The following is a 57671-nucleotide window of genomic DNA, read 5'->3' on the forward strand; positions in this document are numbered from 1 at the left end:
CGTACCGGCCGCACCACCATCCGCGGGACCCTCAGCGCCGCCGTCCGCACCACCATCGGCACCGCCGTCGTGCACACCGGGTGCGCCGGCCGCACCACCATCCGCCGGACCCTCGGCACCACCATCGGCACCGCCGTCGTGCTCACCGGGCGTACCGGCCGCACCACCATCCGCCGGACCCTCGGCACCACCATCGGCACCGCCGTCATGCACACCGGGCGTACCGGCCGCACCACCATCCGCGGGACCCTCAGCGCCGCCGTCCGCACCACCATCGGCACCGCCGTCGTGCACACCGGGTGCGCCGGCCGCACCGCCATCCGCGGGACCCTCTTGCTGGTTCGCATCCTGTTCGGGGTAAGCCACAGTTCCTCCTGAGAATCGAACAGACACGACCGGCCTCCCCGACTGGCACCTGGTCGTCCTACAGGGCGATCCCTCGTGGGCACCGCCAGTTATCACCGTAGCCCTATGGGACGAAAGCCTCGATTCGGGCAGGGGTCGACGCGTCACTCCGCACAGCGGACGGATCGTGTGGCCCGGCTTCCAGAAGCCCGTGCGGCGTGATCGGGGTGTGAGGAGAGCTGATGAGCGGGACATATACCGTCCCGGCGTCAACAAGGTTCGATCCTGCCGCGTCGCTCGCCGACCGAGTTCGTCGTGCCGGTTGACGGCCAGGATGCCGCGCGGACCGGTGCGCGGGTCACGGACCAAGGCGGGTTCCGCGGACGGTTGCAGTCGTCAGGAACGCCGGGTGCCGCCGGGGAAGAAGGGCACCCTGGGGGCGACATCGGCGACGGCACGCAGCACGCTCGTGCCGGCCAGCACCAGCACGGACAGGGGCGGACCCGCCCATCGCGTCAGGCCCTTCTGCAGGTCCGGGTCGACTTCGATCGTCACGCTGACGTATCTGGTGTGCAGCGTGGTGACCTTCGAGGGCCGAGCAGCGCTTTCCCGGCCGCGATCCAGTGCCGCGCGGTATCTGTCCTTGCGCTCCGTCATACCGCTTCCTGACGTTTGATGAGTTCCTCGGCGAGATCCATGTACGCCGAGCCTTTGGCCCGGACCGGGCTTCCGAACGACTGGGCGTACAGGTCGAGCCGCGCGATCTGGGTGCTCAACACCACGAAGCCCCACTCGGTGAGCGCCTCACGGGCGTCGGAATCGGGGCCGGTACGCGTGGCATCAGGACGATTGGTGCGGTTCAGCACGACCACGGCCCGTGCCGGCTGCGCGCGCAGGGACTGCACATCGTCCATCTCGGAACGGATGGGTGCCATGCGGTCCAGTTCGATGGGCGCAGGTGTCACCGGGATGATCCATTCGCTCGCATACCTCATGATGCTGCGGGCGATGCGGGGATGGTCCTCCAGCTGCGGCGCGTCGAACACGACGGCCCGCCTGTTCCCCAGGAAGTCGTTCACGCGACGGTGCACGTCTCCCACCGGCAGGGCGATGACGGGAAACGGAAAACCGTCCGCCAGCTCACTCCAGCGCAACGCGGAGGAGGCGGGGTCGCCGTCGACCAGGAGCGGCGAGTAGCCGGACTCATGGAGGGCGTGTGCCAGCCATACAGCGCTGGTCGTCTTGCCCACTCCGGGCTTGAGGTTCACAAAGGCGCAGGTCAACGGCACGCGAGCAGCCTAGCGGGCCTGATCGCCCGCTCCGGTTTCGACGCGAGGGCAACTCTGCTGTTCACCCGTACGCAGTCAGAACCGAGATCCCGTGTTCCGTCCCCGGCAGTCGCACGGTGCGGCGGAGCACGTGCCGTCGGGGTCAGGGGCGGGCGCCGCCCAGAGTGAGCCGGGATCGCGGCTCGACCGGCTCGTCGCGGGCCGCCGCCCACAGGGAACGGACATGTCCGAGGTGCCTGGCCATGCACGCCTCCGCGGCGGCCGCGTCGCCGGAAAGCATCAGGTCGAGAAGTTCGATGTGCTCCTGGGCCGAGGAGATGAGCCGGCCCTGCTCGTCGAGCCCCTTGAGGCCGTACAGCCGGGATCGCTTGCGCAGGTCCCCCACCGTCTCGACGAGCCGGTCGTTGCCGGCGAGGGAGAGCAGGCCGAGGTGGAAACGGCGGTCCGCGTCCAGATAGCCGATGAGGTCGTGGGCGCGGGCCTGCGCCACTATCTCCTCGGCCACCGGGCGCAGTTCCTCCAGCTGCCCCGCGGTGGCGCTGCGGGTGACCCGGCCGATGGTGGGCACCTCGATCAGCGCCCGCAGTTCGGTGTACTGGTCCAGGTCGCGCTCGCTGACCTCGGTGATCCTGAACCCCTTGTTCCGTACCGGCTCGACCAGGCCCTCCCGGGCGAGGTCGAGCATCGCCTCGCGCACGGGGGTGGCGGAGATACCGAAGTCGGCCGCGAGACCGGGCGCCGAGTAGACGCTGCCGGGCCGGAGTTCGCCCGCGACGAGTGCCGCGCGCAGTGCGTGGGCGACCTGGTCGCGCAGACGTTCCTGGGCCGGGACGACGTTGTGCTGCTTCAGCTGGCCCATGGCGCTTCCTCCGGGTCCGCGGGAAGCGCCAGCGTACAATGTCACGTTGCGCAGTTCGCGGGAGCCGGCGCGCACTTGAGGGTCGCCCGGGCGCTGGTCAGAGCAGAAAGCCCCCGGGGAACGGGTCGGACGGGTCCAGAAAGTACTGCGCCGTGCCCGTGATCCAGGCGCGGCCCGTGACGGTGGGGACCACGGCGTTCACCCCTGCGACCGTGTCCTCCCCGACGAGCCGGCCGGTGAACTCGGTGCCGATGAACGACTCGTTGACGAAGTCGCGGTGCAGCGGGAGCAGGCCGCGGGCGTGCAACTGCGCCATGCGCGCGCTCGTTCCGGTACCGCAGGGCGAGCGGTCGAACCATCCGGGGTGGATGGCCATGGCGTGCCGCGAACGTCGGGCGTCGGAGCCGGGGGCTGCGAGGTACACATGCTTGAGGCCGCTGATGGCCGGGTCCTCGGGATGGACCGGACGGTCGGCGGCGTTCACGGCGTCCATGACCGCCAGTCCGGCGGCGAGCAGGTCGTTCTTGCGTGCCCGGTCGAAGGGCAGGCCGAGGGCGTCGAGATGGACGAAGGCGTAGAAGTTGCCGCCGTACGCGACGTCGTAGGTGACCGTGCCGTGCCCGGGTACATCGACCTTGCGGTCCAGGGCGAGGCAGAAGGCGGGGACGTTGGTGAGGGTGACAGAGCGGGCCGCACCGTCCTCGACCTGTACGTCGACGCTCACCAGTCCCGCCGGGGTGTCGAGGCGGACGGTGGTGACGGGTTCGGTGACGGGCACCATGCCGGTCTCGACGAGCACGGTGGCCACGCCGATGGTGCCGTGGCCACACATGGGCAGCAGCCCGGACACCTCGATGAACAGGACGCCGTAATCGGAATCGGGTCTGGTCGGCGGCTGAAGGACGGCGCCGCTCATCGCCGAGTGGCCGCGCGGCTCGTACATCAGCAGCGTACGGATGTGGTCGAGGTGCTCGATGAAGTGCAGACGGCGCTCGGCCATCGTGGCCCCGGGGATCACGCCGACGCCGCCGGTGACGACGCGGGTCGGCATGCCCTCGGTGTGGGAGTCCACGACGTGGAAGACAAGACGGGTGCGCATGGTTCCCTCCTGGTCGGGTGGTGGGCCTGAACGGTCGTTCGTGGTTCACCGGTGGCCTTCGGCCAGCACCTTCTCGGTGGCTGCCCGCACCGCGGCGTCCTGCTCGGGTCTCAGCGGCGTACGCGGTGGGCGGCAGGGGCCGGCGGGTCGGCCCGCCAGATCCATGGAGCGCTTGATGGCCTGGACGAACTCGGTCCTCGAATCCCAGCGCAGCAGCGGATGCAGAGCACGGTAGAGGGGCAGCGCGGTCGCGAGGTCGTGCCGCACGGCAGCCCGGTAGAGGGTGACGCAGGAGTGGGGCAGTGCGTTGGGGTATCCGGCGATCCAGCCGGCGGCCCCGGCGAGTGCGAGTTCCAGGAGGACGTCGTCCGCACCGATCAACAGGTCGAGAGACGGCGCGAGTTCGGCGATCTCGTAGGCCCGGCGCACATCACCGCTGAACTCCTTCACGGCGACGATGCTGCCTTCGTGATGGAGCCGGGCGAGGAGGGCGGGGGTCAGGTCGACCCTGGTGTCGTAGGGGTTGTTGTAAGCGACCACGGGCACGCCCGCGCGGGCGACCTCGGCGTAGTGCGCGGATACGGCGTCGTCATCCGCCCGGTAGGCGTTGGGCGGCAGGAGGAGTACCGATCCGGCTCCCGCCTCGGCGGCGTGCTCGCTCCAGCGCCTGGCCTCGGCGCTTCCGTACGCGGAGACGCCTGGCATCACCCGGTCCCCGTCTCCCGCGGCCTTGACGGCGGTGTGGACGACGCGGGAGCGCTCGTCGTCGGTGAGGGTCTGGTACTCGCCGAGTGAGCCGTTGGGGACCACGCCGTCGCAGCCGGTGGCGAGCAGGCGGGCGACGTGTTCGCCGTAGGCGTCCAGGTCGACGGAGAGGTCCTCGCGGAGGGGAAGAGCGGTGGCGACCATGAGGCCGTGCCAGGGTCGGGTACGCAGGGCGGGTGCGGATGCGGGTGTCATGGGCGCTCCTTCGGTGAGTGTGACGGGTGGGGGCCGCGGCCCGGTGCTGCGAAGTGCGGTCGCCGGAATCAGCCGCCGGGGTCCCCACTCCCGGGCACGTCCGTGCCCGGGAGCTGTGCCAGGTTGCCCAGGAGGACCGGGCACGACAGAGGGCGGCTCTCGGGGGCTTCTTCGCGGCCCGCGAGCGCGGCCACCGCGGAGCCGCACATGCGGCCCTGGCACCAGCCCATTCCGGCCCGGGTCAGCAACTTGACGGCCCGTGAGTCGAGGGCGCCCAGCGTCTCGACGGCCTCGCGAACCTCGGCGACCGAGACCTCCTCGCACCGGCACACCACGGTGTCCGGGGTGAGCCACTCGACCCAGCCGGGCCCAGGCCGGTGCGCGGCGGCCATCGTGTCGGCGAAGGCACGTCGACGCGCGAGGCGGCGGGCGAGCACCCGCGTAGGCGGCGGCAGCCTTCTTCCGTGCAGCTCGTACGCCACGTCGTGGCCGGCCAGCCGGCCTTCGAGCAGGGCCGGTTTCACTCCGCCGACACCGCCGGTCTCACCGGCGGACCAGATGCCCGGCACCGAGGTGCGCCGGCGCGTGTCGAGGGCCAGAGCGACCGTCCCGTCCGCCGTCCGCCGTACGGCGCAGCCGAGGGCGGTGGCGAGCTCCAGCTGCGGTACGAGTCCGTGGCCGACCGCGAGCGCGTCGCAGGGGATGCGCCGCCCGGTGCCCGGCACCGGTCGCCAGGCGCCGTCGAGCCGTTGGACGGTCACCCCCGTCACCCGGTGGGTTCCGTGCACGGCGGTGACGGCGTGCCGGGGCAGCACCCGCACCGCGCGGCGTGCCAGACCGGCGCCGAGGCGGGCACCTTGCAGCGCCTTGCCCGGGTTGACGGCGAGGGTCCCGAGCCGGTCCGCGTACGCCGTGTACGTGGCGGCCTCGACGACCGCCGGCACGGTGGCACCCGCCGCCGCGAGCGAGGCAGCGACGGCCAGCAGCAGCGGGCCGCTCCCCGCCACGAGCACACGCCGGCCCGGAAGCACCAGGCTCGACTTGAGCATGGCCTGGGCCCCTCCCGCGCCGACCACACCGGGCAGCGTCCAGCCGGGGAACGGGAGTTGCCGCTCGTACGCCCCGGTGGCCAGCAGCAGTGTGCGTGCCCGGACGGTCACCACCCGCTCCTCGTCCCCCGCGACCGCGTGAAGTACCCAGCCGCCGTCGTCCGCCTCCGGCAGCACCGTCCAGACGTGGTGGGCGGGCAGGTACCGGATGCGGCCGGTCGAACGATGTCGGCGCAGCCGCTGCTCCCATCGGTCCCAGGCACGCCGGTTGCGGTGCTGCGCGCCCGGTGTGCGCGCGCCGAGCTCCGGCGGGGGGTGCCGGTAGTACTGCCCGCCCGGACGCTCCCCCGCGTCCAGCAGGGTCACGGTGATCCCGTGGTCCGCCGCGGTGACCGCGGCGGTGAGCCCGGCGGGACCTGCCCCGACCACCGCGAGACCGGCGGGCTTCTCGCCCGTCGCGAACCCGTGTTCAGACGGCGAGTTCGGCATGTCCGGTGCCCTCCTGGGTGGTGACCGCGTCGCCGGGGCGTGCCCGCAGGAGACAGGCCCGCCGGTTGGGGCGGCCGTTGACGGTCGCGAGGCAGTCGTAACAGGACCCGATACCGCAGAAGGCGCCGCGCGGTGCGCCGCCCTTGCGGGTGGTGCGCCAGGCGAGGATGCCCGCAGCCCAGAGCGCGGCGGCGATGCTCTGTCCGGGCAGCGCCCGTACGGGCCGTCCGTCGAAGGTGATCTCGAAGGGCAGGCCGGGCTCGGCCCGTACCGGGTCTGAGGGTGACCGGTTCAACGGTCCGCTCCTGTCGGTCGGTGGGCAGGGTCGTCGAAGCGTTCGGGCGCGAACGGCGCCGGGTCCAGCGGCGGCCGTTCACCGCACAGCGCGGCGGTCACCAGCAGTCCCGTCGCCGGAGCGAGGCCGATGCCCGCACCCTCGTGGCCGCAGGCGTGGAAGAGGCCGGGCACGCGAGGATCGGGGCCGATGGCCGGCAGATGGTCCGGCAGGTAGGGCCGGAAGCCGTGATAGGCACGCATGACCCGGACGTGCGCGAGCAGCGGGAAGAGGGCCGCCGCCTGGGCGGCGAGGCGGCGCAGCGCTTCGCCGGACAGAGTGCGGTCGAATCCGACGCGTTCCCGGGTGGCGCCGATCAGGACCGGCCCTGCCGGTGTGCCCTCGACGACGGCCGAGGACTGCAGGGCGGCGGAACCGCTGGCGACGTCGGCAATGTAGTCGGCCGCGTAGACCTTGTGGCGTACGACCCGCGGCAGCGGTTCGGTGACCAGGACGAAGCCGCGACGGGGCAGCACCGGCAACGTCGTGCCGGCCAGCTCGGCCACGTGACCTCCCCAGGTTCCGGCGGCGTTGACGACCGCCGGGGCGCTCAGCTCGCGGCGGGAGGTGCGGACGCCGCGGATCGCGCCGTCCGAGCCGGTGAGGATCGCGACGGCCTCCTCGTCCAGGTACCGGTCGCAGCCCGATGTGTGCAGCAGACGCGCCGCCGCGCGCGCCGGTTGGACCTGGGCGTCCTGCGGATAGTGGAAGCCGCCCGCGAGCCATGGGGCGAGATGGGGTTCGAGCTCGCTCAGTTCGCCGGCCTCCACTTCACGGGCGTCCACCCCCGCCCCGCGCTGACCCTCGGCGAAGTGACGCAGTGCGCCGAGGGCGGCCTCGTCGGGTGCGACCACCACGCCGCCCTTGGGCTCGTACTCGACGGACGCCGGGAGAACCGCGGCCAGTTCACGCCAGAGTCGCGTGGACAGCAGGGCGAGCTCGAGTTCCGGCCCGGCCGCCTTGTCGGAGACGAGCAGGTTGCCTTCGCCGGCGCCCGTGGTGCCGCCCGCGACCGGACCACGGTCGACGACGGCCACTCGGAGTCCGGCGCGGCTCGCGTAGTGCGCGCACGCGGCACCGACGACGCCGGCACCGATGACGACGACGTCGTGGGTCTCCGTGCTGAAAATCGCCGACATGCCTCACACCTCCGCTCTGGCTGGGGGGGAATCCGAACGGGACCGGGGACGGGCCCCGGTCCCTGAGCGGTTGGTCAGCTGCGCAGCGGGCCCTCGCAGTGGTACGACGAGGTGCCGCCGCTGCCGTCGCTCCAGATGTCCACCTCCCCGAAGGAGCAGTTCATGTCGGCGAGGTTGTTGGAGGCGGCGCCGGCCCGATCGAGAATGAAGTGGTCGACCGTCTCGGACATGTCCTCGAAGACGTGGTCCGGTGACCTTGCGTCGGTGAGCCGGGCGGTGACGCGCCCCGTGCAGGAGAAGCGGCGCATGCCCGCCTCACCGGCGTCGACGCACCTGGGGGCGACAGATGTCGCATTCTGGAAGAGCGAGGCGACGGCGGCCGTCGAGGCGTCACGCAGCCGCGCGTTGGGCGTGTACTGCGTGTCGGGCACGAACAGGTCGTCGACCTCGATGATTCGCGCGTCCAGGAAGGCGTCGTAACCCCGCTGGATCGTGGGGTCGCCGCCGAGCCGATCGCGCCAGGCGTCGAAGGCGGCAGGGTCGTCGGCCCTCAGGTGCCGGTACATCTCCCGCAGGACCGAGGGTCGTTCAGTCCACAGGAACTCGAAGAACGTGCCCGCGTAGTCGTAGAAGCGGAAGCCGTCCCCGTCGTACGTGGCGTGCAGCAGCCGGTCGACGCTCATCCTGGGGCCGCCATCTGCCGTGTCGTCGATGACACCCTGCACCAGGGACTTGCGCACGGCGATGCCGTCGTCGCGGGTCGCGCCGTCGAAGAACTCCGCCGTTCCCTCGTCCATCGCGGTGGTGCGGTCGCCGCTGTACCAGGGGCCTTCCCCGAAGTAGCCGGGCACGGCCCAACGGCCGTTGAGATAGTGGACGTACTCGTGGCGGAAGAGTTCCTCGAGGGTCAGCGAGGAGTCCTGCGGCACGCGGCGCTGGTAGGTGTAGAAGGTGGCGCCGCGCTCGATGTAGACGCCGCCGTTCTCGGTGCCCATGCCGGTGAGGATGGGGTGATAGACCTCGTAGTCGCCGCGGGAGGAGTACAGCACCACGTTGAGCGTGGTGTTGGTGTCGCCGGTCAGCGGCTCCAGGGTGCCGAGCACCCGGTGGAACTGAGCCTTGACCTGCTTCGCGGCGTAGTAGAGCTGGTCCACGGTCGCGCGGTCCAAGCCGGTGCGGACCTTCATCGCCCCGCCGTCGTAGGTGTAGGTGTACGGGAAGATCCGGCGTTCGATGTCCCCCTTGCACACGCTGTAGGGCTTGCACGCCTCGTAGAAGTTGAGCCAGGTCACCAGCGAGGCCCAGGGCGCCGCCCCACGCCCGAAGGTCGCTTCGGTGACCGGCAGCAGGGCCCCGAGGTCAGGGATGATCCCCGCGGTCAGGACGGTGACCTGGCCGAATCGGCCGTACTCGCCGAGGGCGTCACGGGCGACCCATGCGTTGACCGTGCCCTTGAGATGCCCGTGGCCCGAGAAGGCGCGGAACGCCGCCCGGTAGGAGGGGTTCTGTGTCACCACGTTGTGGAACGCGGTGTCGCGGTTGCCGGGGTAGATGCCCAGGTAGTTCACCGAGAGCGCGGCCAGCGCGGCGCCGCCCCAGGAGGCGTCGTCATACTGCCCCTTGTGGTAGCGGTCCATGGTGGCCAGGACCTTCTTTATGAGCGCGAGCTGGCTGTGGCGCAGCCCGGGCGCGCTGCCGGTGTAGAGCGCCTCACGCAGGCTCTCGGCATTGGTCCTGGTGACGTCGAAGGTGCGGGCGGCGGTGCCGAAGGCATGGACCGCGTGCCGCATGGCCTCGGTGGTGGGAACGTCGGTGACGTCGATCTCGGTGTGCGAGAAATCGTGGTAGGCGACGGCGTGGAGATAGGTGAACATCTCCAGCAGATGGGTGGAGTTGCGGCCGTCGTGCGTTGCGGCGAGGGACGAGGCGCGGCGGCTGACGGCCTGGACGTGGCTGTCGGACATGACGCGCGGGAGGCGTGGGTCCCACGTCCATATGAGGTCGCCGAGGCAGCCGTCGGCGGTGACGGACGGATCGGCGAGGAAGTCGGCGAACTCCTCGGGTGCGAGCGTCGTGACCACGTCGAGGGTGCAGGGCACCGCGGTAGGAGCGGCAGCGTGCTGCAGCGCTGGGGTGCTGCGCCGGCCAGGTGTGTGTGCCTGCGGCAGACCGCCGGGCGCGGGGGCGGCGGTGGGCGTGGAGCGGGGTGGGTGGGCGAGGCGTTCCACCTCGTCGCCCGTGCGGTCGGAGGGCGGCGCCTGCGACCTGGCGGCGGCGGGCGGCGGGGGTTCGACGGCACCGGCCTGCCCGAGTGGGACGAGCAGTAACGCGGCGAGGGCGCCCGCGAGGAAGGGGGCGCGCATCGGTCTGAGCTGGGACACCTGGAGCTCCTGTGTGGGAGGTGGGGGTGGTGCAACAGCGGACGAAGTATCACGAAGTACCCGGATGGAGAGTGGAGTTGGGGACTGAACGGGGGCACGTCGGTACGCAGCAGGTAACATAGTATTGTGAAATTTTACTGGCAAGGGGTGCGCGGGAGTTGTCCCGTTGGACTGGCCATCGACGGCACGCGCAGCGCCGCCTGACCACTCGTCAGAGGGCTGGCCGGCCTCGACCTGCACGCCGGCCGTCGAGCCGGACGGCGGTGACATCTGTGAAGGCGTCTGGGCCCCGAGCGCTCGGCGGGGGAATCGACGCAATCAGCGACGAGTACGTCGCGCAGTCGAAGCCGGAGGGAATGCAGATGGGAATGCCCTCCGAAACCAGGCCAAGGCGACATTCGAATACGCGCTACAATCGGGTCGCACTCCGTACTTCCATTTCGATGGCGAACCCGGTCCGGGCGTCATCGACAAATTGAAGGAATACGGTCGGCAATACGGAATTGAGCCTGTGATCGACACAACTCCGCTGGAACGAGGGCGATGTACGAGTTCCATGGCTGGTTCGGCATCGCCGAGTCACCTGAGGAGGCGGACGCGGGAAGCCTCGCCGCGGGGATCGCCGAGCTGCGGGCACGGATCGCGGAGATCGACTGGGCGACCGGCGAAGTCGTGCTGAACGTCCACAACGGTGAGTTCTTCGTGCTCGCCAATGGGCTGATGAACCGCCGCCGCGACGAGGCAACGGAGCTGGACTCCCTGGTGAGCCACATCGCCACTCGCTTTCCTGGGTCCTGGGGTCTGCTTTATGAGCGCTCCCCCGACATGGAGGCCCCGCCGGGGCAGGGCGCGTTCCGCGTGCGCGTCATGGCCAGGGGCGAGATCCAACTACGCCTGGACCCCTTCCTCTCGCCCGTCCGGCCGGTGATCGAGGACTGAGCCAGGGCCTGGGGGCGCCGCCTCCCGCCTCGGCCCCCGCTTCAGCTCCCGAGCGAGCGGATGGGCCGGTCCCCGTAAAGATACTTCGGTTCACTACTCATCCCGGTGCGTACGAACGGGTGGTCCCCGCGCGTGCTGGGGATGCTTCGTATCGGGACTCCAACCGGTCACCGAGCTCGAGGTGTCCCCGCGCAACGCTGTCTCCGGCCTCAACCGGCCACTGGATAACCCGCCGGCGTGAGCACCTCGCTGACCCCGTTCATTCTTTCGCCGGGATGCTGGTGTGCCTTCGGTTGGGAAAGCCGGGGTGTGCGGTTGAATGTGCGACGTGACAGCTTCCTGGAGTCGGTCGTGGTGAAAGACTCTGACGGCGAACCGCGACGTCTTCGGCCGCCTCGGACACACCTGGTGCTGCTGTCCCTGTTGTTGTTTCCCCTGGTGCTGCTGGTGGTGGATCTGCTCACCCCGCCAGACATCCGCCTCGGCCCCTTGATGGTGGCGGCACCGGTTCTGTCGGCCGCACTCGTCGGGCCGGCCGGCGTGTTGCTGGTAGCTGTGGTGACGACCCCGTGCATGGTGCTGGCCGCCGCCGCCAACCTCCAACTGAACGCCACCAACTTCCCCGTTCAGTTCGCAGCGTTTGTGCTGCTCAGCCTGGCCGCTTTGGCTACGAGCGTCATTCGCCGACAGCGGGAACGCGAGCTGGCGAACTCCCGCTGGGTGGCTCAGGTGGCCCAACGAATTCTGCTCCGCTCGCTACCGCGCCGGGCTGGCGCCTTCACTCTCGCGTCGCTCTACCGAGCCGCCGACGAGGAGGCCGCGATCGGTGGCGACCTGTACGCCGCTGTCCAGCGCGACCACACCATCCGGATCCTGCTCGGGGATGCCCAGGGCAAAGGCATGGCCGCTCTGGAGATGGCCAACTCCGTCCTGAACGCCTTCCGACGGGCGGCACGGCACCACAGCCGACTGGACGTCCTCGTCGCCCAACTCGAGACCGAATTCGGCGAGGACATGCGCGACTACGCTGCCACACCTGCCGAAGACGCAGACATTCGCGAGAAACATCTGGACGAAAGCTTCACCACCGCCGTCATCCTCGAAGCCGCCGATACCGACCAAAGTATCGCCCTGATCAACCTCGGACACCCGCCGCCCCTGCTCGTCGACCGCGGCACGGTCACCAGCATCGAGCCCACGGCCCGCATGCCACCGATCGGATTGGCCGACTTCAACGGGCAGACGGTCCAGGTGCAGATGGTCGAGTTCCCGGCCGGTGCCACTCTCCTTCTCTACACCGACGGCGTGATCGAAGCCCGCAACAGCGCCGGCATCTTCTACCCTCTCGCCGACCGGCTCCGCTCCTGGACCCACCTGGCACCCGACGAGCTGCTGACGGCCGTCCACGACGACCTTCGGCGGTACGTCGGCACCCGATTCGCCGACGACGTGGCGATGGTGGCCATCCGCCGGACTGACCCTCCGGCAGCGGCACCGCAACACGAGCTCGGCCCGGCGCATCGTCAGGACGCGTAGCGGCCTGGAACCAGTGCCTGGCCCCATGTCTCCATCCTTCGCATCGTCGGGCAACTGCACGCAACCGGGGAAGTGGGCCTGCCGTCTGCGCCGACGGCGCCGTCAGGATTCGCATTACCTCTGAGGTAGTCGCACGGCCCAGCCACGCCCAGCTACTGCTGGTCCTCACTCACATCCCCGGAACACAAGGAGCCCCGTGGTGCCCGCTTACGGCTTCGCTCATCTCCGCAGCCGTCGGAATCACTCCGAGGTCAAGAAGTACGTCGAGCGCATCCGGGCAGCCCTCGACCCCTTCGCCGGCCGCTTCGTCATCTACGGTCCGCCGGTCGACGTCGTAGAGGGCACGTGGCCCGGCAGCATGGTTTGATCGAGTCTCCCAGCCTCATGGCAGCCCGCGCGTGGTACGACTCCCCCGCCTACCGCGCCATCCTCAGCTTGCGTACCGACCATGTGGAGGGCGACTTGGTGTTGGTTAAGGGCGTCGGTCCGAAATGCGACCCGGCTGAGCGAGCTCGCACGTTGCGAGCAGAAGCCGGTCGGGCGTGCTCGTCGACCGGGTGATCCCACGCCCCAAGCATCGCTGCGAGTACGCGAGTTGGGGTGCCCGTCAGAAATGCCCCGGTCGACATACAGCCAATGGATGAAGCCCGGGGAGCCGGGGCCGGCCATCTGAACGCGTGCTCCACCTCGGCGGAGGCTCGGGGTGCGCCGGCGGCGGCATACATCGCGGATCGATGACCGAGCCCTCATGGGCGCACTCCCAGCACGAGCGTGTGGCTGATCCTGGCTACTGTTACCGGGCCTTCGGGCAGGCCCGCCATGACTGCCGCTCCCTGACGGCGACGCCGCGGCGCCGGGCGGCGGCCGTCAGGGCGAACATGAGGGTATCGACGAGCACTCCGGCGTGTCCCGCCACGTCGCGGGGTACGGAGTCCGGCCGTCGATCGCCTCCGTGACCTACACGCGCGCCGCCGGTGATGCGATCTCCCGGTGCACAGGATGTCTCCTTGGGCCTACGTGAAAGTGTGCCGCCCCACCCGGTGGGGAGCGACGCACGACCCGCGACATGGCCCCTTGCGCCACCGGCCCCGTGCACCATGCCAGCTGCGCCCGTACCCGTCGGCCGGCGTGCTCACCGGCACGACAGATACGACAGGCAGATAGGACTTACCGCATGTTTCGGGCATTGTGCTCCATGCTGGTCCTGCCGCGTCAGGCCCCACCCGGGGCGCCGCCCCTTGCCCGGTGCGGGATGTGTGCATGTACGACGACCGGAGGACCATGTACAGGCAGGATCACCCCCTTCCGAACTCTGCCACCCGGCGTGCCGTACTCGGCGCCGGCATCGCCGCAGCAGGATCCGCGCTGCTCACCGCCTGTTCAGGCGGCGGCGCGGACTCCACAGCCAGCGCCGGAAAGGGGGCCGCCGGTCCAGGCTCCCTCGCCTCGGACGGCAAGAAGGTCCGGCCCACATGGACGCCCAGTCCCGAAGGAAAGCTCCGCGGACTCACCTTCACCGCCACACCTACCACGGTCGAGATCGGCAACGGGCGCACCGTCAGAACCTCGACGTACAACGGCGACCTGCCCGGCAAAGAGGTACGGATCACCGCCGGCGACACCCTTCAAATGACGCTCGCCAACCACTTGCCCGACCCCACCACGGTCCACTGGCACGGCGTCGCCCTGCGCAACGAGATGGACGGCGTGCCCGACGTGACGCAGCCACCCATCAAGCCCGGCGCGACGTTCACCTACCGCTTCCGGGTGCCGCACCCCGGCACCTACTGGTTCCACCCCCACCTGGGCCTGCAGGTCGACCGCGGCATGTATTCGCCGCTGATCGTCGACGACCCCAACGAGCCTCTCTCCTACGACGCGGAATGGATCGTCCTGCTCGACGACTGGATCGACGGGGTCGGCGGCTCCAGCCCCGAGGACATTTTCGACCAGCTCCGTAAGGGCAAACCCGCGATGGGCCACGGGCAGGGCGAGCACGGCAAGCCCTCCGGAGGAGTCGCGGCGGGATACGGCCCACCGCGCGCCCACGCGCCGCAGCCCCACCGCACGCCGACGCGCGACGACGCCTCGCCCTCACCGAAGCCGAGCCGAGGCCCCGGCAGACTGATGACCGGTGCCAGTAGCCCGCTGCTCGGCGGCCACGCCGGCGACGTCGCCTACCCGCACTACCTGATCAACGGACGTACACCCGACGACCCGACCCAGTTCCGGGCCAAACCCGGCGACCGGATCCGGCTGCGCATCATCAATGCCGGCGCGGAGACCCCGTTCCGCGTGGCCCTCGGCGGACACCGGATGACAGTCACCCACAGCGACGGCTTCCCCGTACGCCACCACCGGACCGATTCCCTGCTCCTCGGCATGGGCGAACGCTACGACGTGCTCATCACCGCCAAGGACGGCGTCTTCCCCCTCACCGCACTCGCCGAAGGCAAGAACGGCGCAGCCATGGCCGTCCTGCGCACAGCGAGTGGCGCACTACCCGGGCCGGCCACCCGGCCTGCCGAACTACGGCGCACCGTCCTGCCGTCGGCACGCGAGCTCAGGCCGCACGAATCCGTCGAACTCGACCGGCGCCGACCGGACCGGATCGTCAAAGTCACCCTCACCGGCGGTATGGAGAACTACGACTGGGGCATCGACCACCGCCCCTACTCGCCCGACCGCGTCCACCGCGTCGAACGCGGCGAACGTGTCCGACTGGTGGTCGTCAACGCCACGGACATGTGGCACCCCGTCCATCTGCACGGCCACACCTATGCGCTCGCCGGCATCGACTCACACGGCGCCCGCAAGGACACGGCCACCGTCCTGCCGCACAACAAACTCGTCCTCGACTTCGACGCCGACAACCCCGGCGACTGGATGCTCCACTGCCACAACATCTACCACTCGGAGTCCGGGATGATGACCACCATCACCTACGACGCGTAGCCCAACACCAGCGGCAGCGGGCCGAGTTCGGGCGCGGTGGATGTCTGCGGTGGACCTGCTGCACCAACATCCTCACCCCACCATCTTTCCGTCCCGCATCTCCACGACCCGGTCGGAGAAGTGCCGTACGACGGACATGTCATGACAGATGAAGAGGTAGCCGAGGCCGAGGCGGTCCTGAAGGTCCGCGAGGAGGTTGAGGACGCCCGCACGGACTGACGGGTCGAGTGCCGACACCGGTTCGTCGAGGACGAGCAGCCGGGGTTCGCCCGCGAGCGCGCGTGCGATGCCCACGCGCTGGCACTGACCGCCGGACAACTCGTGCGGCCGCCGGTCGCCGTACGCCGGGTCGAGCCCGACCAGGTCGAGCAGCTCGGCCACCCGGGCGGGACCGGAAGTGCGATCCCACCGGCCCTGGACCCGCAGGGGTTCGGCCACGGCGTCCCGGATACGGCAGCGGGGGCTGAGGGATCCGTAGGGGTCCTGGAAGACCGGTTGCATCGCCGGACGCAGGGGACGCAGGGCGCGCTCGGCCAGGGCTGTGAGCTCACGGCCGTCGAACCACACCTCCCCGCCGGCGGGGCGGCGCAGTTGCAGAACGCCGGCGGCCGTCGACGACTTGCCACAGCCCGAAGGCCCGATCAGGGCGAGGGTCTCCCCGGCGGCGAGGTCGAACGACACATGGTCGACGGCGACGAACGAGCCGTAGCGGACGACCAGCTCGCGCACGTCCAGCAGGGCGCTTTCGGGGCTCACGATCGCTCCAGGAACAACTCGGCGGGGCGGTCCGGCAGGTCGCCCCCGTGGTGGCAGGCCACCTCCCGCGCGTCGCCGAGACGCCGCGGCTCCGGCAGTTGCGTGCGGCAGTCGTCGTCATCGGCGAGGGGGCAGCGCGGCGCGAAGGCGCAGCCGGGCGGCAGCTCGGCAAGCATGGGCGGGGTACCGGCGATCGACGGGAGACGGCGGCCGGCGCGGCGGCCGCTTCGGCTGGTTCGACCGCTTCGGACAGAACCCGGCTGCGGCGCCGCCGGGGGAAGGGAGGCCAGCAGTCCGGCTGTGTACGGGGAGTGGGGCCGCGCGAGCACTTCGTCCACGGGGCCCGACTCGACGGCCCGGCCGGCGTACATCACCAGCATCCGGCGGGCGTACTCCTTGACGGCCGCGAGGTCGTGGGTGACCAGGACGAGCGAGGCGCCCGTCTCCTCGCACCGCCGGGTCAGCAGCTCGAGGACGTGCCGCTGGGTGCCGGGATCGAGTGCGGTGGTCGGCTCGTCGGCCACCACGAGTTCCGGCTCGTTGATCAGGGCCATGGCGATGACGGCGCGCTGCCGCATTCCCCCGGAGAACTCGTGCGGATGAGCGCGGGCCCTGCGCGCCGCGTCGGGGAGCCCGACCCGTTCCAGCGCGGCGACGGCCTCGACCCGCGCCTGCCTGCGGGATACGCCCCGCACCGATCGTACGGCGGCAGCGAGTTGGTCGCCCACCGGGTGGACGGGCGACAGTGCGGCCAGGGCGTCCTGCGGGACGAGAGCGATCCGGCGCCCCCACAGCCCCGCGTACACCGAGCGGCGCGCGGGGAAGAGCTCCGCCTCGCCGCGCAGCCGCACACTTCCCGCCGCCGTCGCCCCGCGCGGCAGCATGCCCAGCACGGCGCGCGCGGTCAGGGATTTCCCGGCGCCCGACTCCCCGACGATCGCAAGGACTTCACCGTCCCGTACGTCGAAGGAGAGGCCGCGTACCGCCTCGACCGGTCCGAAGGCGATACGCAGGCCGCGGACCGACAGCAGAGGATCAACGGGGGACAAGGGTGGTTTCCTTTCGGGCGCGGGACAGCACGGTCAGAACACGGCGCGCCCCGGTGCCGGGCACCGCCCGGTGGGAGAAGCCGACGTGGGACCGTCCGGGCGGCCACTCCCGTACGCGGACAGCGACACGGCGAGGCCTGCGAGCATCGCCAGCGCGACCGCAGGGGCCAGCGCCGCCCACGGCGCGCGCTCGACGTAGGCGCGGGACTCGTCCAGCAGCAGGCCCCACTCCGGGGCGGGCGGCTGCGCGCCGAGGCCGAGGAAGCCGAGGGACGCCAGGGCCAGGGCGATGCCCGGCAGGCGGAGGACCGCGTGGCGGGCCACCGGGGCGGCCATCGAAGGCAGGACGTGCCGGGTGCGGATCCACATCGGGCTCGCGCCGATCGCCTTCTGGGCGGTGAGGAATGCCGAGGCGCGTACCTCCTGGACCAGCGCCGCGGCGTGCGCGGCCAGCGGAGGCCAGGAGATGAGGGCGACGGCGAGCGAGGCGCCGCCCGTGCCGGGGCCTGCGACTGCGGCAACCAGGATGCCGACGATCACGGGCGGCAGGGCGTTGGCGATGTCCGACGCTCCTGCAGTGAACACCGGCAGAAAACCGAGGCACACCGCCACCAGAGAACTGACCAGGCAGACAGCGGCCGCCGTGCCGACCGTCGACGCGGCACCGTGCCCGAGCCGCGCCAGCACGTCGCGCCCGAGGCCGTCCGTGCCGAGCGGATGCGCCCAGGACGGTGCGGCCAGCCGGGCCGCCGCGTCCACCGTGTAGGGATCGCGCAGCAGCCCCCAGCCGACGGCGGTCACGAGGATCGCCGCGAGGACGACCGGCACCACCGGGTGCACGCGCACCGGCCGGGCCGCCGGCAGCGTGAGCCCCGCGTCGCGCAGTGCGGGCCCGAGCAGCCGGCGCCGCAGCAACGCGGCCGCCGCCCCCGCCGCGAGCCCCAGCGCGAGCAGCGCCAGCACTGCGCCCTGAAGCAACGGCAGGTCCTGCGACTTGGCCGCACCGAGCGCCGTACGGCCGATGCCGGGCACCGCGAACACGGTCTCGACCGCGACCGCGCCACCGGTCAGGCCGACGGCGACCATCCCGAACTGCGGGACCAGCGGCGGCAGTACACGCCGCAGCGCCGCCGCCGCGATCCGGGCGCGGTTCACGCCGGAGCCGCGCCAGAGCTCCGCCCAGCGCTCCTCGAGTACGGCCGGCATTGCATCCGCGACCAGCCGCCCGAGCAGCCCGCCGGCCGGTACGCCGAGTGCGACAGCGGGCAGAACCGTGTGCGCGGGCCCCTGCCAGCCGGACGTCGGCAGCCAGCCGAGCCACACCCCGCACGCGACCAACGCCACGGTCGCCAGCAGGAATTCGGGTATCGCGGCGAGTATCGCGGCGAACGCGCCCGCCGTGCCCCTGCCGCGGACCAGGACCGGCGCCACCAGCACCGTCCCCACCAGCAGCGCCACCGCGAACGAGGCGCCCATCAGGCCGAGCGACACCTGGAGACCGGCGGCCACGGAGGGCAGCACGTCGGTACCGGACACCCATGAGGTGCCGAGGTCGCCCCGCAGCAGTCCGGCCACCCAACCGCCCAGCAGACGAAGGGGACCCACGTCGAGTCCGAGGTCCGCGCGGATCGCGTTCAGCGCCTCCGCCGTGGCCTCCTGCTCGGCGGACCGGGCCCGCAGCACCGTGAGCGCCGGATCCTTGCCGGACAGCCAGGGCAGCAGGCCTACCGTGGCCAGCACGAGAGCGAGGCAGACGATGCGCGTGAGCCCGGCCCTCACCCTGGGCCCCGCACCCGCGCCGAGCCGGAGCCTTGCGCTGAGCCCTTCAGATCACCTGCGTTCGGTGGGTTCATCGCTTGACATAGGTGTCGACGTTGATCAGCTCGCGCTCACGCGGGTCGTGCGCGACGTCCACGACACCCGCCGCGTCGCCCTGGATCACGCGCTCGTGCAGCATCGGCACGGCGGCGTCCGTGGCAAGCACCGCGGCCTCGGCCTCGATGACCGCCCGGCGGCGTGCGTCGCCCGTCTCCGTCGCGGAGGCCTTCCGCACCGCCCGGTCGACGTTCTCATCGGCGAGCTGCGCGATGTTGAAGGAACCGTCCGAGGCGAAGTCGCTGTGGAGATACGCGGCCGGGTCACCCGAGTCGAGCACCGTCGCCCGCGACAGGATGAAAGCGTCGAACTCGCCGGCCAGCGCGCCGGATTCGATGTTCGCGTACTCGCGCACGTCCAGCTTCACCTTGAACCCCGCCTTCTGGAGCTGCTGTTGCAGGGTCTGGGCGACCTCGGGCAGCTCGGCGCGGTCGGTAAAGGTGCCGATGGTGATCGTGGCTCCGTCCGGGTCCCCCGCTTTCGCCCGCCGCGCCTTCCCGTCGCGCAGGTCGGCCGCCCAGGGCAGCGCCGGTCCGAGCAGTCCCCCGGCTACATCCGCCCGCCCCTCGTACACGCCCTGGACGATCGTCTTCGCGTCGATCGCCTCGCGCGCGGCCGCCCGGAGAGCCGCGTTCTTGAAGACGCCCTTCTCCGCGTTGAGGTAGAGGGTGTTGGTGCGCGGCATCGGCACCTCGGTGATCAGATCCTGGTCGAGCAGCGCGGCCTGCGAGACCGGGACCGCCTCGACCACGTCGGCCTCGCCGCTGCGCAGGGCGGCGGCCCGCGCGGTGCCGTCCGGGACGAACGACGCGTCGATCCCGGGGGCCTTGGCCTTCCCGCCCCAGTAGCCGTCGTACCGGTCGAGGCTCGCCGACGTGGTGCCCTCGACGTCCGTGAGCTCGAAGGCCCCGGTACCGGTGCCGACCGGGTCGACGGTCTTCCCCTTGTACGCCTTCGCCGACAGGATCGACAGCTGAGGGGAGCTCAGCCGCTGAGGTACGAGCGGGTCCTCTGTGGCGGTCGTGACGACGACGGTGTCTCCCTCAGCCTTCACGGTGAGCTGGACGCCGTCGAGGATGCGCGGCTTGGGCGACGCGGTGGCGGCCTCGGTCAGCGACCGCACGACGGACTGCGCGGTGAGCTTCGTACCGTCGTGGAAGGTGACGCCGTCGCGGATCGTGAACGTCCAGGTCCTGCCGCTCTGCTTCCACTCGGTGGCGAGCATGGGCTCGGCGTCGCCTCCCTCGTCGAGCTTGACCAGCGTCTCAGCGGTGGACCACCGGGACAGCTTGAACGCGTCGTCGGAGAGCGGGGACAGGCCGGAGCGCGGCGGTTGCATCATCGGGATGCGTATCCGCTTGCCGTTGCCCTCGTCGTCCGCCGACGACTGGCCGGATCCGGAAGCGGCGAAGCATCCGGTGAGCAGCGCGGCCGTGGGGACGAGGGCGACGGCGGGCAGGAGGGGCTGGCAGGCGCACTTGGGTGGGCCCTTCCTGGCAAGGAGGTAAAAGGGAGGTCAAGCGGTAGACCGTAACATAATGACAATCGTTGTCACTAACCAGCTCATGCGTGGGCGCGAGGCCCCATCCCTGTCCTGAGCGCAGTTCTGCGCCACAGTCGACCGGCGTTCAACGCCATGTGCGGCAGATCCGCTCAGACGTCATTTCATGGCGTGATCTTGCGGCACTCGGGGTCTCGCGGGTGATGACTGCTGCGCTTGGCGAGCGGATGGCGCCGGAAGACCCGTGGACGTTGTTCCACCGGGTGGTGCCGCAGCGCCCGCAGGGCGGAGGACACCGGCGGCGAGGGGACCGCGAGGTGCTGGCCGCAACCATCTTCGTGGCCACCTATGGCTGCACTTGGAATCAACTACCAGCGGGCTTCGGGATATCGGGCGTGACGGCCTTCCGCCGGTTCACCGAGAGGACCGAGGCCAGAGTGTGGGCCAAGCTCCACCGCCTGGTCCTGGACGAACTCGGCTCCGGGGGTGAGTGGATTGGTCGCGGTGCGCGACCGACTCTGGCAGCGTCCGGGCCCCGAAGGGGGCAGCCGACAGGACCGAATCCGACCGACCGCGGCGAGAAGGGATCGAAAAACCACCTCATCGTCGACCGCCAAGGCCTGCCCCCTGTCGATCGGCATCTCGGCTGCCAACCTCCACGAGAGCCAGGCTCTCGTCCCGTTGGTCCGTGGCATCGAGCCCATCCGCTCCCGTCGCGGCCCGCGATGCCGACGGCCCGCCAACCTGCACGCAGACAAGCGCTACGACTCACGCCACCTGCGGCGATGGCCGGCTTCTCAAGGCATCCGGCACCATCTCGCCCCGCAAAGGCATCGAGTCGCAAGCCCAACAGGTGACGCGCGCGGATGGGCACACGCGCAAGGGGGCTGACAAGCTTCCTTCACCCTGGACGCGACGCATCCATTCAGAGACGTCAAGCGCTCGCGTCCGCCCACCTTCGCCGACCGACGAATCAGGGGTTCTGAACTGTAGGGACCTTGATCGAGAAACTCACAGCACGATGAAGATCACCGAGTTGTCGAAGTTCCTGTCGTACCGGTTGTCATAGAAGTCGCAGTTGTTCCGGCGGTCGTCCCAGCCCCTCCCGTCGGAGCATCCGTAGCCGCCGCCACCGCCACTTGCGTTGCTCGAAGCGAACGCACCGGTTGCGGGTATGACTGCGAGCGCGAGGCCTGCGACTCCTGCGGAGACTGCGGCAATGATCTTACGGCGCACCCTCATACACCTCCGACTATTTCTCGCTTATCGGACGATAGGGCATATTTCACCCTCCTCTCCTCCCAGTGCCCTGTCAATGCCGCACTCCGGCCGCACCCAGCCTCCGCGTTCCGGGCCGGGACCACGGCCGACAGCAGGGGTCAGGGCGGCCCCTCTCGCTCGGTGTCCCGTTGCACTGCAGCCACCTCGGCGGCTGCAGCCCGCAGGGCGGCGCCGGCGGAAGCCACGACGATCACCTCGTCTGCGTCGGTCCACGTTCTCGCGTACGCCTTCGGGGGGTTGATCCGCACCCCGTGATGCGGGGGCTCTGAGGCGCGTACGGCCGAGCGGTACCCGATCGCGCACGCGCCCCGTCGGGAAGCCGCCTCCGCCACGGTTGCGAACGAGGCCCGGTGACCCGGCCGGACGAAGTCGGCGGCGGGAAGGAGGTGGATCGTGTTGCCGACCGGTGCGAACAACTCCTCGAACACGGACGCCAGTCGCGGGTTCTGCGAGATCTGCGTCATGAGCAGGCCGATCAGCTTGCCGCTGACGACGAAGTCGGCGCCCGGAGCGACCGGGGCGATGAGCCGGTTGCGGTCGTCGGTCAACTCCGTGACGACGGGCACCCGCACGCCGGTGTCGCGCTCGCGGGCCCGCAGATGGAGCAGGGTGACGAGGGTGCGGTCGTCCGGGTCGTCCTGCCCGGAGCGGCGGTCGGGTCCAAGGACGATCACGCCGTGGTAGGCGGCCAGGTCGAGTTCTTCAACGGTCTCTCGCCGGGTGGGGTCGCTCGGCCGGTGGACGATGGTGAGGGTGTCCCCCGCCGCGCGGCCGACGGCGCGCAGCGCCGTGACCGTGGCGGCCCTGCGCTCGGCCACGACTTCGAGGGACGATCCCGGCGGCGCGGACCGGGCGAGCTGGTCGACGATCCGGGGGGCCCTGCGGTTCCAGCCGAGCAGCAGAAGGCGCTCGGGCGCCTGTACTCGCGGCGGGGGTTCGTCGGCGAGGACCGTCGGATCGTACGGAGCGGTGAGCGGCGTCAGGTGCGTGGATTCCCTGTCGCGGGCGATGACGACGAGTCCGTCGCCGTCGGCCAGTGGATGTGCGGCGGGTGGGTCGAGGGTGAGGCCGCCATCCGCGTGGGCGACGCCGACGGCGCTCGACACGGGGCAGGCCGCGGCCGCCTCCCTGAACGTCCGGCCGGTCAGCGCCGGGCTCCGCACGGTGTGGAACTCGTCGCCCGCGTAATCCAGGAGTTCCTGGTGCACGAGGGAGAGGCCGGGGCGGCGTACGCACTGCACGAGCAGACGTGCGGAAACGTCGTCGATCTCCAGCACGGTGGCTCCGGGACCGCCGGCGAGGCGGGCCGCGGCAAGGTAACGGTCGTCGCGCACGGCCGCGACGACCGGCAGGTCGCGCTCCTCGCCGACGACGGCGCGCAGCGACAGAAGGGTCTTGACGATCTCGGCGTCCTCGGCGGGGTCGTCGCGCGGGAGGACCAACACGGCGTCTGCGGTCGCGGGACTGATCCGGCCCAGGGCGGCGGGGTCGGTGGGACGGCCACTGCGGATCACCAGCCGGGTACGGCCCGTGTCGCGGATGTCGGCCCGGAGGATGGCCTCCATCTCGGCGGGGTCGCGGTCGGCGAGAACCGCGACGACGCCTGAGCGCCGTCCGGCGTTCGCGGCGACCAGTTCGGAGACGACCGTCTGGATCTGCTCGGACCAGCCGAGGACCACGGTGTGGCCGCTCTCCAAGACCGTCGAGTGGCCGCGACGCAGGGCGATCAGCCGGTCGGTCATGCCCGTGGTGATGACGCTGACCAGGGTAGAGACGTAGAAGAGGGCGACCAGGGCCAGCAGTACCGACAGGGCGACCCGCAGCGGCGGCCCCACTTCGCCGCCGAGTCGCATGGTCTGGCCGGTGCTGCGCCACACCGCGGCGATCTTCGATCCCGTCGCCACCGGTGCGCGCTGATCGGTCCAGACGAGGAGTGCGCTGATGGGAACCACCACCGCGAGGCAGACAAGGGCGAGCCACCCGACGAGTGCGGAGGTGCCCCGGGCCAGTGTGGTGTCGAACCAATAGCGGATGCGGGCCTCGACGATGCCGGTGCGGTCGCCCGGCCGATGACGGTGGGCGGGGGGCCGTGGGGTGGGTCGCCGGTGACGTTGCGACGGTGCGGCCCGCTGTCGGGGAACAGCCCTGTCTCCTTCTTCGTGCACATCCGCAGCGTGCCCGGCGTCCGCAGGCGGCGACGTGCCCTCGCCGCGCATTCATCCCTTCGTGATCGTCCGCGCCCATTGCCGTGATCATCCGCGCCGCTGCGACCGCCGGGTGTGGGGCACGGCCGGCGGCGGCCCGTGCACCGGTCGCGTCCGTCGTCGTCGGCGGTCTGCTCGACACCCTCGTCGTCGGACCCTGACGCTCACTCACCGGCACCGGTACACCTTGCGTTCCGGTGCCCGGGGACCCTCGGCCGGAGCTTCGCCGAACACCGCGGAAACCCTCCGCCGACGAGCGGCACATCACCCCGACATCCCGTTTTTAAGTTAATTAGCAATTAATATTGACAGGCTTCAGGGGCCTCGGCACAGTTTCCGCCTGGCACCGGCCCTCGGTACGACCCGAGCGGGGTGCCCCATACCCCCAACTCCCGGGAGACTTCAGTGGCTTCGCATCGTGCAGAGATGGCGCGCGTGCGGCGGACCGTGGCGGCGCTCGGCGCCGTGGTACTGGTCGGATCGGCCGTTCCGGCGGCACACGCCGCGGACGACCAGGGTGCGCCGCAGTACTACGACAGCGGCCTCGCCCCCACGCCGTACATGGGATGGAACACCTACTACGGGCTCGGCGCCCCGACGGAGGGCGAGGTCAGGAAGATCGCCGACCACCTCGTCAGCAGCGGGTTGCGCGACAGCGGCTACAACATCGTCTGGCTGGACGGCGGTTGGCAGGCCGACCAGCCCCGCGACCCGCAGACGGGCCGGCTGGTTGCCCACCCCTCGCGTTTCCCCTCCGGCATCCCCGCACTGGTGACGTACCTTCACCAACGCGGTCTCAAGGCCGGTATCTACACCGACGCGGGCGAGTACGACGGCGGCAAGTGGTGCGGGCTCGGCAGCCGCGGCCACTACGCGCAGGACGCCCGCCAATTCGCCGGGTGGAAGGTGGACGCCATCAAGGTGGACTTCCTCTGCGGCATCGGTGCCGGGCTCGACCCGGGGCCGGCCTTCAAGGAGTTCAGCGACGCCGTCGCCGCATCCGGCCGGAAGATGCTGCTCAACCTGTGCAACCCGCTCACCGACGACTGGGGCATGCCGCACACCCCCGAGCAGGACGCGCACAACACCTACGTCTACGGTCCGACGACCGCTGACTCCTGGCGCACCGGTACCGACATCGCCTGGGGCACCCCGACGGCGGGCGAGTGGCCGAACATCCTGCGCAACATGGATGCCAACGCCTGGCACCCGGAGGCCCAGGGCCCCGGTCACTGGAACGACCCGGACTACCTCATCCCGATGCGCAAACTCGCCGACGGCGGCTACGAGCTCAACCAGGAGGAATCCACCACGCAGTTCGTGATGTGGGCCGAGATGGCCTCGCCTCTCGTCCTGGGCAGCGACCCGCGCACCCTGTCGTGGTCCATGCTCGACACGCTGCGCAATCCCGAGATCATCGCCGTCAACCAGGACCCGCTGGGCATCCAGGGCGCGCGCGTGGCCACCGACTCCGTGGGTGACGTCTACAGCAAGGTTCTCAAGGGCGCGGGCAAGCGGGCGGTCGTCCTGCTCAACCGCTCCGGCCAGGCGCAGGATCGCACCGTGACCTTCGCCGACGCAGGGCTGACGGGCAAGGTCTCCGTCCGCGACCTGCGTGCCCGCACCTCGCGCGGCAGCTTCACCGGTTCTTACACCGTGCGCGTCCCCGCACACGGCACCGCGTTCCTCAAACTGACCGGCACCGACGACGCCCCGGGCACGCAGTTGCCCGGCCGCTCCTCGGCGAGCCCGGCCCTGACGCGTGACGGTGACACCCTGACGGCCTTCACCCGTGGCACGGACGGGAGCCTGCGCGCGCAGACCTCCCAGGGCGGCGACTGGTCCAAGGCCCGGATCACCGATCTGGGCGGCCCGACGCACGGGCGTATCCTCGGCCAGCCCGCCGCGTACGCCTCCCCCGGCGGACGGATCGATGTCTTCGTACGGGGCACCGACGACACCGCCCACCGACGCGTGTACGCGAACGGGCATTGGGGTCGCTGGCAGTCCCTGGGCGGCACGTTGACGGACGCGCCTACCGTGGCCTTCGCGGGTCCGGACGACTGGACCCTCCTGGCCCGCGGCACGGACGGCCAGCTGTGGTCGCGCGGCCCGGCCTCCGGCTGGACCGCGCACGGCGCCCCGCAGGACAAGGCGTTCTACGGTCGCCCGTCGGGCGTCGTGGATGACGAGGGCAGGCTGCACGTGGCCGTGCGCACACCTGACGACGCGGCCTGGACGCGGACCCGCGATGCCTCCGGCACCTGGTCGGACTGGACGGCCCTCGGCGGCACGCTCAGCGGCAGCCCGACGTTGGTGGCCTCCGCCGGCACGGTGCGCCTGTACGCCCGTGCCGGTGACTACACGCTCTGGACGCGTAGTTGGACCGCGTCCGGCAACTGGGCGGGCTGGAGCAAGGACCACGACTTCGTGAGCGGTGCCTTCGACGGTGCGCTCGGTGCCGTGGCCGGGCCGGACGGTGGCGTACTGGCCGCCTTCCGCGGGGTGGACGGGCGCGTCCACCAGACCGTGCTCTGAGCCCCGCGCCGACCCGCATCACGCGGTTCCACCTGCGTCGATCCGTATCGCCGCATCTTGCTCGGTCGGGTGTCGCCGTGCGGTGACAGCTGTGCCCCGGGGCCCTTCTCCGGCCCGGGGCACAGCCTTCGAAGAATTAATTAGTAATTAATCTTGACGGTCCTTCCGAGCCTGCGCCAAGCTGTGCCTGCCGCGCCCGGAGCCGGGCCGTCAGGGGGCCTCAAGTTCCGTTCCGTGGGCACCAAGGGAGTCACAGATGACCGCCTTCAACGCCACCCGCCGCAGGTTCCTCGCAGGAACAGGCGCAGTCGGCGCCGGCGCGCTGCTCAGCAGCTGCGTCACCCAGAGCCCGTCCGCCACTGGAGGAAAGTCCGGCGGCCCGGTGACCCTGCAGTCCAACCTCTCCTCCCCGCAGGCCAAGAGCGCGATACAGGCGACGGTCGCCGCCTTCGACAAGCGCGGGGGCACCGGAGCGCAGCTCAACACCGTCGCGTCCGAGACCTTCCGCACCCAGCTGCCGACCTACCTCACTTCGGCCAACCCGCCGGACGCCTACACCTGGTACCCCGGTTCGGTAGCCGAGTCGTACGCGAAGAAGGACCTGCTGCTCGACCTCACCGACATCTGGGAGAAGCCCGAACTCGCGGGCTACTCCGACGCGCAGAAGAAGCTGTGCACCTCCGCGTCCAGCGGAAGGAAGGTCTTCGTGCCCACCAGCTATTACTGGTGGGGCATGTTCTACCGGAAGTCCAACTTCGCCAAGTGGGGCGTGCAGGAGCCCAAGACCTGGGATGAGTTCCTCGACCTGTGCGACAAGCTCAAGAGCAAGGGCGTCGCCCCGATCGGCCTCGGCGCCGGCGGCGACACCCCGTGGGTCGCCTCCGCCTGGTTCGACTACCTGAACATCCGCGTCAACGGCGCTTCGTACCACCGCGAACTCCTCGCCGGGAAGCACCGCTTCGACGACCCGGAGGTCCGCAGGGTCTTCGACCGCTGGGACGAGGCCCGCCCGTTCTTCGACCCGAACGGCACGGCGATCCCTTTCCAGGACGCCACGACCGCCCTCCTCCAGGGCCGTACGGGCATGATGCTGATCGGCACCTTCTTCGCCGACGCGGCTCCGAAGAACGCCCTCGACGACCTGGACTTCTTCCGGTTCCCCGTCATCGACGCGAAGATCCCGGTCGCCGAAGAGGCGCCCACCGACGGCTTCTTCGCCAGCGCGCGCACGAAGCGGGTCGACGGCGTCAAGGAACTGCTGCGCTACCTGGCCACCGCGGAGTCGCAGGAGCTCTACCTCAAGAGCGGCTCGGGGACCACTCTGCCCACCCACCCCGACGCCAAGGACTCGGGCACCCCGCTGGTGCAAAAGGGCCGGAAGCTCATCGAGGGCGCAGCCGATCTCACCCAGTTCTTCAACCGGGACTCCAGCGACGCCCTCCAGCCGACCGCGGACACCGCGCTCGTGCACTACCTGGCCAAGCCCAAGCAGATCGGCTCCATCCTCACCACGTGGCAGCGCGGCGCGCAGAAGATCTGGAGCCAGTGACCATGGCGCTGCTCGGCTCCACACGACGGTCCAGGGCTACGCGGGTGCCCCCGGTGGTCCTGGCCTTCGTCCTCCTCCCGCTGCTCGTCGAAGCCTTCTGGGTCTTCTGGCCGGCCCTCCAGGGTTTCTATCTGTCGTTGACCACGTGGGACGGCCTGGCGGCCCCCACGTTCGTCGGCCTCGGCAACTTCAGCGAGATGGTGCACGACTCGGTCTTCCGCACCGCCGCGATCAATACGGTGCTGTGGCTGCTGCTCTTCGGCGGCCTCTCGGCCGCCCTCGGCCTCGGTGCCGCGCTGTTGCTCCAGCAGGAGCGGCGCGGGATCGGCTTCTACCGAGCGGCGCTCTTCCTGCCGGTGGTCTTCTCGCTGGTCGCCACCGCGCTCGTGTGGCAGGCCATGTACCAGCCGGACGGCCTGATCAACAACGTGTTGTCGGCCGTCGGCCTCGGCGGGTGGCGGCACGCCTGGCTCGCCGACCAGGACACCGCCTTCTACGCGGTGATCGTGCCCGCCCTGTGGCGCCAGGTCGGCTACGTCATGGTGCTCTATCTCGCCGGCCTCAAGGGCATCGATCCCGTGCTGTACGAGGCGGCCAAGGTCGACGGCGCGAGCCGCCTGCGGCAGTTCCGTCACATCACCCTGCCGCAGCTGCGCAGCGTCAACGCGGTCGTCCTGTCGGTCATCGTCATCGACTCGCTGCGCTCGTTCGACGTCGTCTGGGCGCTCACCCGCGGCGGTCCGTACCACTCCTCCGAACTGCTGAGCACCTACATGTACTCCACCGCTTTCCAGTCCCTGCGTCTGGGATACGGCTCCGCGCTCGCCGTCGTCATCTTCGTGCTCGCCTTCGGTGTCATCGCGAGCTACCTCGTGCGCGCCTTCCGGGAGGCCGACTGATGACCGCCACCCATGCCTCAGCACCCGTCGGCAAGGAATCGGGCCACGACCCCGGCACGAAGCCCGCGCTCCCGCGACCGGCACGCCACCGGTCCGTCCCCCGCGGCCGCGGTCTGCGCACCACCGGCTTCCACCTCACGGCGGGTCTGCTGTCCGCGCTGTGGCTGCTGCCGATCGCCCTCGTCCTGGTCACGAGCACCCGCACGTTCGACGACATCGCCGCCCACGGGGTAGGCAGTTGGCCGCGATCCTTCACGCTGGACGGCTTCCGCCAAGCCTGGGTGGACGGCGGCCAGCAACAGGCCCTCATCAACAGCATGGTGGTCTCGGTTCCCACCGTGCTGCTCTCGCTCGGCCTGGCCTCCATGGCGGCCTTCGCGCTCAGCCGTTACGACCTGCCGTTCCGGCGCGTCCTCCTGCTGCTGATGCTGGGCGGCAACCTCCTGCCTCCGCAGATTCTGCTGATCCCGGTCTCCAAGCTGAGCGAAGTGCTCGGCATCTACGACCAGTTGTACGCGCTGATCGGGGTGCAGGTCGGCTTCGGCGTCGGCTTCTACGTCTTCGTCCTGCACGGCTTCATGCGGGCGATCCCCGGTGAGATCCAGCAGGCCGCCGTCATCGACGGCGCGAGCCCCTGGCAGATCTACTGGCGGATCATCCTGCCACTTGCCCGTCCGGCACTGGCCGCGTTGACCGCCCTGTCGTTCACCTGGATCTTCAACGACCTGCTGTGGGCCATCACGGTGCTGCGCACCGACAGCCAGATGCCCATCACCGCCTCGCTGATCGGGCTGCAGGGCCAGTACGTGTCCATGTGGAACGTCATCGCGGCCGGTTCCGTGATCGCCGCCGCCCCGACGGTGGCCGTCTTCCTCCGCTTCCAGCGCCACTTCGTGGCCGGACTGAACCTCGGAGCCGTGAAGTGACCACGCCCGACCGGTGGCTGCTGCGCAACGATTCCACCACCTACGCCGTCACCCTCGGCGGCGACGGCCGCTGGGCCGAACTCGCCTCTTGGGGACCGCACGGCGCCGAGGCCGGACCCTCGCCCATGGACGGTTCGCGCCGCACGCACTTCATCACCCCCGCCGACGCCGCCCCGGCCGAGTACATTCCGTACGGGCTGCGGCCGTTCACCGGCGCGGACCTGATCGCCTCCCGCCCCGGCGGCGACCGGGGCAGCTGGTGGCACTTCGACGGTGCCACCCAGGACGGCGACCGGGCACTGCGCCTGGAGTTCGCCGACGAACTCCTCGGACTGCGCACCACGCTGTGCTACGAAACGGTGCCCGGTACCGACGTCGTACTGCGCTGGGCAGAGCTCACCTGCACCGGTGAGGACGAGGTGCGGTTGGAGCGCTTCGACTCCGCCGCCGTCAACGTGCCCGTCCAGGGTGGCGCGCGGCTGACCTACCTGGCCGGCCAGTGGTCGCAGGAGTTCCAGCTCCACGAGATGACACTGGAGCGCGGGCGCTTCGAGATGGAAAGCACGCAGGGTTCGGCGGGCCACGCCTACCACCCCTGGCTCGCCGTCCAGTCCGCCGACGCTCCCGCCGAGGGAACCACCCCCACCTACGGCATCGCCCTGGAGTGGTCCGGCAACTGGCGCATCACCGCCGACGCCGAGCCCGGCGGCGCGCTGCGTGTCCGCGCCGGCCGTGTGCCGCACGAGGGCGCCGTGCGTCTCACGCCCGGCGCCACCCTCGTCACACCCCGCTTGGCCTGCGCCTTCAGCCCGGACGGTCTCGACGGCCTGGCTCGCGTCTGGCACCGCTACGAGCGGCACCTGACCGGCGAGCGCATGGACCGGCCCCGCCAGGTCCTCTACAACTCGTGGGAGGCCACCGGCTTCGACGTCGACGCCGAGGGGCAGTTGGAGCTCGCCGAGGCCGCCGCCGAGCTGGGCGCCGAACTCTTCGTCATCGACGACGGCTGGTTCACCGGGCGCCGCGACGACACCGGCGGCCTCGGCGACTGGGACCCCGACCCGGCCGCATTTCCCGATGGGTTCGACCGGTTCGTCGAGCAGGTCCGGGCCCTCGGCATGGACTTCGGCCTGTGGGTCGAACCCGAGGGCATCAGCCCCCACTCGAAGCTGTATGCCGAACATCCCGAGTGGGTGTACCGAATCGACGGCCGCCCGGCCACACTCGTACGCAATCAGCTCCTGCTCGACCTCGGCCGTGAGGACGTCCAGGATTTCGTCATCTCCACACTCGACCGGCTGCTCGGCTCCCACGCCATCGGCTACCTCAAGTGGGACATGAACCGGCCGCCCACCGAACGCGGACGCCCGGGCCACGCGGCGGGCCCCGACCCGGAGCGGCCGGACCTGGACGCTTGGCACGTGGCCGGCTACCTCCGCGTCCTGGACCATCTGCGCACCGCCCATCCGCACGTCACGGTCGAGGGCTGCGCCGGCGGCGGCGCCCGCGTCGAGCACGCCACCATCGCCCGCACCGATGTGGTGTGGCCGAGCGACAACACCGCGCCCATGGACCGACTGCGCATCCAGTACGGGTACCTCCACGCGCATGCCCCGCACACCATGAGTTCCTGGGTCACCGACGCCCCCGGCATCTTCGACACCCGGCCGCGCTCGCTCGCCTTCCGCTTCGTCACCTCCATCGCGGGCGTCCTCGGGATCGGCGCCGACATCCGCCACTGGGCACCGGAGCAGCGTGCCGAGGCCGCGCGGTGGATCGCCCGCTACAAGGAGATCCGGGACGTCGTCCACCACGGCGAATGCCATCTGCTGGCCGGCCCCGCCGGCCCGACATGCGGTGTCCAGTTCGAGGAACGCGGCGGTGACCGTGTGGTGGTGACGGCCTGGAACACCGGACCGCTGGACGGCACGCCCCTGCTGTCGGGACGGCCCGCCCGGCTCCGCCTGCGGGGCCTCGCCCCCCAAGCCGTGTACACCGACACCGACACCGGAACCCGCTACAGCGGCGCGTATCTGCTGCACTCGGGGCTGCCGTTCACCTGGAGCCCCGCACACGACGCGCAGCTGACGGTTCTGGCCCGTCGGTGACGCCATCGGACAATCCGCCCCCCACCGGCCTCTCGATCAGGAGAAGATCCCCCACATGAATCCAGCCGTCCGTTTCACCAACCGCGTCGCCGTCGTCACGGGCGCGGCGTCGGGCATCGGCGCGGCCGCCGCGGCTCGCCTCGCCGCGGAGGGCGCGGCCGTCGTCCTCGTCGACATCGCCGCCGAGCGCGGCGAGGAGGCCGCCGAACGGCTGCGCAAGGACGGAGCCCAGGCCGTGTTCGTCGCCGCCGACGTCACGAGCGAGGACGACTGGCAGCGGGTGATCAACACCGCCCACGGCCTCGGTCCCGTGGACATCCTGGTCAGCAACGCGTACACAGTGGCCGTCGCGCCGGCTCACGAGACCAGTCTCGCCTCCTGGGAGCGGCAGCTCTCGGTCAACCTCACCGGTGCCTTCCTCGGTGTCCGGGCGGCACTGCCGGATCTACGCGCGAACTCCGGGGCCGTGGTGCTCATGTCCTCCGTGCACGCGCACCGGGGCATCCCCGGCCATCCGGCGTACGCGGCGAGCAAGGGCGCGCTGCTGTCGCTGTGCGGTCAACTCGCCGTCGAGTACGGCCCGGACGTCCGGGTCAACGCGGTACTGCCGGGGCCGATCCTGACCGCGGCGTGGGACCGCGTGCCACAGGCCGACCGCGAGCTCAGCGTCGCGGGCACCGCCGCGCGCCGTTTCGGCACCCCCGAGGAGGTCGCCGCCGCCGTCGCCTTCCTCGCCGCCGACGAAGCCTCCTACATCACCGGATCGAGCCTGCTCGTGGACGGCGGCTGGAGCATCTCGAAGGCCTCGGCCTGACGGATCGACCCACCGGCACCGATCGAACAGCAAGAAGGGCATAGACATGACGCCATACGCGCGCCGCGGAGTTCACGGCCAGACGGTGGAGACCCTCGCCCGCCGGGTGCTCACCGGCGAGATCCCCGAGGGAGCGACGCTCGACATGGCGGCGCTGCAGAGCGAGCTGGACGTCAGCCTGACGGCGCTGCGCGAGTCCCTGAAGGTGCTCGCGGCCAAGGGCATGGTCGACGCCAGACAGAAGCGCGGCACTTTCGTCAGGCCCCGATCCGACTGGAACCTCCTCGACGCCGACGTGCTGCGCTGGCAGTTCTCCGAGAGCAGTGGCACCGGTGCCGATCCCGCGCTGCTGCGCAGCCTCGGCGAGGTCCGCGGAATCATCGAGCCCGCGGCCGTGCGCCTCGCGGCCGACCGGCGCACCGACGCCGACCTCGAGGCGCTGGAGACGGCCCTGACCGCGATGGGTCAGGAGGGCGGCGCGAGTCACGCCGTCGAGGCCGACCTCGCCTTCCACCGGGCGCTGCTCGCCGCCACCCACAACGAACTGCTGGAACGCATGGAGATGGTCATCGAGTCGGGCCTCGCTCAGCGCGACCAGCTCGTGCACAGCGCTCCGCACAGCGAGGACCCGGTACCCAGCCACCGCGCCGTCCTCGACGCCGTGCGCGACCGGGACCCCGACGCCGCCGAACACGCCATGCGTGCCCTGCTCGACCAGGCGACGCGCGATCTCGACAAGGTCAGCGGCTCGCACGCGTCCGAAGGCGTGGACGGTTCACCCGAGACGAAGGACGGCCAGGCACAGTGAAGATCGCGCGCGTCGAGACCTTTCTCATCCCGCCCCGGTGGCTGTTCTGCCGTATCGAGACCGACGGGGGCGTCGTCGGCTGGGGCGAACCGGTGGTGGAGGGCAGGGCCGAGGTGGTCCGATCGGCAGTGGAGGTGCTGGCTGAGTACCTCGTGGGCCAGGACCCGTTGCGCATCCAGGACCACTGGCAGGTGCTGAGCAAGGGCGGCTTCTACCGGGGCGGCCCGGTCCTCTCCAGCGCCGTCGCCGGCATCGACCAGGCCCTGTGGGACATCGCCGGCCGCGCCCTCGGGGTGCCGGTGCACACGCTGCTCGGCGGACCGGTCCGCGACTCGGTCCGGGTGTACGCCTGGGTCGGCGGCGACGAGCCCGACCGGCTCAAGGAGGAGGTCACTGCTCAGGTGGAGGCCGGCTTCACCGCCGTCAAGATGAACGCCGCCGGGCGCACCCCGCCGATCGGCAGCCCCGCCGAGACGGCTGCCGTCATCGAGCGCGTGGCAGCGGCCCGCGAGGCTCTGGGACCGCACCGTGACGTCGCCGTCGATTTTCACGGCCGCTTCGGCGCCGCCAACGCGCGGCGCGTGCTCCACGAAATAGCCGCCCTGCACCCGCTGTTCGTGGAGGAGCCCGTCCTCCCCGAACAGGCGCATCTGCTGCCGGGCCTGGTCGCCGCCTCGTCGGTGCCGCTCGCCACCGGTGAACGGCTCTACGGGAGGGCCGACTTCCTCCCGCCACTGACCGCGGGAGTCGCCGTGGCCCAGCCGGACCTGTCGCACGCCGGCGGGATCTCGGAGGTCACCCGAATCGCGTCGCTCGCCGAGACCTTCGGGGCTCATCTGGCGCCGCACTGCCCGCTCGGCCCCATCGCACTGGCCGCCAGCCTTCAAGTCGCCTTCGCCACGCCCAACTTCCTGATCCAGGAGCAGAGCCGGGGCATCCACTACAACAAGGACGCCGACCTGCTGTCCTACCTGGTCGACACCGAGCCCTTCCGGTTCGACGACGGTCAGGCGCTTCGCACGGAACTGCCCGGACTCGGCATCGCCGTCGACGAGGACGCGGTACGCGCCGCCGACCGCTCCGGCCACGCGTGGCGCAACCCCGTCTGGCGGCACGCCGACGGCTCCTTCGCCGAATGGTGAGCGTCATACGGCTGCCCGTCCGCGTCACCACCGACCTGGACCACGGCGGCCGCTGGACATCACTGACCGCGGCCGGCCGCGAGTGGCTGTGGCACCGCGACGAGCCGCGTCGCGCCCACGTCCGGCCCGGTGAACTCTTCGCCGACGCAGGTGGGTTGGAAGAGTGTGTACCCACCGTGCGCGGAGTGCCCGACCACGGGGACGCCTGGTCGCGCTCCTGGCGGCGGGCGGGGGACGAGGACATCGTGGAGTGCCCCCACTTCCGATTGACCCGGCGCATCGGCGAGCGGGGGGACGCGGTCGTCGCCGACTACACGCTCGCCGCCGAGCACGGCTACCGCTTCGTATGGGCCGCCCACGCCCTGCTGGACCTCTCTCCGGCCGCCCGGATCGGCGTGGCCGGACCGGCGGTCACGCGGCTCTACCCGGACGAGGGCGACCGCTGGATCGCCGACGCCTGGCCCACCGTCGACGGCGTGGGGCTGGACCGGCTCGGACCGGACGACGCAAGCGCCGTCGGTGCTGTCGTCCTCACCCCACGGGTGTCCGTGCACGACGGCTCGGACTCACTCCACCTGTCCGTCGAGGCCGACCGACAGCCGGCCTCGGTCGCCCTGTGGCGCAACCTCGGCGGCTTCCCCCAGGACGCCCCGTACAGATCGGTCGGTGTCGAGCCGATGCTCGGCCGCGTCTTCGACCGGGAGGCGGGCGACGACGGCGACACCGCCGTCGTGCCGGCGACCGGGGAGGTCACCTGGCGGCTCACCGTCACCGCAACCCGCCGCGCCTGACACCCCACCAGAAAGGATCCCCCATGGACCTGCTCGCGGCGCTGCGCGCCCACCGGCTCCTCGCCATCGTCCGCGGCAGCGACCCGGCCGCCGCGCTGACCACCGTGCTCACCCTCGTCGAGGAAGGCATTTCCCTCGTCGAGGTCTCCCTCAGCGGACGCGACGCACTCGACGTCATGGCCCGGGCCCGTGCCGCACTGGGCCCTGACGCACCCCTCGGCGCCGGCACCGTCCTGACCTCCGACGAGGCCCACGCCGCTCAGAAGGCCGGAGCCTCGTTCCTCGTCACACCGGCGGTCAGCGACGGCATAGCCACCGGCCTGGAGCTCGGACTCCCGGTGCTCGCGGGGGTGATGACCCCCACCGACGTCCTCCAGGCGCACCGCTTGGGCGCCACGGCCTTCAAACTCTTCCCGGCCGGTAGCGCCGGAGGCCCGGGATATCTGCGGGACCTGCGCGGCCCCTTCCCCGACCTGCCGTTCGTACCCGTCGGTGGAGTGGACGCCCCGGCAGCCGCCGACTATCTGCGAAGCGGTGCCGCAGCCGTCGGCGTCGGCTCGCCACTGGTCGGCGATGCCGCCTCGGGCGGCAGTCTCACCGCCCTGCGCGAGCGGGCCCGCACGTTCCTGGACGTCGTACGCACGGAGGTCCGGCCGTGACCCGGCCCACGGTCATCGGCACGGACCGCCTCGAACTGGGCGAGGGCATCCGATGGACGGACGGCCGCGCCGTACTGACGGACATCCTCTCCGGCCGTCTCCTGTCCACCCCCGACAACCCCGCCGCACCGCTCGCACAGATCACCCAACTCCCCTGCCCCTTGGGCGCGGTGGCGCCGATCGAGGACCGGCCCGGTCACTGGATCGCGGCGGCGGGAAGCGGCATCTGCCGCATCGACGCCGCCGGGCGCACCGACTGGATCGCCCACGTCGAGGACGATGCCGAGTTCCCGATGCGGATGAACGACGGCATCGCCGACCCACAGGGCCGTTTCTGGGCGGGCAGCATGGCGTACGAGGCGACGGAGGACGCGGGCTCCCTCTACCGCGTGGACCGCGACGGACGCGTCACCCGGATCCTGCGGAACATCACGGTGCCCAACGGCCCGGCTTTCGGCGCGGACGGCACCGCCATGTACCTCGCCGACAGCGCCCGTGGGCTCGTCCGGCGCTACCCCGTCGACCCGGTCACCGGCGACGTGGGCGAGCCGGACACCCACATCACCTTCTCCACGGGCAGTCCCGACGGTATGACGACCGACAGGGAGGGGGGCCTATGGACCGCGGTCTGGGGCATCGGTCAGGTCCACCGCTATCACCCCGACGGCACCCTCGACCGGATAGTGGAGCTGCCGGCCGCCCAGCCCGCCGGGCTCTGCCTCGGCGGTCCCGACGGCCGTACCCTCCTCGTCACCAGCGCCCGCGTAGGCCTGTCCCGGCCGGGCCCGCTGGACGGCGCCGTGTTCGCCTTGCGAGTCGACGTACCGGGGGCGCCGGCCGCGCCGTACCGCCCGGAGCGCACCGAGAGCCCCACTTCCACAGCCCCCGACGCCGCCCGCGAAGCCGCAGTCCGTCCCGACACACCGTAGGACCACCATGAGGACCCCCCGACCCCTGCGCCCCGGCCCCGTTGTCTGCCTCGGCGAGACCATGGCCGCGCTTGCCCCCGAGCCCCTCGGGTCGCTCGACGACGCCGACCTGCTGCGCGTCGACATCGCAGGCGCGGAGTCGAACGTCGCGCTCTACCTCGCCGACCACGGTATCCCTGCCCGCTGGCTCTCCGCGGTCGGCGACGACCCCTTCGGCAGACGCGTCCGGGACCGGATCGCCGCGGGCGGAGTCGAGGTCAACGGCGTCCGCACCGACCCGGACCGTCCCACCGGACTGCTCCTGAAGGACCCCGGCGCGCACGGCACGCGCGTCCACTACCACCGTGGTGGATCCGCCGCCTCGGCCCTCACCCCCGACCTCCTCGACGACCCGGCCATGGAGGGCGCCGCACTCCTCCATCTCAGCGGCATCACCCCGGCCCTCTCCCCCGGCTGCCACGCCCTCGTCGAACGGGCACTGCGCCCCGATCGGACCTGCCCGGTCAGCTTCGACGTCAACTACCGCCCCGCCCTGTGGACCGACCGCCCCGCCGCCGACATCCTGCGGCCGCTCGCCGACCGGGCCGACATCGTCCTCGTCGGCCTCGACGAGGCCCAGGCTCTGTGGGGCGACGGGATCACCGACGCGGAAGGGGTTCGCGCCTTCCTGTCCGGTCCGCAGGTCCTCGTGGTGAAGGACGGCGACCGCGAAGCCACCGCCTTCACCGGGAGCGCCGCTCACAGCGTGCCCGCCTTGAAGGTGCGCGTCGCGGAACCCGTCGGCGCGGGCGATGCCTTCGCCGCCGGGTTCCTCAGCGGCCTGCTGCGACACCTGCCCGTGGACCACGCCCTGCGCCTCGGCCATCTGACCGCGGCCTCGGCGCTGAGAGTCACCGCTGACCACGGCCCGCTGCCGGACCCCGGACTCGTCGGTGCGCTCCTGGACGCCGACGAGGACACCTGGCGGGCCACCGTGATCGCCTGACTCCTGAGGAGGGTTCGTCCGGGGTCTCGGTGGACCGCCTGCGAAAGCCACAACTCTCGTGCAACCCGGCCCCTGTTGGGTGCGTATAACCACTGACCGCTCCACGCGGCACGGATGGGGACGCCGCCGATCAAGGGGTCAACGCAGGAACAACAGTTCCTGCTACACACCAACGGGAGAGACGCATGAAGCTGCTGAATCCGCTCAAAGAGCGGCGTACTTCGCTCGCACTGGCACTGGTCACCACATCCTTGCTCACGACGGCCCTGGCCACCCCGTCGGTCGCCGCGCAGGCGGACGCCTCGTCCGCCCGGGCCGCGGACACCCGACTGGAGCAGCAGATCGAAGGCCTGCTGCGGCACAACAAGGGTGCCGAGCGCATCGCGAAGGACCGGGTGCGGCTGGAGCCGGGCGTGGAGATGACCGTTGCCTCCACCCGCGCGGCGGCCGACGGCGCCAACGACTGCCGGACCGGCTATGCCTGTGTGTGGCAGCACCGCGACGCGGGCGGCTACCGCCTGGACTTCTACTACTACGGCTCCTACACCCTGTCGAACTACACGATGCCCGACGGCACCAGCTGGCAGGACCAGGTCAGCTCCTACTACAACGCGCAGACCGGCGGCGCCTGGATCGTCGGCAAGAACTGGGACGGCGGCCTGGAGTGGATCTTCGGCGGCCCGGGAGGAAGGTACGAGGCCCTGGTGTCCGCCAACGACCAGGCGGATGTGATCGAGTTGTACGCGTAGTCGAGGAACGGGTGCGGGGGACGCCGGCCGAGGTGACCAGGATGTGCTGACGGGTCGTTGGGCTGCGACGGCACCTCGCTTTCTCGCCCGGCCTCAGCAGGCGGCCTGTGCAAGTCATGCGAGCCGTTGATCGAGACGTTCATCGAGCCCTACGGGAGGAGCCGGCAGATCGACGGGGGATCTGCCGGCTCACCGTCCTGCGGGCCGGCGAGACTTCTCACGAAACTCACACGGCGCAGGATCCCGGTCGCGCAGCCGCTTGGGTCCTGGCCGCGCAAGCAAGGGGTGCACAGTGGCCGGCGCGACCGTGACCCCGTGCAGACGGTTCAGATCGGCGGCGGCGGGGGGCGGGTGGGCCCGTGCTTGGTGTGCCCTCCGCGGCGCCCCCACCAGGTCCGCGATGCCCTCCGCCGTGCGAGCGCGCTGGACGACTCCGACGCCTGGCAAGGGCTGCGCACTGCTGTGGAGGGACTCGCGGCGATGCAGGCCAAGGACCACGGATTCAGTGCTGCCTTTGTCGAGCAGCTCCCCCAGGGAGCGCTGGTCGAGGAGAAACTGCGGCAGGGCGTCGCCGGCTTCCAGCAGCTCATCCATCGTGCGAAGAAATCGGCTCCGCCCTGACTTCGCATTCGATGATCTCGCTCTGGTTCTCATGGCCAATAGCGGAGCAGTACAGCACGCATCGAATTCCGCAGCAGCGTCGAGGCGGCTCACCGGCTACCTGCTCGACGCCTTTCGGGCGGATAGCACGGAACGTCGGCCCCTGCCACCCCCGCCCTCACGGACCTGGCCCGAGTGGCCTTCCCACCGCCAGTCCCTCGCTGAAGAATTCATCGAGCTCTACGGGAAGAGCCGACAGATCGACGGGGATCTGCCGAATCACCGTCCTGCGGGTCCGGCCGCGCATAGGGCCAGGCATGCGATCTCGAACAGGCGGCATGCAGTGGGGGACATCGATCGAATCGCCGAACCCCAGCGGCTTGGCGCGGTTCTACGCCGAACTCCTCGATTGGCACATGGGGCACGACGAGCCGGCCACAGCCATGGTGGCTGCCTCTCCGCAGGGACCGTTCTTCGTGGCCCGGCAAGCGGATGCCTACCGGCCCCCGGTGTGGCCACCTGGTTGCGAGATAGTTCAGGGTGGCGCTCGCCAGCGGCGGGCGGGCCATGTAGACAAGGCCGTCAGGGCCTTCGACGGTGTCGTTGTTTTTCTTCACACCAAACTCAACTGCCGCCGGGGGCACGCCGGTTACGCCCCGATCGTCCCGTCCCGGGGATGCGAAGTCCTCGACCGACTGCGTCGGCGCGGGCCGCCAGTACTCCGGCGCGATCAAAGGCGTCGGGCTGAACGTGGTGAAGGGGACCTCGGCGAGCTCGGCGTCGGAGCCCCAGCGTTCCTCCTCGGCGTCCCAGACGGAGCTCACGTACTTGATCGGTGTCCAGGCCGACTCGTCCAACCCTGTGATGACCTCGCGGATCTTCTTCTTGACCGCGACCGCGAGGGAGAACCTCGCGCCGGCCTTGCGGCAGGCCAGCGACGACCTTGTGGGAGATGTACACCGAGTCGGCGCGCACCACGATCTGGGCGGTGATGCCCATCGCCCGGACCGTCGTCATGGTCTCGCGCCCAGTATGAACGGCCAGGTGCAGGTGAACGCCCGTAGCACGGACTCGAGTTGGCGTACGTGTCCCCAGGTGAAGGCACGCAGGAAGGTGCCCGGCGTCGACGGCGCGCCCACGCCCCTCAACAGGCGGGGCAGGCCGCCGTGCCCCAGCACGTCCAGGTCCTCGATGCTGTCCGCCCCGGCGACCATCCCGCCGATGATGGACAGCGCCTTCGCGTCGGCGGCCGTCCCGGCGCCGTTGCCCGCGCCGGTGAGCTTGACCTTCTCGGCCACCAGAGCGGGCAGGCCGCACCGCTCGGCCAGCCGGACCGTGGGGACCAGCCCGGCATGCGCGATGAGATCGGGGGCGTCGAACGCGGCGAACAGTTCCGGGCCTGTGCAGACTTTCACTTCGGAGATGCCTTGCTGTTTGTGCCTGATGGAAGCGTAGGAACTCCCATCACCGCAGGTCAGCGGGCACCTCTTCATTTCTCCATCCACAGGCCGACCATCACGCGGTGGATCCAGGCTCACTCCTCCTCATTCGCCAAGTTCTGTCCGGTCAGGGAGGCAAGGGTGCGCGCGAAGGGGTTGGCCCTGGCGGCCGGGGACCATCCCCCTCACTGGCTTGTGGATGGTCCCCGGCGGAGGCCTGACCGGGCGGAATGCGAGTCAGGGGGGCGAATGGTCAGCGGCACTCGCTCCCGGACAGCGATCGGTACAGGGCTTGCTTCCAGGCTGCGTTGCCGCCGAAGTTGCCGCCGTAGTACTTGAACATGTACGTGCCGCCGCTGTGCCTTGCCCGCAGGAACAGGTTGGGAGTCGTACCGTTCGTGGCGCGGTATTGGATGTTCAGCATGCTGTCGCTGTAGACGCTGCCTTCGACGAGGCGGTCGTCCAGCTTGGCCCAGGTCTTCGCGCCTACGACGCCGTCGACATCAGCGCCTGTGAACCCCAGCCTCTTCTGCAGCTGCTCGACACCCCACGTCGTGTCCGAACCATAGGCGCAGTCCACATCCTGGGCATCGAAGATGAATTCCGCGTACAGGATTGCCTGGATCACTCCCACCGCGTTGCTGTTCCCGTAGGAGCTGCCCGACCAGAGCGTGGCCTCATCCGAGAAGTCGTTCTGGGCGCCGGCGTTTTCATCGATGTACCCCCTGCTCACACTGGCGGCAGCGGGACTGGTGTTGAGGGTGATGCCGAATGCCAGAGCGGCGGCGCCGGCGATGAGGGTGCGACTGATTCTCGACATGCTGATGTGCCCCTTTCAGAGTTGGTTGAGGTGGTTGAGGTGGTTGAGGGGGTTCAGCGGGCGGTTGCTCGTTGTTTGCGGGTGAGGGCTTCGGCGGCCTCGCGGCGGTCGGCGTCCAGTGGGTCGGCTGGGACGCCGGCGCCACGGCCCGGGTGTTCGCGCCAGCCGCGCAGCTCGGCGGCGAGGCGGCGCAGGCGGGGGCTGCCGGGGGCGACGTCGATGCTGAACAGGGACTCGTCGGGCTGCTTGTCGTCCCCGCCCCAGCGGACCACGCCGTCGAGCTCGGCGAGGATGTCGCGGACCACGGTCAGCTGGTCCGGGTACCAGCCTCCGGTGGTGCCGGCCGGGTAATGGCCGGGGCGGATCCGCAGGGCGGTGCCGGAGGCCAGGTTGGAGGCGGCGGCCGCCGGGTCGAAGCCTGACGGGTGATGCCAGCCGGTGACGTCGCCGGGGCGCAACTCGTCGATCTCGTAGTGGTGGCGGCGCAGCAGATGGACCAGAACGGTCTCCACGTCGCCGATGCGGGTGGCGACGGTGAGGCCGGTGCCGGGGACGGGGCGGGTCCAGACGGTGGAAACGTCGTCGGCCCGCTCCTCCATCACCCAGCCGTTGAGTGAAACGGGGCGTTCCTTCGCCGCGGCGCCCATGGCTCCTGCGGAGTCTGCCGCGTCGGCGGCGGAAGCCGTCGGGGCGGTGAGGAGCGTGCCGGAGGCGAGTCCCAGTCCCAGGACCGCCGTGCCCCGCACCATCAGGCGTCTGCTGAGGTACGTCATGTCGTGCGTCCCTTCCTCGATGTGGTGTGAGCAGGGGTCAGTTCGCCGCGGCGCGGTGGCGGGCGTAGTAGCTCTCCATGACGCGGTACACCCCGACGACGTCCCGGCCGTACTGGTCGGTGATGTCTTCGGCGGTGCCGTTGTAACGGGCGATGATCCGTTCGGAGGCGGAGTCCGAGGTCTCCAGGCCGGGGCGGGGCAGGTGGATCTGGAAGGCGTTGTAGACCGTCAGGTAGGCCGCGGTCTCGATGTTGTACTCGGGGTCTTCGTGGAGTTTGGTCCACACGGTGCGGCGGTCGTCCTCGAGCGTCAGCAGCGGCTCGTTGAGGAGGCCCTGCTCCACGCAGTAGTTGCGGGCCTCGATGGCGACCCAGCCGTAGATCTGGCCCCAGCCGGTGCTCACGTCGTCCCTCAGGCCGGCCTTGAAGGCTTCGTCGGCTATGGGGTCCAGCGGGTTGAACTGCCGCAGTTCCCACAGCACCGGTGCCTGCACCAGGGCCTTGCGCAGCCGGAGGTTGCGGGCCAGCCGGGTGAAGAGCCAGTCCATGGAGATGATCGCGTCGATGGCCTCGGAGTTGGATATGCCGCCGAGGGTGCCCCAGTCGTCGTCGGTCCAGCCGTCTCCTCCGGTCTCGGGGACCCCGATGCTCTCGAGGTAGGTGCGGATCTCGGCCTTCATCGCCTCGTGGTCGGCGGCGACGATGTCGACGTCGAGAGTCTCGGTGTAAGAGGCGGGGTCGAAGGTCCGCTCGCCGTCGTCGCGGCCCGAGGCGATGTTCTTGTCGATCTCTATGGCGCCCTGGCCGGAGCCGACGGTGCGGGTGGCGATCTGGTCGAATGCCCAGTTGGCGGGCAGGGCGTAGCCGAGGTTTCCGGAGAAGCCGCTGGACATGTCGGAGACGAAGCTGGCGTCGGCGTAGCCCGCGTCCGAGACGCGGCGGCACACGTTGCGTGCGCCGTATACGCCGATCCGGTAGCGGGAGTAGCTCGTGATCGCGTGGTGGACGCCACGGAAGTGCGGCAGGACGGAGGCGGTGACCTCGCCGTCGAGGGCGTCGAAGTCGACGGCGAAGTAGATGCGGGCGCCGTCCTGGAAGCCGTGTCGCCGTGCCCAGACGATGGCGTCGTGGGCGTCGTGCAGGCCCTGGCTGTAGGAGAAGTAGTCGGCGCTGCCGCCCCAGGTCTGGTAGATCGGGAAGCAGCTCAGACCGGCCGCGGCGATGGTGTCGAGCTCACCTGGCTTGATCATCTTGTCGAGGGTGGAGCCCGCCACGTTGCTCAGGTACCGGCCGACGTGCCGGTATCCGGCGGAGTGGAGGGCCTGGGCGCGGGCCGGGGTGACGGTGGTGATGCCGTCGCAGGCGGTGCCGGGGCGGGACTGGTCGCCGTAGGAGACCAGCAGCGACGCCCAGGTGGAGAAGTCGACGGTGCCGGTCCGCGGCAGGGCGACGTACGACTGGAACAGCGCGACCGCCTCCGCGACCTGTGCGTCGTAGGAGGAAGTGAACGCCACCGGGCGGTCGTTGAGGACCAGGGCAGCGCTGAGCAGGGACACCCAGACGCCGCTGTCACCGGAAGTCAGGGGGTGGCTGCGCAGGCCGGACTGGGTGGTGGGGCCGAAAGTGCCGTTGACGGCGCCGTCCGCCATGCCCAACTCGTACTGGACCGCGTACAGCATTGACTTGGCAACACTGCGGGAGTGGTGACCGTCACAGGGGATGACGAAGAAGTCGGCGCGGCCGATGTAGCGCCCGTTGAGCCAGCGCTGGACCGTCTGCACGGCCGGGCTGCCGGCCCGGTCGCCGTAGGTCACCAGCTCGTACGGGTCCATGTTCAGCAGGCCCTTGAACACCTTCGGGGTGAGGCCGGTTCCTTCGACGTTGCCGACGCCCATGTCCTTCTTGAGCTGTGTCACGGACGCGGTGACGCGCGGCCCCCAGTCACCGTCGATATCGCCGCCGTCGTACCCCTTGCAGTAGAGCGCCGACTGCACGATCTGCGCGAAGTTCTCCGACGGTACGGTCGCCGCGGTGAGTGACGGGTACGCCGCTTTCAGGGTGCTGAGGGTGGTGGGGCCGAAGCTGTTGGACAGGGCGGTGATGCCGAGTTCGTACTGGAGCGCACGGGTGAGCGCGTACATCGTGGCCCAGCCGGTCTGCCCGTTCTCCTCAAGCGTCATACCAATCACGTTGCTGTAAGTGTTGTTCACGAACCGCTGTGCGCGCAGCACCAGTTCATCCATGACGGTCTACCTTCCGGCTTCAAGTCCCCTACTCCGGGCAAAGAGGGGCATCCTCTTCCAACTGTGCTAGTTGAAGGACTTGGCGGGGACGCTGCCCGCCCGAGCGTCACCGTGCTGTGCCAGGGCCCGGGCGAGGAGCCCCGGGATCGGAGCGGTCGGGCAGAATGTCTCTGCCGAACCGGACCGGGTGTGGAGCCTCCGGGCGTCCGCCCGGCTGCGCGGGGCCAGTTGGTGGAGCGGGGCCTGCGCACGGTCGATCACCATGCCTCCGCGTCGGCGGTCGCCGCCCTACTCCGTTCTTTGGGCAGGAGCCCGTCCGTGTCGTCGAGGCGTGCGGTCCTGGCAGACCGGGTCGCCTCGCCGGGCCAGCCCGGTGGGTTCTCCCTGTGGGCCGGCCAAATCGAGCGCGAGCCCTCGCCGTTGACGACCACCTTGGGGTCAGCTTCCTCAGAGACGGGCACGACTACCCCTGTCGGTTCTGGGCGGAAACAGCTCATTTTCTGCAGAACGCAGAACTTGGAACAGCGCCCGTGATCCGCCCTCGGCCGGCGCATATCGAAAATTACGTGAGGGACTGGAGAGAGGCATGTCACGCGAACACGTGACATTGATGAACCTTAGAGTCATCGTGGGCTTCGGACTTTGTCATCCGTGCAGGGAACTTTGTCAGTAGTGCACCGCCTCACGTTGACGCTGCATCAGGTGAGGGCCCTGTGTGTGTCCGTCGAAGCCGTTGCACAGCGAGAGGGAATCCATCCAAACTGATGTCCGAACCGTCTGTGTCGAGGGGTGGCTTGTGGGGGAACGGGCCGAGGGGCCAGGCCGGCGTTATGACCGATGCAGACGAAGATCTGCCTCATGAGCCCGGTCCTGGACACCGCGTTCATACCGCCGCAGGAGCGGGAGGAAGTGCTCCGGCACGCGCTGTGGGAATCCATGACGGCGGTCGAAATCGATCACCGTCCTCCGGCTGAGGACATCTCTGCTCGCGTAGGGTTCGGCGCCGTTGGGCCCCTCAGGGTCTTTTCGGCGCGGGCGACCGCGGCCACGTTGCGTCGGACGGAGCGCCTGGCCCGGGAGGACAAGGAGCCGGTCGTCTTCCTCAATCTTCAGATGACGGGCACCAGCCTGGTGGTGCAGAACGATCGCCAGTGCCTGCTGAGGCCGGGAGACTTCGCCGTCTACGAATCGACCGCCCCCTACACACTTCTCTTCGACGAGGGAGTCGACGGCCACTTCTTCCGTTTCCCCCGCGCGGCACTCGCACTCCCCGAGCGGTTGCTACGAGACGTCACCGCGGTCCCGCTGGGATCCGACAACGCGGTTGCGCGCCTCGCCTTCACCTACTTCTCCCAACTGGCCGTCAGCGACGACATGCACCAGGGTGTGCCCGCCGATGCCGTCGTGGCACCCAGCATCGAACTGCTCCGGGCCGCCCTGACCTCCCAGCACGGTAACTCCAGCCTGGCCAGAGCACCGTTGGAGGCGACACTCAGCCTGCGGATCACTCAATACCTTCGGCAGCGTTTGGCTGATCCCGATCTGTCGGCGGCACGGATCGCCGCCGCGCACGACATCTCCGTACGTCATCTCTACGATGTGCTGTCCCGGTCGGGCATCAGCCTCGGAGACTGGATCCGTACACGCCGCCTGGCCGAATGCAGGCGAGAGCTGGCCGGCCCAGATGGCCGGCTGCGGACCATCGCAGCAATAGGACGAAGGTGGGGCTTCATGGACGCGACCCACTTCAGCAAGGTGTTCAAACAGGCATACGGAATCTCGCCTCGGGCCTGGCGCGACCACAACCACCCCCGCTCCTCCGCGTGATGGTCTCCGCGCGGCCGCGTTTCGCGTGACCGACCTTGGACGCTCGGTCTGGGCCTGGGGTCAGACGACCAGTGCCAGTTCTCCGGCTTCGGTGAGCTCCGCCGTCGCGGCGCCGTCACGGCGCTGTCGAGCACACCCCGAGCCGGCTGACGCACTCACGCTCGCGACGTAGGGCGAACCCCCGGTCCCCACGGCGTGGAGTGCTGGGACGAGGCCATCGCGTCACCTCTCGCTTCAACGAGCCTCGCTACTCGGAGAGTTGCGCGATGGCCGCTCCATGACCAGAGGCTATCGGGCATCCCTGCTACACCACTCGGCGGCAACGCCGGTGCGTCAGGGCCGTGTGCGCTCTGCCAAGGGGGCGGGACCTCTGGTAGTCCGCATGGACTGCTGGTCCTGACGATCCGCGAAGTCTCCCGCTGACCGATGATCTTCACCGAAGTCATCCGCCTCCCGATCAGCCCGAGCATCCCGAACCCCGCGCACACCAGCCCCGTGAACTGCAACTTCAGGATGCACAGTGCTTACTGCGCCACGACGGTGCCCGGAGCCTCGTCGGCGTTCGTTCCGGGACGTTCTGGTGGGACTCGCCTCTTCCGGCCAGACCAGCGACGGTGGCACGACTGCCCAGCCTCGAATGCACAGCTGTCCTTCCCTATTGCGGGCCCACAACAGAGGCGAGCCAGTCAACGACGTCCGTTGGACTGCGAGTTCCCACCCCGGGGCGGCGCCCCTTCGGAACGACACAGGTTCCGCCGACGCCAAGCCACTCCACTCGTACCGTTCACCGCCCCATCGGCGGGGCCAAGCGGGTGAGCCGTAGTGGTGAGCGAGAGGGGAATGGAGCCGAGGAGGGGAAGGACCGACGGCACCAGACGTTCCAGCCCAGGGAGATGTGATGAGCGAAAGAACCGGCCCGTTCTGGGATGCAGTGAACGGGCGGGCACCACTGCCCCGTGCCGCGGCCACTCTGGGAGCCGAATTCATCGACGCGGACGTCGAGAACGGCACGATTCGTCTGGCGTTCCACGCAACCGAGGACTTCACCATCCCGCTGGCAACGTCCTCGGGGCCTTCCTCGCCGCGATGCTCTATGACACGGTCGGCCCCGCTCTTCTCGCCACACTCGAGCCCGACCAGTTTCAGTCCACCATGGAGTTCAAGGTGTCCTTCCTCCGCCCGACCCGCCCCGGAAGGCTTTTCGGGAACGGCCGCGTGGTGCATCGCGTCGGCGACATCGCCCACCTCGAAGCTTCGCTCAGTGACTCGGAGGACATCGTGATCGCGACAGCCAGTGCCACGGCTCGCGTCGTCCCGCTCAGCGTCGCGGAAACGGTGGCGTGACACCGCGGACCCGTGGTGTGACACCGCTCCATCCGCAATAGGCGCCGAAGGGGCGGATTCGCCGACGCGGTCGGAGAACCAGGGCCGACTTGCGCCAAGAGCATACGATGCCGCCCATGACGCAAAGCGATGGCGAACTGGACAGCCTGGTTCGCAAGCGAATCCGGGCTCTGCGCGTGGCTCAGGGCTGGTCTCTCGAGGAACTCGCCACCCGCGCGAACGTCAGCCAGTCCACCCTCAGCCGCATCGAGAACGGTCAGCGCCGGCTCGCGCTGGATCAGCTGGTCATCCTCGCGCGCGCCCTGGACACCTCCCTGGACCAACTGGTGGAGACCGCCTCCGACGATGTCGTCACCAGCCCGATGATCGACAGCACCCACCGGCTCATGCGTTGGCCCATCAAAGCGGAGCCCGGGATGAGCGTCATGCGTCAGCGTCTGACCGAGCCGGCCCCCGACGATCCCTCACGCATGCGCGCCCACCCAGGCCGCGAATGGCTCGTCGTCCTTTCCGGCACCGCGCTTCTCATGCTGGGCCATCGCCGCTTCCGCATCGAGACCAACCAGGCCGCGGAGTTCCCCACGATGCTGCCCCACTCCATCGGCACCGATGGCGGCGGCCCGTGCGAGATCCTGGGGATCTTCGACCGTGACGCCCGCCGGGGACACCAGCGCGCCAGCGGCAGCCAAGGCACCGGCAATGATTACGCAGCGGACGGCTCCTGCACATGACCTGGCCGGATGCGTGTGCGCGTGCGGCACGGCAGCCGACCACCTCCTTGCCAATACAGCAAGAGATCGTGCTTTGCACGCAAGGGCGCTCTAGCGTGAAGGCATGAGCCACGCAGAAGCGCACGCCCACCGCCACGGTGCGCACCACAGCCACCAGCACGTCGCCGAGTCCGGCGGTCAAGCAGAGATCCTCGACCTGGACGCGGAAGTCCTCGCCGAGCACATCGCCGCCATCACCGCGTGGCTGCCCGTCGAGGCCGCCCCGCACAAGATCGTGGACCTGGGCTGCGGAACAGGAACCGGCACCTTCGCCCTCCTGGACCGTTTTCCCGAGGCACACGTCACCGCCGTCGACTCCTCGGCCGACCACCTGCACCGCTTGGGCGCCAGAGCGCGCGCCGAGGGCGTACAGGAGCGCGTGCGCACCGTTCTGGCCGACCTCGACGCCACGGACTGGCCCCACCTCGGCAGCCCCGATCTCGTATGGGCCTCCGCCTCGATGCACCACATGGCCGACCCCGACAGCGCCCTGCGCCATGTCCGCGACGCGCTCGCGCCCGGGGGCCTGTTCGCCGTCGTCGAACTGGCAGGCTTCCCCCGCTTCCTACCGGACAGCGCACCCGAGGAGCGTCCCGGCCTGGAGGACCGCTGCCATGCCGTCACCGACCGCTTCCACGCCGAGCACGTACCCCACCGCGGCGCCGACTGGGGACCGATGCTGGCCGCCGCCGGATTCGCGGTCGAAGCCGAACGCACCATCGCGGTGAACATCGAGGACTCCCCCACTGAGGCGATCGGCCGCTACGCCCTGGGCTCCCTGCAACGCATCCGCGGCGTCGCCGCTGAAGCGCTCGCGCCCGAAGACCTCGCCGCCCTCGACCGGCTCCTCGACACCGACAGCCGCCACAGCATCCTGCGCCGCACCGACCTGGTCGTACGCACGGAACGCACGGTCTGGGCCGCACGCCGCAAGAACTGAACCACGGATAGACCGACGGACGGGCGGTGGGGTGCGGGCCGGCTGTTGCCGACCCGCACCCCACCGCGCGCACAGAAGCGTGGGGCAGCGCCGGAGGGCCGCTGGAGCCGTACACGTCGGCGGCGCAGCCAGGCCGCACATCCAAGCGACGCGGTATTCGGCCGGCCTCCACCGACATCGCGCGGGCAGCACGCCCCCACCCGGCACACGTCGAGCCGGCCGCCGCCGTACCGGCCAGGAGACCCGCGTCCGCTCGCCTCCCCTGGCGATGCCCGCTCCCCCGTCGACAGACGCGCCCACTGCCTACAGCCGGAGCGCGGCGCACCCCTCCCACCTGCCGAAACCACTGGCGCCAACGCGCTTGTGCGTCAGTCCCGTTGACAAAGTGGCCACCTGGTAGAAACCTGTCACCCTGTCACTGCAAAATTTTGACTGATTCACTCAAAAGTTTTAGAGAACCCCTCAACTGCTTCGCCTTGACCATGTCAGGTACCTGGCGAGGTGCGTGGTCGCCGTCCCCGCGGCGCACCGGTCCGTCATGCAAGTCGCCCTGCCCCAACGCCTCGTACGGCGCCACCTGCGGGCGCCGAGCCGCGCGCCCGGACACCGGATCACGAGACAAGAGGACATCATGAAACTGAGACACCACGGCTGGCGAGTGATCGTCGGCATGGTGCTGGCGGGCCTGATAGCCGTCGGGCTGCTGCCCGCTCCCGCCTACGCCGCGGAAGGGCCCAACCTGGCCCTCGGCAAGTCCGCCCGCGCAGGCGGCAGTCACGGCAACTACCCGGCCGGCAACGTCAGCGACGGAAGCCAGGCATCGTACTGGGAGGGTCCCGCGGGCGCGCTGCCCCAGTGGGTACAGGTCGACCTCGGCGCGAACGCGGAGATCAGCCGGGTGGCTCTCAAGCTGCCGTCGAGCTGGGAATCCCGTAGTCAGACCCTCAGCGTGTCGGGAAGCACCGACGGCTCGTCGTTCGCGCCGCTGTCCGCTTCCGCCTCGCGTGCCTTCGATCCGGCCAGGGCGAACACCGTCAGCATCCCGGTCACCGCGACCACGGTCCGGTACGTGCGTGTGCAGGTGTCGGCCAACAGCGGCTGGAATGCTGCACAGTTGTCCGAACTGGAGGTCTACGGCGAGGACGACGGGCCGGGCGTGCCGCCCGTCAAGGGCTCCAACCTCGCCCGCAACAAGCCGATCGAGGCGTCGTCGTTCACCCAGACCTATGTCGCCTCCAACGCGAACGACGACAGCCCGGCCACCTACTGGGAGTCCTCCGGATTCCCCTCGACCCTTACGGTGAAGCTCGGCGCCAACGCCGATGTCGAGGCGGTCGTCGTCAAACTCAACCCGGACCAGGCATGGGGGCCGCGGACCCAGGCCATCGAGGTGCTCGGGCGTGAGCAGTCGGCATCCGGCTTCACCTCGCTGAAGGCTCGCGCCGACTACGCGTTCAGCCCGTCCTCCGGCGGCAACAGCGTGACCATCCCGGTGGCCGGCCGCTACTCCGACATCCAGCTGAAGTTCTTCTCCAACTCCAGCGGCTTCGGCGCACAGGTCGCCGAGTTCCAGGTGATCGGGGCCGCGGCACGCAATCCGGACCTGACGGTCACCGATCTGACGTGGGCCCCCTCCTCACCGTCCGAGACGGATGCCGTGGAGGTCAGCGCGACGGTCCGCAACGCCGGAAGTGCCGCGTCCCCCGCCACCTCGGTGAACGTCAGCCTCGAAGGCGCGGCAGCCGGTTCGGCGCAGGTCGGCGCACTCGCCGCCGGCGCCTCCGCGACCGTCAAGGTTCCGGTCGGCAAGCGCGCCATGGGCAGCTACACCGTGTCCGCAGTCGTCGACCCGGCGGGAACCGTCGTCGAGCAGGACGACAGCAACAACAGCCGCACCGCGTCCTCGAAACTGGTCGTCGGGCAGAGCCCCGGCCCGGATCTCACCGTCACCGCCATCACACCCAACCCGGCCGCTCCGGCGGTGGGCGCGCAGGTCTCCTTCACCGTCACGGTGAACAACCGCGGCACGAGCGGTGTCGCGGCCGGGACCGTCACGCGCCTCGCTGCCGGGAACACCACACTGAACGGCACGGGGGGAGCGATCGCCGCAGGGGCGAGCGTCACCGTACCGATCAACGGCACCTGGACCGCCGCGAGCGGCGGTGTCACCCTCACCGCGACGGCCGACGCCACGAACACCGTCGCCGAGACCAACGAGAACAACAACGTCCTCGCGCGCTCCCTGGTCGTCGGACGCGGTGCCGCCGTGCCCTACACCGAGTACGAAGCCGAAGCCGCCCGCTACCAGGGCACGCTCCTCACCGCCGACGCCAAGCGCACCTTCGGGCACACGAACTTCGCCACCGAGTCCTCCGGACGCCAGTCGGTGAGGCTCACCACCACCGGACATTTCATCGAGTTCACCTCGGCCAACGCCGCCAACTCGATCGTCGTGCGCAACTCGATCCCCGACGCGCCCTCAGGCGGCGGCGCCGAAGCGACGATCAGCCTCTATGTCAACGACACCTTCAGCCGCAAGCTCACCCTGTCCTCCAAGCACAGCTGGCTGTACGGACGGACCGACGATCCTGAGGGCCTGACCAACACGCCGGGGGCCGACGCTCGGCGCCTGTTCGACGAGTCCCACGCGCTGCTGTCGCAGAGCTACCCGGCCGGCACCAAGTTCCGTCTCCAGCGCGACGCCGGAGACACGGCCTCGTTCTACATCATCGACCTGGTCGACCTCGAACAGGTGGCGCCGCCGAGCGCCCAGCCGGCCGGGTGCACCTCGATCACGAACTACGGCGCCGTGCCGAACGACGGTCTGGACGACACCGACGCCATCCAGCGGGCCGTGACCGCGGACCAGAAGGGTGACATCAGCTGCGTGTGGATCCCGGCAGGCCAGTGGCGCCAGGAGCAGAAGATCCTCACCGACGACCCGCTGAACCGGGGCACACACAACCAGGTGGGTATCAGGGACGTCACCATCCGCGGCGCGGGCATGTGGCACTCCCAGCTGTACACCCTGACGCCGCCGCACCAGGCGGGCGGCATCAACCACCCGCACGAAGGCAACTTCGGCTTCGACATCGACCACAACACCAAGATCTCGGACATCGCCATCTTCGGTTCGGGCACCATCCGGGGCGGCGACGGCAACCATGAGGGCGGTGTCGGTCTCAACGGCCGGTTCGGTAAGGACACCAAGATCACCAATGTGTGGATCGAGCATGCCAACGTCGGTGTCTGGGCCGGCCGGGACTACTCGAACATCCCCGAGCTGTGGGGACCGGGCGACGGCGTCGAGTTCAGCGGGATGCGCATACGCAACACGTACGCCGACGGCATCAACTTCGCCAACGGCACCCGCAATTCGACCGTCTACAACTCCTCCTTCCGCAACAACGGTGACGACGCCCTCGCGGTGTGGGCCAGCAAGTACGTCAAGGACACCTCGGTCGACATCGGCCACGACAACCACTTCCGCAACAACACGATCCAACTGCCGTGGCGGGCCAACGGCATCGCGATCTACGGCGGATACGGCAACACCATTGAGAACAACATCATCGCCGACACCATGAACTACCCCGGCATCATGCTCGCCACCGACCACGACCCGCTGCCCTTCACCGGCCAGACCCTCATCGCCAACAACGCCCTGTACCGCACGGGCGGCGCGTTCTGGAACGAGGACCAGGAGTTCGGTGCGATCACCCTCTTCGCCCAGGGGCAGGGCATACCGGGTGTCACCATCCGTGACACGGACATCCACGACTCCACCTACGACGGAATCCAGTTCAAGACGGGCGGCGGCGAGATGCCGGACGTCAAGATCACCAACGTCAGGATCGACAAGTCCAACAACGGCTCCGGCATCCTCGCGATGAGCGGCGCACGGGGCAGTGCGACCCTGACGAACGTGACGATCACCAACTCGGCGGACGGCGACATTCTCGTCGAGCCCGGGTCGCAGTTCGTCATCAACAGAACCGGCTGACCCGCCCTGCCCACAGGGCATCAGAGCACGAGGAGGGCCGCGCCGGAGCGAATCCGGCGCGGCCCTTCTTCGGTCAGGAGCGCTCAGCCCCGACGCTGGTGTGGTGTCGCGGCGCGGTCGGGCCTCCAACGGTCCCTGGTAGTGGCCCAGGACGATCGGCGTGTCGTCGGTCGAGGCGTTCTGCGCGCCGTCGCGGTACGTGCATCCGCTCGACCGGACATGGACGAGACGGCCCCGGGTACTCGACGCCACAGCACCCCTGAGCTGTGGAGATGTCATGACAGGAGAGAAGAGCGAACACCGGATCGAGCGCTTCTGCAAGGCCTGCGGCACACCTGCCGGCGACGGCAAGCTGTGCGAGCACTGCGGGGCCGCTCTGGAATTGCCCGACCCGGCCGGACTGGTCGAAGACGAAGGGGCCGCGGTACGACGCACCCTGAAGGGGCGGGAGTCGTAGCCCGGTCGCCAGGTGGATTGGGCCGCGGGCACCGCAACTCGCGGCATCGCCTCCAGCTTGAAGCCGTCCGAGGGGCGAATTCACTGCAACGAGCGCTGCTGCGCCTGTTCCTCGGCAGCGTCGAGTGCGGGTGCCAGTGCGGCGAGCGCGGAGCGGAGAATATCGGGCAGTGAGCCCGACGGCACGACAAGCCCACTGGCTGCGAGGGGCGCGGCCGGAGAGCGAAGCCACTGCTGGAGCGCGACCCGAACTGCGGCGGCCACGGCCGCCGCGAGCACGCGGGCGGCGGGCGTGCCGGTGTCGCCGAGGCGCTGGTCGATCTCGGTGGCGAGGGGGTGTTCGATCGCTGCGGCGGCGTCGAGGAACGCGTCGCGCAGCGCGGGACTGGCGGTGATCAGCAACAGCACGTCATGGTCGCGCGGTTCGGTGTACTGCTCCAGGATGGCTTCGGTCAAGGCGTCGGCGAGGCGGACCCGGGCGGGCCTGGCCGCCACCGCCGCGGCGATCCGTGACTCCCGGTCGGCGGTGACAGCGGCGACGATCGCCTGTTCGCGACTGGGGAAGTAGTTGTTGTAGGTCCTCGGCGAGACACCGGCGGCCTCCGCGATGTCGTCGACGCGGACATTCTCGGGCCCATCCCGGAGAGCCAGCCGCAGCGCCGCCTCCCGCAACGCCACTCGGGTGGCTTGCTTCTTCTGCTCGCGCAGCCCGGTCCGCTTCGTCGTCACCCTCGCATCATCCCCGCCTGCATGCGTGCACGCAAACTTGCGCGGCCGCAAACTTGCGTACACGCAAAATTTCCGCCTACGCTCGACCCCCTACAGAAGGGTCAGAGGCATGCGAGCCAAAGGCATCTGCTACGACACCGGCTTCCTTCGCAACGGCGGCAGCTCCCGAGAACACTTCGACCCCGACCTGGTGAAGAAGGAGCTGACCATCATCCGCGACGATCTCCATTGCAACGCCGTCCACATCACCGGCGGCGACCCGGATCGCATGGAGCTGGCCGCTCGCTGCGCCGCCGCGCTCGGACTGGAGATCTGGTTCTCGCCCTACCCGCTGGAGCTGACGACCGGCCAGATCCTCGGACTGCTCGCCGAATGCGCAGAGCGGGCCGAGCGACTCCGTACACGGGGAGCCGAGGTCGTGTTCGTGACGGGCGCCGAGCTGAGTGTCATGAATCGGGGGTTCCTCGAAGGCGACAGCACCGAGGAGCGAATCGGCCGGCTGCTGGGCGAGCCGGACCGTCGACCCGAGAGGGTCGCCGCAGTCGGCGCCCGTCTCGACGCCTTCCTCCGTGAAGCCGTGGCGGTGGTCCGCGAGCGCTTCCAGGGCAAGGTCACCTACTCCGCCATCCAATTCGAAGGCGTTGACTGGGACTTGTTCGACTTCACGACCTTCGATCTCATCCGGTCCGCGGAGACAGCCGATCGCTTCCGAGCCGCCGTGCGCAGTCTCGTCGCTCAGTCCAAACCAGTCGCCATCACCGGTTTCGGCACCGCCACCTGGCGCGGCGCAGGTGACGTCGCGCCCCGCAGCATGGAGATCCTTCACACCGACGACATCACCGGTGCGCCGCTGCGGCTGAACGGGGAGTACGAGCGCGACGAGGCCGGCCAGGCGGCATACCTGAGCGAGCTTCTGGAAATCTTCGACAGCGAGGGTGTCGACAGTGCCTTCGTGTTCCTCTTCGCGCTCTACAACCTGCCCCACCGCCCCGACGGGGATCCGTGCGACGACCTGGACCGCGCCAGCCTCGGCGTCGTCAAGGTCCTCGAAGACCGCCACGGAGATACGTACTCCGACCTGCCCTGGGAGCCCAAGGCTGCCTTCACCGTGATCGCCGACCACTACCGCAGCTGAGACCACCCGGAAGCAACCGGCTGTAGCCCAGCCGGGGCGCCCCTCCTCGTGGTCGCCACCCGTCTCAGTCGCCGTCGATCAGCGCCCCAACTCTTCACAGACGGACGATCACGGCACAGGGCGAGGCCCCGGGTCATGACCTGCCCGGGGCCTCGCGCCGTACCGGCTCTCCGGCCGGCTCGCACTCAGTGCTTGAAGGTGTCCTTCGACTTCTCCTTGGCCTCGCGGGCCTTGCCGCGGGCCTCCAGCGCGCCGCCCTTGGCCGCGGTGGTCTCGTTGCCCATCGCGTGGGCCGCCTTCCGCACAGCCTTACCGACGCCCTGCTCAGCCTTGGCCTTGGCCTTTTCTCCGGCACTCATGTCGGTCCTTTCGTAGAGCCACTCATCGACCCGTCTGCCCGTCGCCCAGGAGGCGAACCACATCCGCCTCAAAGCAGCGGGACGCCCGTGGCCTCTCCGGCGACGACGCGAGAGTGGCGCACCCCATCGCCTCGGAGGTGGCCCACGCGGATGGTGTGTCCGAACCGTACGGTCGAGATCACGCCGCATCGCGTGCCCCGCCGTGCACAGCGGTCATCTTGGATCGTCGCCGCATCGCGCTTCAGAGGAGCTTCATGCAAGCCATCGTCGCCCCCGGCAGGCCCAGCAACCGCATCGAGTCGGGCAGCCCCGCAGAGGCTGGCGCAGCGTGACCCGTATGTCCCTCGACGCTCTTCCCGTGCCCGACAGCGTGACGTCGACCGCTGCGCTGGAGGTGGCGACGTCCTACCTCTCCCCCGCCCTGCTCAACCACTCCGTGCGTGCCTACGTGTGGGCGGCGGCCCGCGGCGCGGCAGAGGGCATCCCCTTCGACCCGGAACTCCTGTACGTGGCCGGGCTGTTCCACGACACCGGTCTGGTACCCGATTCGACAGCCACACCGTCGCGTTCGAGGAGGCAGGCGGCCATGTCGCCCGGGTCTTCGCAGCCGGAGCCGGATGGCCTGCTCAGCGCCGCGAGCACCTGTCGGACGTCATCGTCCGCCACATGTGGCCACAGGTGGACGTGTCCAGGGACCCCGAGGGTCACCTGCTGGCCCGCGCCACCCCGACGGAGGTCATCGGCAAGGAAAGGCCGACCCGACCGGCTCGCGAGGAGACCGCGCTCAGGGTTTTGGGCGTTCGCGGGCCGGCAAGGGTGTGGACAAGAAGCTGCTCGACATCACCAAGCGCTCCGACGGGGCGGAACAGGTGACGTACAACGGCCACCCTCTCTACTACTACGCCGGTGACACCGAGGCGGGCCAGACCAACGGACAGGGCCTCGACCAGTTCGGCGCCAAGTGGTACGTCCTGAACGCCGCGGGCAAGCAGGTGGCGAGCTGAGCCGGGAGAGCGGCACGAGCGGGAACCGAGGTGGGCACGGCGGAGGACGGGGCAGAAGCCGCGCAACCCGACCCGGCCTCATCACCCTCGGCGTCCTGGTTCCTGTCGCCGTCAGCGTGGGGATCTATGTCTTCGGCGTGCACCTCACGCCCGACTACAACAGCGGCCTCTACGGGGAACACGGCACCGCCGCCGTGGACCTCAAGGCCCGGCTCGGCAGCGCATTGCTGTGCGCCGTCCTCATCCAGGTCGGCCTCGCCCTGTGGATGTACGGCCGCGTGCCCGGGGCCCGG

At 70.1% G+C, this 57671-nt stretch carries 49 protein-coding genes and 4 pseudogenes (1 of these 53 only partly in view); 31 read left to right on the forward strand and 22 right to left on the reverse strand.

Translation table 11 applies throughout. From position 1 onward, the window contains the following. Window positions 1-378: hypothetical protein (locus ABTX78_RS30355; protein ID WP_352209980.1), on the forward strand; the 378-nt coding region annotated here is incomplete at its 5' end. A gap of 363 nt (window positions 379-741) precedes the next feature. Here ABTX78_RS30355 and ABTX78_RS30360 read toward each other — a convergent pair. The 9 genes from ABTX78_RS30360 to ABTX78_RS30400 form a co-directional block, all read right to left on the reverse strand. Continuing rightward, window positions 742-1002 carry a hypothetical protein gene (locus ABTX78_RS30360; RefSeq protein ID WP_352209981.1) on the reverse strand — a complete coding sequence of 87 codons (261 nt, stop codon included), beginning with the start codon at window positions 1000-1002 and terminating at the stop codon, window positions 742-744. Further along, the gene (locus tag ABTX78_RS30365; RefSeq protein ID WP_352209982.1) at window positions 999-1634 is read right to left on the reverse strand and encodes a nucleotide-binding protein; all 636 of its coding nucleotides are present in this window, start codon (window positions 1632-1634) and stop codon (window positions 999-1001) included. Before ABTX78_RS30365 ends, ABTX78_RS30360 begins: the two co-directional genes overlap by 4 nt. A 142-nt stretch (window positions 1635-1776) precedes the next feature. Then, window positions 1777-2493, reverse strand: a complete 717-nt coding sequence (locus tag ABTX78_RS30370; protein WP_352209983.1) for a GntR family transcriptional regulator — start codon at window positions 2491-2493, stop codon at window positions 1777-1779. A gap of 97 nt (window positions 2494-2590) precedes the next feature. Beyond that, window positions 2591-3592 (reverse strand): proline racemase family protein, encoded by a 1002-nt coding sequence (locus tag ABTX78_RS30375; RefSeq protein ID WP_352209984.1) that lies wholly within the window; start codon window positions 3590-3592, stop codon window positions 2591-2593. 45 nt (window positions 3593-3637) lie between these two features. Then, window positions 3638-4552 (reverse strand): dihydrodipicolinate synthase family protein, encoded by a 915-nt coding sequence (locus tag ABTX78_RS30380; protein ID WP_352209985.1) that lies wholly within the window; start codon window positions 4550-4552, stop codon window positions 3638-3640. Between the two features lie 68 nt (window positions 4553-4620). Next, on the reverse strand, window positions 4621-6090 hold the full coding sequence (locus tag ABTX78_RS30385) for an FAD-dependent oxidoreductase (protein WP_352209986.1): 1470 nt from the start codon (window positions 6088-6090) through the stop codon (window positions 4621-4623). Next, window positions 6071-6385, reverse strand: a complete 315-nt coding sequence (locus ABTX78_RS30390) for a (2Fe-2S)-binding protein (RefSeq protein ID WP_352209987.1) — start codon at window positions 6383-6385, stop codon at window positions 6071-6073. The genes ABTX78_RS30385 and ABTX78_RS30390 overlap by 20 nt, the downstream gene beginning before the upstream one ends. Beyond that, entirely contained in the window at window positions 6382-7563 is a 1182-nt protein-coding gene (locus tag ABTX78_RS30395) for an NAD(P)/FAD-dependent oxidoreductase (protein ID WP_352209988.1), read from the reverse strand. Before ABTX78_RS30395 ends, ABTX78_RS30390 begins: the two co-directional genes overlap by 4 nt. A gap of 74 nt (window positions 7564-7637) precedes the next feature. Continuing rightward, window positions 7638-9926 carry a collagenase gene (locus ABTX78_RS30400; RefSeq protein WP_502994007.1) on the reverse strand — a complete coding sequence of 763 codons (2289 nt, stop codon included), beginning with the start codon at window positions 9924-9926 and terminating at the stop codon, window positions 7638-7640. 184 nt (window positions 9927-10110) lie between these two features. On the opposite strand from ABTX78_RS30400, the pseudogene ABTX78_RS30405 reads away from it, so the two are divergent. The 5 genes and pseudogenes from ABTX78_RS30405 to ABTX78_RS30425 form a co-directional block, all read left to right on the forward strand. Continuing rightward, window positions 10111-10377, forward strand: a pseudogene (locus tag ABTX78_RS30405) (hypothetical protein); the annotation flags it as partial. A gap of 110 nt (window positions 10378-10487) precedes the next feature. Further along, on the forward strand, window positions 10488-10883 hold the full coding sequence (locus ABTX78_RS30410; RefSeq protein ID WP_352209990.1) for an Imm7 family immunity protein: 396 nt from the start codon (window positions 10488-10490) through the stop codon (window positions 10881-10883). A gap of 237 nt (window positions 10884-11120) precedes the next feature. Further along, window positions 11121-12419 carry a PP2C family protein-serine/threonine phosphatase gene (locus ABTX78_RS30415; RefSeq protein ID WP_352209991.1) on the forward strand — a complete coding sequence of 433 codons (1299 nt, stop codon included), beginning with the start codon at window positions 11121-11123 and terminating at the stop codon, window positions 12417-12419. A 199-nt stretch (window positions 12420-12618) separates the two neighbouring features. Then, window positions 12619-12980 (forward strand): annotated as a pseudogene (locus ABTX78_RS30420) (DUF1330 domain-containing protein). A 720-nt stretch (window positions 12981-13700) separates the two neighbouring features. Beyond that, window positions 13701-15374, forward strand: coding sequence for a multicopper oxidase family protein (locus tag ABTX78_RS30425; protein ID WP_352209992.1), 1674 nt, complete (start codon window positions 13701-13703; stop codon window positions 15372-15374). A 72-nt stretch (window positions 15375-15446) separates the two neighbouring features. Here ABTX78_RS30425 and ABTX78_RS30430 read toward each other — a convergent pair whose 3' ends face one another. The 4 genes from ABTX78_RS30430 to ABTX78_RS30445 all read right to left on the reverse strand — a co-directional run bounded on the left by ABTX78_RS30430 (window position 15447) and on the right by ABTX78_RS30445 (window position 20396). After that, on the reverse strand, window positions 15447-16130 hold the full coding sequence (locus ABTX78_RS30430) for an ATP-binding cassette domain-containing protein (protein WP_352209993.1): 684 nt from the start codon (window positions 16128-16130) through the stop codon (window positions 15447-15449). After that, window positions 16127-17179 carry an ABC transporter ATP-binding protein gene (locus ABTX78_RS30435; RefSeq protein ID WP_352209994.1) on the reverse strand — a complete coding sequence of 351 codons (1053 nt, stop codon included), beginning with the start codon at window positions 17177-17179 and terminating at the stop codon, window positions 16127-16129. Before ABTX78_RS30435 ends, ABTX78_RS30430 begins: the two co-directional genes overlap by 4 nt. A 33-nt stretch (window positions 17180-17212) precedes the next feature. Continuing rightward, window positions 17213-18919 (reverse strand): ABC transporter permease subunit, encoded by a 1707-nt coding sequence (locus ABTX78_RS30440; protein WP_352209995.1) that lies wholly within the window; start codon window positions 18917-18919, stop codon window positions 17213-17215. 109 nt (window positions 18920-19028) lie between these two features. After that, window positions 19029-20396: an ABC transporter substrate-binding protein gene (locus ABTX78_RS30445; RefSeq protein WP_352209997.1), complete on the reverse strand. Its 1368-nt coding sequence runs from the start codon at window positions 20394-20396 to the stop codon at window positions 19029-19031. A 362-nt stretch (window positions 20397-20758) separates the two neighbouring features. On the opposite strand from ABTX78_RS30445, the pseudogene ABTX78_RS30450 reads away from it, so the two are divergent. Beyond that, window positions 20759-21396: pseudogene (locus ABTX78_RS30450) on the forward strand (IS5 family transposase); the annotation flags it as partial. Between the two features lie 170 nt (window positions 21397-21566). On the opposite strand, the gene ABTX78_RS30455 reads toward ABTX78_RS30450, so the two are convergent. Continuing rightward, window positions 21567-21791, reverse strand: coding sequence for a hypothetical protein (locus ABTX78_RS30455; protein ID WP_352210055.1), 225 nt, complete (start codon window positions 21789-21791; stop codon window positions 21567-21569). A 143-nt stretch (window positions 21792-21934) separates the two neighbouring features. Further along, on the reverse strand, window positions 21935-24001 hold the full coding sequence (locus ABTX78_RS30460) for a CASTOR/POLLUX-related putative ion channel (RefSeq protein WP_352209998.1): 2067 nt from the start codon (window positions 23999-24001) through the stop codon (window positions 21935-21937). A 465-nt stretch (window positions 24002-24466) separates the two neighbouring features. Between ABTX78_RS30460 and ABTX78_RS30465 the strand changes: the two genes are divergently transcribed. The 14 genes from ABTX78_RS30465 to ABTX78_RS30530 all read left to right on the forward strand — a co-directional run bounded on the left by ABTX78_RS30465 (window position 24467) and on the right by ABTX78_RS30530 (window position 39558). Continuing rightward, on the forward strand, window positions 24467-26578 hold the full coding sequence (locus ABTX78_RS30465) for a DUF8189 domain-containing protein (RefSeq protein WP_352209999.1): 2112 nt from the start codon (window positions 24467-24469) through the stop codon (window positions 26576-26578). A 256-nt stretch (window positions 26579-26834) separates the two neighbouring features. Next, a complete protein-coding gene (locus ABTX78_RS30470) occupies window positions 26835-28127 on the forward strand; it encodes an ABC transporter substrate-binding protein (RefSeq protein WP_352210000.1) in 1293 nt (430 codons plus the stop codon). A 2-nt stretch (window positions 28128-28129) separates the two neighbouring features. Beyond that, window positions 28130-29026, forward strand: coding sequence for a carbohydrate ABC transporter permease (locus tag ABTX78_RS30475; RefSeq protein WP_352210053.1), 897 nt, complete (start codon window positions 28130-28132; stop codon window positions 29024-29026). Continuing rightward, the gene (locus ABTX78_RS30480) at window positions 29026-29952 is read left to right on the forward strand and encodes a carbohydrate ABC transporter permease (protein WP_352210001.1); all 927 of its coding nucleotides are present in this window, start codon (window positions 29026-29028) and stop codon (window positions 29950-29952) included. The genes ABTX78_RS30475 and ABTX78_RS30480 overlap by 1 nt, the downstream gene beginning before the upstream one ends. Beyond that, on the forward strand, window positions 29949-32060 hold the full coding sequence (locus ABTX78_RS30485; RefSeq protein WP_352210002.1) for an alpha-galactosidase: 2112 nt from the start codon (window positions 29949-29951) through the stop codon (window positions 32058-32060). Before ABTX78_RS30480 ends, ABTX78_RS30485 begins: the two co-directional genes overlap by 4 nt. A 55-nt stretch (window positions 32061-32115) precedes the next feature. Next, a complete protein-coding gene (locus ABTX78_RS30490) occupies window positions 32116-32874 on the forward strand; it encodes an SDR family NAD(P)-dependent oxidoreductase (protein ID WP_352210003.1) in 759 nt (252 codons plus the stop codon). 46 nt (window positions 32875-32920) lie between these two features. After that, the gene (locus ABTX78_RS30495) at window positions 32921-33682 is read left to right on the forward strand and encodes a FadR/GntR family transcriptional regulator (RefSeq protein ID WP_352210004.1); all 762 of its coding nucleotides are present in this window, start codon (window positions 32921-32923) and stop codon (window positions 33680-33682) included. Continuing rightward, window positions 33679-34824, forward strand: a complete 1146-nt coding sequence (gene dgoD / locus ABTX78_RS30500; protein ID WP_352210005.1) for a galactonate dehydratase — start codon at window positions 33679-33681, stop codon at window positions 34822-34824. Before ABTX78_RS30495 ends, dgoD begins: the two co-directional genes overlap by 4 nt. Further along, on the forward strand, window positions 34818-35615 hold the full coding sequence (locus ABTX78_RS30505) for a hypothetical protein (protein ID WP_352210006.1): 798 nt from the start codon (window positions 34818-34820) through the stop codon (window positions 35613-35615). The genes dgoD and ABTX78_RS30505 overlap by 7 nt, the downstream gene beginning before the upstream one ends. 23 nt (window positions 35616-35638) lie before the next feature. Next, window positions 35639-36274 (forward strand): bifunctional 4-hydroxy-2-oxoglutarate aldolase/2-dehydro-3-deoxy-phosphogluconate aldolase, encoded by a 636-nt coding sequence (locus tag ABTX78_RS30510; protein WP_352210007.1) that lies wholly within the window; start codon window positions 35639-35641, stop codon window positions 36272-36274. After that, window positions 36271-37203 (forward strand): SMP-30/gluconolactonase/LRE family protein, encoded by a 933-nt coding sequence (locus tag ABTX78_RS30515; RefSeq protein ID WP_352210008.1) that lies wholly within the window; start codon window positions 36271-36273, stop codon window positions 37201-37203. The genes ABTX78_RS30510 and ABTX78_RS30515 overlap by 4 nt, the downstream gene beginning before the upstream one ends. A gap of 7 nt (window positions 37204-37210) precedes the next feature. After that, complete coding sequence (locus tag ABTX78_RS30520; RefSeq protein WP_352210009.1) at window positions 37211-38188, forward strand: sugar kinase; 978 nt, start codon at window positions 37211-37213, stop codon at window positions 38186-38188. A 185-nt stretch (window positions 38189-38373) separates the two neighbouring features. Next, on the forward strand, window positions 38374-38937 hold the full coding sequence (locus tag ABTX78_RS30525) for a peptidase inhibitor family I36 protein (protein WP_352210010.1): 564 nt from the start codon (window positions 38374-38376) through the stop codon (window positions 38935-38937). 315 nt (window positions 38938-39252) lie between these two features. Beyond that, window positions 39253-39558: a hypothetical protein gene (locus ABTX78_RS30530; RefSeq protein ID WP_352210011.1), complete on the forward strand. Its 306-nt coding sequence runs from the start codon at window positions 39253-39255 to the stop codon at window positions 39556-39558. A 992-nt stretch (window positions 39559-40550) separates the two neighbouring features. On the opposite strand, the gene ABTX78_RS30535 is transcribed toward ABTX78_RS30530, so the two are convergent. From ABTX78_RS30535 to ABTX78_RS30555, 5 genes are all read right to left on the reverse strand, one after another. Beyond that, window positions 40551-40952, reverse strand: coding sequence for a hypothetical protein (locus ABTX78_RS30535; protein ID WP_352210012.1), 402 nt, complete (start codon window positions 40950-40952; stop codon window positions 40551-40553). A gap of 277 nt (window positions 40953-41229) precedes the next feature. After that, complete coding sequence (locus ABTX78_RS30540; protein WP_352210013.1) at window positions 41230-41796, reverse strand: peptidoglycan-binding domain-containing protein; 567 nt, start codon at window positions 41794-41796, stop codon at window positions 41230-41232. Window positions 41797-41849: 53 nt separating this feature from the next. Continuing rightward, window positions 41850-42569, reverse strand: a complete 720-nt coding sequence (locus ABTX78_RS30545; RefSeq protein WP_352210014.1) for a hypothetical protein — start codon at window positions 42567-42569, stop codon at window positions 41850-41852. 37 nt (window positions 42570-42606) lie between these two features. Beyond that, window positions 42607-44811, reverse strand: a complete 2205-nt coding sequence (locus tag ABTX78_RS30550; protein ID WP_352210015.1) for a glycoside hydrolase domain-containing protein — start codon at window positions 44809-44811, stop codon at window positions 42607-42609. A 66-nt stretch (window positions 44812-44877) separates the two neighbouring features. Continuing rightward, window positions 44878-45075, reverse strand: a complete 198-nt coding sequence (locus ABTX78_RS30555; protein WP_352210016.1) for a hypothetical protein — start codon at window positions 45073-45075, stop codon at window positions 44878-44880. 594 nt (window positions 45076-45669) lie between these two features. On the opposite strand from ABTX78_RS30555, the gene ABTX78_RS30565 reads away from it, so the two are divergent. The 6 genes from ABTX78_RS30565 to ABTX78_RS30590 all read left to right on the forward strand — a co-directional run bounded on the left by ABTX78_RS30565 (window position 45670) and on the right by ABTX78_RS30590 (window position 54152). After that, window positions 45670-46638 carry an AraC-like ligand-binding domain-containing protein gene (locus tag ABTX78_RS30565; protein WP_352210018.1) on the forward strand — a complete coding sequence of 323 codons (969 nt, stop codon included), beginning with the start codon at window positions 45670-45672 and terminating at the stop codon, window positions 46636-46638. 1086 nt (window positions 46639-47724) lie between these two features. Next, window positions 47725-47982, forward strand: coding sequence for a PaaI family thioesterase (locus ABTX78_RS30570; protein ID WP_352210019.1), 258 nt, complete (start codon window positions 47725-47727; stop codon window positions 47980-47982). Window positions 47983-48098: 116 nt separating this feature from the next. Next, complete coding sequence (locus ABTX78_RS30575; protein ID WP_352210020.1) at window positions 48099-48713, forward strand: helix-turn-helix domain-containing protein; 615 nt, start codon at window positions 48099-48101, stop codon at window positions 48711-48713. Between the two features lie 103 nt (window positions 48714-48816). Then, a complete protein-coding gene (locus ABTX78_RS30580; protein WP_352210021.1) occupies window positions 48817-49692 on the forward strand; it encodes a class I SAM-dependent methyltransferase in 876 nt (291 codons plus the stop codon). 631 nt (window positions 49693-50323) lie between these two features. Continuing rightward, window positions 50324-53695: a CARDB domain-containing protein gene (locus ABTX78_RS30585; RefSeq protein ID WP_352210022.1), complete on the forward strand. Its 3372-nt coding sequence runs from the start codon at window positions 50324-50326 to the stop codon at window positions 53693-53695. Between the two features lie 277 nt (window positions 53696-53972). Continuing rightward, window positions 53973-54152, forward strand: coding sequence for a hypothetical protein (locus tag ABTX78_RS30590; protein ID WP_352210023.1), 180 nt, complete (start codon window positions 53973-53975; stop codon window positions 54150-54152). Window positions 54153-54232: 80 nt separating this feature from the next. Here ABTX78_RS30590 and ABTX78_RS30595 read toward each other — a convergent pair whose 3' ends face one another. Continuing rightward, window positions 54233-54880, reverse strand: coding sequence for a TetR/AcrR family transcriptional regulator (locus ABTX78_RS30595; RefSeq protein ID WP_352210024.1), 648 nt, complete (start codon window positions 54878-54880; stop codon window positions 54233-54235). 109 nt (window positions 54881-54989) lie between these two features. On the opposite strand from ABTX78_RS30595, the gene ABTX78_RS30600 reads away from it, so the two are divergent. Further along, window positions 54990-56015, forward strand: coding sequence for a glycoside hydrolase family 113 protein (locus ABTX78_RS30600; RefSeq protein ID WP_352210025.1), 1026 nt, complete (start codon window positions 54990-54992; stop codon window positions 56013-56015). A 185-nt stretch (window positions 56016-56200) separates the two neighbouring features. Here ABTX78_RS30600 and ABTX78_RS30605 read toward each other — a convergent pair whose 3' ends face one another. Further along, complete coding sequence (locus tag ABTX78_RS30605; RefSeq protein ID WP_352210026.1) at window positions 56201-56374, reverse strand: hypothetical protein; 174 nt, start codon at window positions 56372-56374, stop codon at window positions 56201-56203. A gap of 337 nt (window positions 56375-56711) precedes the next feature. On the opposite strand from ABTX78_RS30605, the pseudogene ABTX78_RS30610 reads away from it, so the two are divergent. From ABTX78_RS30610 to ABTX78_RS30620, 3 genes and pseudogenes are all read left to right on the forward strand, one after another. Continuing rightward, window positions 56712-56867 (forward strand): annotated as a pseudogene (locus tag ABTX78_RS30610) (HD domain-containing protein); the annotation flags it as partial. A 325-nt stretch (window positions 56868-57192) separates the two neighbouring features. Continuing rightward, window positions 57193-57378 carry a COG4315 family predicted lipoprotein gene (locus ABTX78_RS30615; RefSeq protein ID WP_352210027.1) on the forward strand — a complete coding sequence of 62 codons (186 nt, stop codon included), beginning with the start codon at window positions 57193-57195 and terminating at the stop codon, window positions 57376-57378. 80 nt (window positions 57379-57458) lie between these two features. Then, on the forward strand, window positions 57459-57671 hold the 5' portion of the coding sequence (locus ABTX78_RS30620; protein ID WP_502994008.1) for a DUF6529 family protein. The gene runs 321 nt beyond the window's last position; 213 of the gene's 534 nt are visible here — the first part of the coding sequence; its start codon is at window positions 57459-57461; its stop codon lies off the right edge, out of view.

This window comes from Streptomyces sp. NPDC096193 (assembly GCF_040302905.1).
In the GTDB taxonomy this organism is placed as follows: domain Bacteria; phylum Actinomycetota; class Actinomycetes; order Streptomycetales; family Streptomycetaceae; genus Streptomyces.

Bases quoted from the DNA above. Each gene is read 5' to 3' on its own strand.
- ABTX78_RS30360 (WP_352209981.1), bottom strand. From the start codon at position 1,002: ATGACGGAGCGCAAGGACAGATACCGCGCGGCACTGGATCGCGGCCGG.
- ABTX78_RS30370 (WP_352209983.1), bottom strand. From the start codon at position 2,493: ATGGGCCAGCTGAAGCAGCACAACGTCGTCCCGGCCCAGGAACGTCTG.
- ABTX78_RS30375 (WP_352209984.1), bottom strand. From the start codon at position 3,592: ATGCGCACCCGTCTTGTCTTCCACGTCGTGGACTCCCACACCGAGGGC.
- ABTX78_RS30380 (WP_352209985.1), bottom strand. From the start codon at position 4,552: ATGACACCCGCATCCGCACCCGCCCTGCGTACCCGACCCTGGCACGGC.
- ABTX78_RS30385 (WP_352209986.1), bottom strand. From the start codon at position 6,090: ATGCCGAACTCGCCGTCTGAACACGGGTTCGCGACGGGCGAGAAGCCC.
- ABTX78_RS30395 (WP_352209988.1), bottom strand. From the start codon at position 7,563: ATGTCGGCGATTTTCAGCACGGAGACCCACGACGTCGTCGTCATCGGT.
- ABTX78_RS30400 (WP_502994007.1), bottom strand. From the start codon at position 9,926: ATGCGCGCCCCCTTCCTCGCGGGCGCCCTCGCCGCGTTACTGCTCGTC.
- ABTX78_RS30410 (WP_352209990.1), top strand. From the start codon at position 10,488: ATGTACGAGTTCCATGGCTGGTTCGGCATCGCCGAGTCACCTGAGGAG.
- ABTX78_RS30425 (WP_352209992.1), top strand. From the start codon at position 13,701: ATGTACAGGCAGGATCACCCCCTTCCGAACTCTGCCACCCGGCGTGCC.
- ABTX78_RS30445 (WP_352209997.1), bottom strand. From the start codon at position 20,396: ATGATGCAACCGCCGCGCTCCGGCCTGTCCCCGCTCTCCGACGACGCG.
- ABTX78_RS30465 (WP_352209999.1), top strand. From the start codon at position 24,467: ATGGCGCGCGTGCGGCGGACCGTGGCGGCGCTCGGCGCCGTGGTACTG.
- ABTX78_RS30470 (WP_352210000.1), top strand. From the start codon at position 26,835: ATGACCGCCTTCAACGCCACCCGCCGCAGGTTCCTCGCAGGAACAGGC.
- ABTX78_RS30475 (WP_352210053.1), top strand. From the start codon at position 28,130: ATGGCGCTGCTCGGCTCCACACGACGGTCCAGGGCTACGCGGGTGCCC.
- ABTX78_RS30480 (WP_352210001.1), top strand. From the start codon at position 29,026: ATGACCGCCACCCATGCCTCAGCACCCGTCGGCAAGGAATCGGGCCAC.
- ABTX78_RS30490 (WP_352210003.1), top strand. From the start codon at position 32,116: ATGAATCCAGCCGTCCGTTTCACCAACCGCGTCGCCGTCGTCACGGGC.
- ABTX78_RS30495 (WP_352210004.1), top strand. From the start codon at position 32,921: ATGACGCCATACGCGCGCCGCGGAGTTCACGGCCAGACGGTGGAGACC.
- ABTX78_RS30505 (WP_352210006.1), top strand. From the start codon at position 34,818: ATGGTGAGCGTCATACGGCTGCCCGTCCGCGTCACCACCGACCTGGAC.
- ABTX78_RS30510 (WP_352210007.1), top strand. From the start codon at position 35,639: ATGGACCTGCTCGCGGCGCTGCGCGCCCACCGGCTCCTCGCCATCGTC.
- ABTX78_RS30520 (WP_352210009.1), top strand. From the start codon at position 37,211: ATGAGGACCCCCCGACCCCTGCGCCCCGGCCCCGTTGTCTGCCTCGGC.
- ABTX78_RS30525 (WP_352210010.1), top strand. From the start codon at position 38,374: ATGAAGCTGCTGAATCCGCTCAAAGAGCGGCGTACTTCGCTCGCACTG.
- ABTX78_RS30540 (WP_352210013.1), bottom strand. From the start codon at position 41,796: ATGTCGAGAATCAGTCGCACCCTCATCGCCGGCGCCGCCGCTCTGGCA.
- ABTX78_RS30545 (WP_352210014.1), bottom strand. From the start codon at position 42,569: ATGACGTACCTCAGCAGACGCCTGATGGTGCGGGGCACGGCGGTCCTG.
- ABTX78_RS30550 (WP_352210015.1), bottom strand. From the start codon at position 44,811: ATGGATGAACTGGTGCTGCGCGCACAGCGGTTCGTGAACAACACTTAC.
- ABTX78_RS30555 (WP_352210016.1), bottom strand. From the start codon at position 45,075: ATGGTGATCGACCGTGCGCAGGCCCCGCTCCACCAACTGGCCCCGCGC.
- ABTX78_RS30565 (WP_352210018.1), top strand. From the start codon at position 45,670: ATGAGCCCGGTCCTGGACACCGCGTTCATACCGCCGCAGGAGCGGGAG.
- ABTX78_RS30570 (WP_352210019.1), top strand. From the start codon at position 47,725: ATGCTCTATGACACGGTCGGCCCCGCTCTTCTCGCCACACTCGAGCCC.
- ABTX78_RS30575 (WP_352210020.1), top strand. From the start codon at position 48,099: ATGACGCAAAGCGATGGCGAACTGGACAGCCTGGTTCGCAAGCGAATC.
- ABTX78_RS30580 (WP_352210021.1), top strand. From the start codon at position 48,817: ATGAGCCACGCAGAAGCGCACGCCCACCGCCACGGTGCGCACCACAGC.
- ABTX78_RS30585 (WP_352210022.1), top strand. From the start codon at position 50,324: ATGAAACTGAGACACCACGGCTGGCGAGTGATCGTCGGCATGGTGCTG.
- ABTX78_RS30590 (WP_352210023.1), top strand. From the start codon at position 53,973: ATGACAGGAGAGAAGAGCGAACACCGGATCGAGCGCTTCTGCAAGGCC.
- ABTX78_RS30600 (WP_352210025.1), top strand. From the start codon at position 54,990: ATGCGAGCCAAAGGCATCTGCTACGACACCGGCTTCCTTCGCAACGGC.
- ABTX78_RS30605 (WP_352210026.1), bottom strand. From the start codon at position 56,374: ATGAGTGCCGGAGAAAAGGCCAAGGCCAAGGCTGAGCAGGGCGTCGGT.